Below are 57,671 nucleotides of genomic sequence, written 5' to 3'. Positions count from 1 at the left end.
CAGCAGTGCGGCACGCATCACGCCCGCCACGCCACAGCGACTAAGGTCGGCGGTAAGCAGCACACCATCACGCACCAGAAACAGATTGCTGTATACCCCTTCGATCACCCTGCCCTGCGCGTCACGCATCAGGCCTTCGGCATGGCCGCTGTCCTGCCATTCGGCGCGGGCCAGCACCTGCTCCAGGCGATTGAGGTGTTTGAGGCCGGCCAGCAGTGGTTGTTCCCCAAGCCGGGTCTGACAAGGGAACAAGCGCACGCCATGCTCGGCATGCTCAGCAGGATAGCGGGGTAATGGGCTGCCTTGCAGGATCCGCCGCGGCGCGGCATCGACAGCGGGCGCATAGCCACGCTGGCTATCGCCACGGGTCAGGATGAGTTTGGCGACACCCTCGCCCAACTGGCTGGCGTAGCGCAGCAACTCGTCGCGTACCAGCGCCAGGTCGGCGTTGATTGCCAGGCGCTGGCAGCCCAGCGCCAGGCGTGCGAGGTGCCCGTCCAGCAAGCTGGGCCGGGCACCTCGCACAGCGATGGTTTCGAACAGGCCATCGCCGTAGGCCAGGCCGCGGTTCTGCAGGTTGAGTGCAGTCGCCGGCTGGCCGTCGATCCAGCTGTGCATCAGTCGGCAAACCGGCGGAATACCAGCGAGCCGTTGGTGCCGCCAAAGCCGAACGAGTTGGACAGCACCACGTCGATCGGCATGCTGCGCGCCTGGTGGGGAACGAAGTCGAGGTCACACCCCTCGTCCGGCTCGTCCAGGTTGATGGTCGGCGGGGCCATCTGGCTATTGATGGCCAGCACGCTGAAGATCGCCTCCACCGCGCCCGCGGCGCCCAGCAAGTGACCGGTCATCGACTTGGTCGAGCTGACCGCCAGTTTATAGGCATGCTCGCCGAACACGCGCTTGATCGCCGCCACTTCGGCCACATCGCCCGCCGGGGTAGAAGTGCCGTGGGCGTTGATGTAGCTGACTTCTTCCGGCTGGATACCGGCATCACGCAAGGCGTTGGTCATGCAGCGGGCAGCGCCTTCGCCAGAGTCAGGCGGCGAAGTCATGTGGTAAGCGTCGCCGCTCATGCCGAAGCCAACCAGCTCGGCATAGATAGTCGCACCGCGGGCCTTGGCGTGCTCCAGTTCTTCGAGCACCAGGGCACCAGCACCGTCGGACAACACAAAGCCGTCACGGCCCTTGTCCCACGGGCGGCTGGCCCGGCTTGGCTCGTCGTTGCGAGTAGACAGCGCGCGCGAAGCGCCAAAACCGCCCATGCCCAGACCACAAGCGGCCATTTCGGCGCCACCGGCGATCATCACGTCAGCTTCGCCGTAGGCAATATTGCGTGCGGCCATGCCGATGCAATGGGTGCCGGTGGTGCAAGCGGTGGCGATGGCGTAATTCGGCCCCTGCAGGCCCAGGTGGATCGACAGGAAACCGGAGATCATGTTGATGATCGAACCTGGCACGAAGAACGGCGAAATGCGGCGCGGCCCCGAATCGTGCAGGGTGCGGCTGGTTTCTTCGATATTGGTCAGGCCACCGATGCCCGAGCCCATGGCCACACCAATACGCTCGCGGTTGGCGTCAGTAACCTCCAGGCCGGCATTACGCACCGCCTGGAAACCGGCCGCCAGGCCGTACTGGATGAACAGATCGAGTTTGCGGGCCTCTTTGGCCGACAGGTACTGCTCAACCTCGAAGCCTTTCACCGAGCCGCCAAAACGGGTGGAGTAGGCAGACAGGTCCGTGTGTTCGATCGGACCAATGCCACTGCGGCCAGCCAGAATGCCCTGCCAGGTGCTCGGTACATCGGTACCCAGTGGCGACAGCATACCCATACCGGTGACCACGACGCGTCTACGCGACACAGTACTCTCCTTTTCTAATAACAGAGTCTCTTGCCATTGCATTCAAGCACTGGAATGCAATGGCAACAGACTCTTGGTGCGCGGTGAACGAAGCAGCCTGAAAAATGCGAGGCGCTCGCAAAGAAAAAACCGCACGCCGGCGAAGGCAGTGCGGTTTTCCCCGACAAGTAGCGTCGACTGTAGCGTCTTAGGCCTGGTGGGCCAGGACGTAGTCGATAGCAGCTTGAACGGTAGTGATCTTCTCGGCTTCTTCGTCAGGGATTTCGGTCTCGAATTCCTCTTCCAGAGCCATCACCAGTTCAACGGTGTCAAGCGAATCGGCACCCAGGTCATCGACGAAGGACTTGGAGTTAGTCACTTCTTCTTCCTTGACGCCCAGTTGCTCGGCGACGATTTTCTTGACGCGTTCTTCGATGGTGCTCATACCTAGTTTTCACTCCTAATGGATATATGTCAGGCAGCTGGCCGGTGGCTAATTTTATAGAAAGACGTTCGCTTTTCAAGCGAAACGCACCTTCAGGCTAGTCACCCCACCCGCTGCCTGGAATCTGGTTGCAGCTTTATAACGGATTTTAGGCTCGCAGTATGACTCTTTTTTTACGAAACCCGTCACATTGAGTTGCAGTATTACATGTACATCCCGCCGTTGACCGGCACGGTAGCGCCAGTCACGTAGGCTGCGCCGTCGGACGCCAGGAACGAAACCACCTTGGCAATTTCGTCAGCCTGGCCCAAGCGGCCCAGCGGAATCTGGGTCTGCAGGGCTTCGCGCTGAGCTTCCGGCAGCTCGCGGGTCATGTCGGTATCGATGAAGCCCGGGGTCACCGAGTTGACGGTGATGCCACGCGAACCCACTTCACGCGCCAAGGCGCGACTGAAACCTTCCAGGCCGGCCTTGGCAGCCGCGTAGTTGGCCTGACCGGCGTTACCCATGGCACCGACGACCGAGCCGATGCTGATGATACGACCCCAACGTGCCTTGGTCATGCCACGCAGCACGCCCTTGGACAGACGGTAGAGGCTGTTCAGGTTGGTGTCGATGACATCGAACCACTCGTCGTCTTTCATGCGCAGCATGAGGTTGTCGCGGGTGATACCGGCGTTGTTGACCAGAATGGCCGGCGCACCGAACTGTTCGCCAATGGCGGCCAGTACGGCTTCAACCGATTCGGCGCTGGTCACGTTCAGCTCCATGCCGGTGCCGGTGATGCCGTGTTCTTTCAGGGTGGCAGCGATCCGCTCGGCGCCGGACGCCGAAGTGGCGGTGCCGATGACGGTCGCGCCCTGGCGGCCCAGCTCGAGGGCGATGGCCTGGCCAATTCCACGGCTGGCGCCGGTAACCAGTGCAACTTTACCTTGCAGGCTCATGCAAGCTTCTCCAAATCAGGCCAGTGCCGCGCGGGCGGCAGCAACGGCGTCAGGGGTGTTGAGGTTGTAGGTGGTCACGCCGTCGGCGCAACGCTTGTTAAGGCCAGCCAGGACCTTGCCCGGGCCACACTCGACCAGGTTGACCGCACCGTTGGCGGCCAGCGTCTGCACGCACTCGACCCAGCGTACCGGCTGGTACAGCTGTGCCAGCAGGTCGTGCTTGAGGGCATCGAGGTCGGCGGCGACGGCGGCAGTGACGTTCTGCACCACCGGAATCTGCGGGGCCTTCCATTCGATGGCGTTGACCGAATCGGCAAAGCGATCGGCGGCCGGCTTCATCAGGGCACAGTGCGACGGAACGCTGACCGCCAGCGGCAGGGCGCGCTTGGCACCTTTGGCCTTGCACAGTTCCATGGCGCGATCTACCGCTGCCTTGTTACCGGCGATGACCACCTGACCAGGCGAGTTGAAGTTCACGGCACTGACCACTTCGTCCTCAGCGGCTTCGGCGCAGAGCTCCACGACCACAGCATCGTCCAGACCGAGAATGGCAGCCATGGCGCCGTGACCGGCCGGTACGGCCTCCTGCATCAGCTGGCCGCGGCGCTCGACCAGGCGAACGGCGTCTTTCAGGCTGATGCTGCCAGCGGCGACCAGGGCGCTGTATTCGCCCAGGCTGTGACCGGAAACGAAGGCGGGCTTGGCACCACCCTCTTCCAGCCACAGGCGCCACAACGCGATGGACGCGGTGAGGATCGCCGGCTGGGTCTTGTCGGTCTGGTTAAGTTGCTCTTCCGGGCCGTCCTGGACCAGCTTCCACAGGTCGTAGCCGAGCGCTTCGGACGCTTCCTTGAAGGTTTCGATGATCACTGGCTTCTCGGCGCCGAGCTCGGCGAGCATGCCCAGCGATTGGGAACCTTGACCGGGAAAGACGAATGCGAGGGATGCAGACATTGAACAAGCCCTTATGATCTTGTCGTCGGATAGTGTGCGCCAGGCCCGAGGCCAAGCGCGGAATCTGAAAACTTGGATGAAAACACAGACCAAGCGGTCACATTTAAGCACTTCATCGGCGAAATGCCTAAGGCAACAGGTCTTCAAGGCGGCCGTGCAGCCGCTGCGGCAGATTCTCCTGAATTTCGATCAGCGCCCGCTGGATGGCACTCTGAAACCCCTGTACACCCGCAGAGCCATGACTCTTGATGACGATACCCTGCAGCCCCAGGAAGCTCGCCCCATTGTGCCGCGCCGGCGCCAGGTCGGCTTGCAGACGCTTGAGCAGCGGCATGGCAACGGCCCCGGCAACGCGGGCAAAAGCACCGCCCTTGAACAGTTTTTCGATACGCGCACCGATCATCGTCGCCAGGCCTTCGCTGGACTTGAGCAGTATGTTGCCGACAAAACCGTCGCACACCACCACGTCTGCCTCACCCCGGTACAGGCCGTCCCCTTCGACGAAACCGACATAGTTGAGGCCGCGAGCATTCTGCAACAGCGTGGCAGCCAGCTTGACCTGCTGGTTACCCTTGATGTCCTCGGTACCGATATTCAACAGTGCGACCCTTGGCCGGTGCACACCCAGAGCCTGAGCAGCCACAGAGCCCATTACAGCGAATTGGTAGAGGTTTTCGGCACTGCAGTCGACATTGGCGCCCAGATCGAGCAGTTGGCAGTAACCCGTTTGGGTCGGGATCGCCGCCACCATGGCCGGCCGGTCGATACCCGGCAGAGTCTTGAGCACAAAGCGCGACAACGCCATCAGCGCCCCGGTATTGCCGGCACTGACGCAGGCCTGGGCTTTTCCGTCGCGTACCAGTTCGAGGGCGATGCGCATCGACGAATCCGGCTTGCCACGTAACGCCTGGGATGGCCGCTCGTCCATACCGATTACCTCACTGGCGGCAACAATCTGCAGACGCGCGCGATCCGCAGCTGGCAGGCCACTGACGAGATCTTCAAGGAGGGAGGGTTGACCGACGAGGGTCAGGTGGAGCGAGGGGGTAGCCGAAAGGCAGGCAATGCTAGCCTGGACAATGCTGCGGGGACCGAAGTCCCCGCCCATTGCGTCGATCGCGATGACCTGAGCGGACAAGGATTACTCGTCAGCGCCCTTGTCAACCACTTTACGACCACGGTATACGCCTTCTGGCGAAACGTGGTGACGCAGGTGAACTTCACCAGTGGTTTTCTCTACCGACAGCGCGTTTTCCGACAGGGCGTCGTGCGAACGGCGCATGTCACGGGCAGAGCGGGATTTTTTGTTCTGCTGAACAGCCATAATTGATTAACTCCTAAACGTTTGGGTCACGCTTTAACTGCGCCAAAACACTGAACGGGTTGGACCGCGATACCTCGTCCTTGCTCGATTCGGGCTCGTCTGCGCCCGCCGGCTGCTGGCATTCTTCCGGATGATGAGCAGGCACGATTGGCAAGGCGAGCAAAAGCTCCTCCTCGACCAATGCCTGCAGATCCAAAGGATCTTCGCCCAGTTCCAGCACGTCATAGCCTTTCGGCAACGACTGGGTATTCGCACCCTCCTTCACCACCGCGTAAGTACATTCGCTGTGGATCGGCAGGGTGACCAGCTCAAGACAACGCTGGCAAACCATCTTGACTTCGACGTCCAGCTCGCTGTGGATTACCACCACGTGCTGTTCATCTCGTTCAAAATCGAACTTCGCCTGCACCGTACCGACATTGTCGGAAAGCGGGTCGCAGAGTCTTTCCAAATCAGCGAGTTGCAGCGAACCGTTAAGGGTTACGCCACGATCGGCTAATTTGCGCGGGTCAACGTGAGGTGGAATCGGGTCATTCAACATAGGCGCAGCATTCTAGGGATGCCCCCCGCCCCTGTCAAAGGAAATTAGGCGGCATCGTGCGTGATAGAATTGGTTCAACCGAACCCGGAGTCTACCATGCTTCCTTTGTTACTGGCTTCCAGCTCTGCCTATCGCCGCGAACTGCTCGCACGCCTGCACCTGTCCTTCACCTGGGCAAGCCCCGATATAGACGAGCAACGCCTGGATGGTGAGCCGCCCGTAGAGCTGGTGCGCCGGCTGGCCAGGCAAAAGGCCGAGGCATTGACAGACAGCTACCCTGGGCACCTGATTATCGGCTCGGACCAGGTTGCAGTATTGGGTGAGCAGGTGCTGGGCAAGCCGCACACGTTCGAGCGCGCCTGCGAGCAACTGCTGGAGTGCAGCGGGCAACAGGTGAGCTTTCTGACCGGGCTGGCGCTGCTGAACAGCGCCACCGGGCACTGCCAGGTAGATTGCGTGCCTTTTACCGTGACACTGCGTGAACTGAGCAGGGAGCAGGTAGAGCGTTACGTGACAGCAGAACAGCCGCTGGATTGCGCAGGGAGCTTCAAGGCCGAGGGCCTGGGGGTGAGCCTGTTCCAGAGCACGCACGGGTGCGATGCGACCAGCCTGATCGGGCTGCCGCTGATTCGGCTGGTGGACATGCTGACAAAGGAAGGGGTGATGGTTCCGTAACCTGGCTGGAAATTTTGGTGCCCCGCAGATCGAGCGCCGCCCGGAAGGGTGATCGACTGGGGATATTGGCCGGCAGGTCCGGCCTATTCGCGGGCAAACCCGCTCCTACAACGGTGCGTGGCGATTCCACCGCACCGCTGGGCGCCCCGATTGATGAGCGAGCTAGCGCGCAATGCGCCGCGCGGGCGGCGCTCGATCTGCCAGACACCACAAACTGCGACGAACTCAACGCAACTGCGGCCCCTGGAACCCCATCCACATCGCCAGGTGCTCAGCCACGCTGGCCCCCACGCGCTTGGAGAAGCGATCGAAAGGCGACTCCTGAACAGTGAAATCCACCAACTCCTTTTCGCCCACGATTTCACGCGCCACATAGCTGGCGCTGCCCAAGCCATCCACCAGCCCCAGTGCCTTGGCCTGCTCACCCGACCAGATCAGGCCGCTGAACAACTCCGGGTGCTCCTTATCCTTCAGGCGCTCACCCCGCCCCTGCTTGACCATGGCGATGAACTGCTGGTGCGTGGTATCCAGCACACCCTGCCAGAACCGGGTCTCTTCTGGCTTTTCCGGCGAAAACGGATCAAGGAACGCCTTGTGCTCACCCGAGGTGTAGGCACGCCGCTCGACCCCCAACTTCTCCATGGTGCCGACAAAGCCATAACCGGCCGCCGTCACGCCAATGGAACCCACCAGGCTGGCCTTGTCGGCATAGATCTCATCCGCCGCACTGGCGATGTAATAGGCCCCGGAAGCACCAAGATCGGCGATCACCGCATACAGCTTGATGGCGGGATATTCAGCACGCAGGCGACGGATTTCGTCATAAACGTAACCCGCCTGCACCGGGCTGCCACCCGGGCTGTTGATACGCATCACTACAGCCTTGGTCTTGTCGTCCTTGAACGCCTCTCGCAGGCTCTTGACGATGTTATCGGCGCTGGCAGCCTCCTGATCAGCAATCACCCCGCGCACCTCGACCAGCGCGGTGTGGCTGGCACTGCGCGAAGCAGCCTTGTCCATGTCCATCAGCGGCGAGAACAACGCCAGAATGCCGAACAGATAGACGAAGGTCAGCAGCTTGAAGAAGATCCCCCAGCGCCGCGACCGTCGCTGCTCCTGCACACTGGCCAGCAAGGTCTTTTCCAGCAGCTTCCAGCTGTTGCGCTCTTCGCGCTCCCCGGGCCCGGCCTCTGGGGCTTTCCATTCGTCTGCCATGCTTACCTACCTTGGAAGTGGAATTGCGGAACCACCCAGCCACTCGCGCAACTGGGAAAAGTGATCGATGCATACCTGCGGACCAAACTCGGCCAGCGCCTGCAGCGACATGGCACCATAGCCAACCGCCACCGAATGCATGCCGGCATTACTGGCCATCTGCAGGTCGAATGCCGAATCTCCGACCATCAGCGCTCGCGCCGGTTCGACACCACAATGACCGAGGATTTCCTCAAGCATCAGAGGGTGCGGCTTGCCACGGGTCTCGTCAGCGGCACGGGTGATGTCGAAGAACCGCTCCCAGCCATTGGCCTTGAGCACCCGATCCAGCCCGCGACGGGCCTTGCCGGTGGCCACCGCCAGGCGGTAACCCTCGGCGCGAAAGGCATCCAGCGACTCGACCACGCCATCGAACAGCGGCGAAGGCTGCTGATCCAGTGCAACGTAGACATCGGCATAGTGCTGGCGGAAGCTGGCAACCCCTGCCGGCGCCAGGTGCGGGTACAGGGTATGGATCGCCTCATCCAGGGCCAGACCGATGATGCCCTTGACCGCATCGTCGCTGCTCTGCGCCTCGCCGGCACGCTCGGCGGCGACACTCATGGCCTCGACAATACGGCCAATGGAATCGGCCAGGGTGCCGTCCCAGTCGAAGATCAGTAGCTCATAGCCTTTCTTCATGGGTCAGGACGCACTCAAACGTTCAACGGTTTTCGCCCATACTGCATCCACAGGCGCTTCGAGCTTCAGTTCACCACCGTCCGGCAGCGGTACGGTCAGTGCATAGGCATGCAGGAACAAGCGCTTGCCACCCAGCTCACGTATTTCGCGACTGAAGTCTTCGTCGCCGTATTTGCTGTCGCCAGCGATCATGTGCCCGGCATGCAGGGTGTGCACGCGGATCTGGTGGGTACGACCGGTGATCGGGCGCGCCTCGACAATGGTGGCAAAGTCGCCAAAACGGCGCAGCACGCGAAACAGGGTCAGCGCGTCCTTGCCTTCCTCGTTCACTTCGACCATGCGTTCGCCGGAACGCAGGTTGCTCTTGAGCAACGGCGCGTTGACCTGCTTTTTCGAGGTTGGCCAGTGGCCGCGCACCAGCGCCATGTAGCGCTTGTCGACACCATCGCCGCGCAGGGCAGCATGCAGGTGGCGCAGCATGCTGCGCTTCTTGGCGATCATCAACAGGCCAGACGTGTCGCGATCCAGGCGGTGCACCAGCTCCAGCTCCTTGGCGTCCGGGCGCAACTGGCGCAGCGCCTCGATCACCCCGAAGCTCAGGCCACTGCCGCCGTGCACGGCAATGCCGGCCGGCTTGTTCATCACGATAAGCGCCTTGTCTTCGTAGACAATGGCGGCTTCCAGCCGCTGCAGGAGGCCTTGGGCCACCGGTGCCGGCTCATCTCGCTCCGGCAGGCGAACGGGCGGCACCCGTACGATGTCGCCGGCCTGGATTTTGTACTCCGGCTTGACGCGGCCCTTGTTGACCCTCACCTCACCCTTGCGCAGGATGCGGTAGACCAGCGTCTTGGGCACACCCTTGAGGGCCGTGATGAGGAAATTATCGATGCGTTGGCCGGCAAGCTCCGGCGCGACTTCGATCAGCTGAACGCCGGAAGTCGGAGGGGTATTGGTCGTCATTGCGGGATCATAACAATTTTTTATGGAATTGAAGCACTTAATCATTGCTGCTATAGTCGCGAACGCCGCCAAAAGCGGCAGGCCAGCGGCACCAGGCTCTTTGCCGGTCCCTGACCTTCGCAATTCTCCAGGACGCGAGGCCGTCCTACGGGGTTTTCGCCAGTTTACCGAAATGCCTGGAATCGCCACCAGCGCCGTGTAGAGAAGACCGAAAAAAAACGACAAGTGCGGTGTTTCACCTGCTTACCCGATTCTTTTCGCTGCACCTCTGCCCGCGAGTCGCTTCCACGCATCGCCCGGCGAATGCTTCGGAAATACCTGCCTTGGACATGAATGGCGCCAGCGCAGAACCAGCGCTGGCGAAAAATGCAACCCGTTGCGGATTCAGCGCGCGGCAGCACCCGAATTATCAGGGATACGTGCAGGGTGGAGATGCACAGCCCTCGGACCGTGTAGCACCGCGTCCGGCCACCAGCCCACTGACGGCTGGTGAGCGGATAAGGTCCTGAACAGATGCCCTCCGGGCGTCCACGGCTGACGGTTGATTCCTCCTCCTGACTGAGTGCACAAGGCCCGCTTGGTTGATTCGGATACCTATTCGAAGCCACCGGGGCCTTGTTGGCACCGCAGCAAACAGGACGCGTCGTCGCGACAACGGCAGGCTGGGCAACCGGCTGGTGCCGAACGTCGCTCGACACGGGGGTGGCCCGGCCACCCTTTGCGCACCTTGGCACCGACCATGAGACGTCGTGTGTGCCGAACGCCGTTTCCGGCAGCCCGGAAACCGACGGTACAACATGAAAAGAATGCTGATTAACGCGACTCAACCCGAAGAGTTGCGTGTAGCCCTGGTGGACGGCCAACGTCTCTACGATCTGGACATCGAGTCCGGCGCGCGCGAGCAGAAAAAGGCCAACATCTACAAAGGCAAGATCACCCGCATCGAACCCAGCCTCGAAGCCGCCTTCGTCGACTTCGGTTCCGAACGTCACGGCTTTCTGCCGCTGAAAGAAATCTCCCGCGAGTACTTCAAGAAGGCCCCAGAAGGCCGGGTCAACATCAAGGAAGTGCTCAGCGAAGGCCAGGAAGTCATCGTTCAGGTCGAGAAGGAAGAGCGCGGCAACAAAGGCGCCGCCCTTACCACCTTCATCAGCCTGGCCGGCCGCTACCTGGTGCTGATGCCCAACAACCCACGTGCCGGTGGCATCTCCCGCCGCATCGAAGGCGAAGAGCGCAACGAACTGCGCGAAGCCCTGAACGGCCTGACCGTGCCGGGCGACATGGGCCTGATCGTGCGCACTGCCGGCCTTGGCCGCAGCAGCGAAGAAATGCAGTGGGACCTGGACTACCTGCTGCAACTGTGGACCGCCATCAAGGAAGCGTCCCTGGACCGCGCCGCGCCATTCCTGATCTACCAGGAAAGCAACGTCATCATCCGCGCCATTCGCGACTACCTGCGCCAGGACATCGGCGAAGTGCTGATCGACAGCATCGAAGCCCAGGAAGAAGCGCTGACCTTCATCCGCCAGGTGATGCCGCAGTACGCCAGCAAGGTCAAGCTGTACGAAGACAGCGTGCCGCTGTTCAACCGCTTCCAGATCGAAAGCCAGATCGAGACGGCCTTCCAGCGCGTGGTTGACCTGCCGTCCGGTGGTTCGATCGTGATCGACCCGACCGAAGCTCTGGTGTCCATCGACATCAACTCGGCGCGCGCCACCAAAGGCAGCGACATCGAAGAAACCGCCCTGCAGACCAACCTGGAAGCGGCCGAGGAAATCGCCCGCCAGCTGCGCCTGCGTGACATCGGCGGCCTGATCGTCATCGACTTCATCGACATGACCCCGGCGAAGAACCAGCGCGCTGTTGAAGAGCGCGTTCGTGAATGCCTGGAAGCCGACCGCGCTCGCGTGCAGGTAGGCCGCATCTCGCGCTTCGGCCTGCTGGAAATGTCCCGTCAGCGTCTGCGCCCATCGCTGGGCGAAAGCAGCGGCATCGTCTGCCCACGCTGCTCCGGCACCGGCATCATCCGTGACGTCGAGTCGCTGTCGCTGGCCATCCTGCGCCTGATCGAAGAAGAAGCCCTGAAGGATCGCACCGCCGAAGTACGTGCCCAAGTGCCGATCCCGGTGGCCGCTTTCCTGCTGAATGAAAAACGCAATTCGATCACCAAGATCGAGCTGCGCACCCGTGCGCGCATCATCATCCTGCCGAACGACCACCTGGAGACCCCGCACTTCGAAGTCCAGCGCCTGCGCGATGACAACCCTGAAGTGCTGAACAATCAGTCCAGCTACGAAATCGCCGCCGCCGAAGCCGAAGAAGCGCCGCAGCCGACCGCCACCCGCACCCTGGTACGCCAGGAGGCCGCAGTGAAGACGGCCCCGGCACGCGCCAACGCACCGGTACCGGCAGCCGCTGAAGAGCCCCAGCCTGCCGCCCCGGTCGCCCCTGCCCCGAGCGCCCCAGAGCCAAGCCTGTTCAAGGGCCTGGTGAAGTCGCTGGTCAGCCTGTTCGCCGGCAAGGACGAGCCTGCCGCCGCGCCAGTGGTTCCCGCCGCCGAAAAACCGGCCGCCGAGCGCAGCCCGCGCAACGAAGAACGCCGCAACGGCCGCCAGCAAAGCCGCAACCGCAACGGCCGCCGCGACGAAGAACGCAAGCCGCGTGAAGAGCGTGCCGAGCGTGCACCGCGCGAAGAGCGTGCCCCACGCGAAGAGCGTGCACCGCGCGAAGAACGCGCCCCACGTGAAGAGCGTGCACCGCGCGAGGAACGCGCCCCACGCCAGCCACGCGAGGACCGCCGTAGCAACCGTGGCGAAGAGCGCGTTCGCGAGCTGCGCGAGCCGCTGGACGCTACCCCGCCAGCCGAACGCGAAGAGCGCCAGCCGCGCGAAGAACGTGTAGCCCGCGAAGAGCGTGCCCCACGCGAAGAACGCGCTCCTCGTGAAGAACGTGCTCCACGTGAAGAGCGCGCCCCTCGTGAAGAACGTGCTCCACGTGAAGAGCGCGCCCCTCGTGAAGAACGTGCTCCACGCGAAGAGCGCGCCCCTCGTGAAGAACGTGCTCCACGTGAAGAGCGCGCTCCACGCGAAGAACGCGCCCCGCGCCCACCACGCGAAGAGCGTCAACCACGCGCTGCCGAAGAAGCAGCCGAACAGGCTGCCGAGCTGGCCGAAGAGCAACTGCCAAGCGAAGAGCAGCTGCAAGACGAGCAGGAAGGCACCGATGGCGAGCGCCCGCGCCGCCGCTCCCGCGGCCAGCGTCGTCGCAGCAACCGTCGTGAGCGTCAGCGCAACGCCAATGGCGAGCTGATCGACGGCAGTGAAGAAGAAGGCAGCGAAGAGCAGCCACAACAGCACCAGGCCACCGAGCTGGGTGCCGAACTGGCTGCCGGCCTTGCCGTGACGGCTGCTGTCGCCAGCAGCAACATCAGCTCCGACGCAGAAGCCCAGGCCAACCAGCAGGCCGAGCGGGCTACCGCCGAAGTCGCTACCGTTGCAGAAACCGACAACAGCGAAGCCACCCAGCCGGTCGAGCAGGCCGAAGCGGTCGCCAAAGCTGAAGAAGCGTCCGTGGCCCCAGCAGTCGAGCAGCCGGTCACCGAGCCAGTGGCCGCAGCCGAGGCAACTGCCGAGCCCGTGGTCGAAACTGCCCCGCAGCCTGTCGCTGAAGACGCACCTGCTGTCGAGCCGGCCGTGGTTGCAGAAACCGTGGTCACTGAAACCCCAGCAGAAGCCCCAGCGGTAGAAGCCGGTGAGATCGAACAGGCCCCGGCCGTGGTCGAAGTCGCTCCGGTTGCCGTGCAGCCTGCCCCGGCTGTCGAAGCCCAGCCAGAAGTGGCGGCCGAGCCTGCACCTGCAGCGGTCGAACCTGCCACTGTCATGCTGACCAATGGCCGCGCACCGAACGACCCACGTGAAGTGCGTCGCCGCAAGCGTGAGGCCGAGGCTGCTGCCAAAGCCGCACAGGAGGCTGCTGCAGCCTCCCAGGAACCAGCCCTGGAAGCCGCCGATGAGCACAAACCTCATCACGGCTGATAGCCAAAGCTGAATGAAAAAGCCCCGCCAGTGCGAACTGGCGGGGCTTTTTTTGGTTTGCCTGACGGGCCTCTTCGCGGGTAAACCCGCTCCTACAATGGCCTGTGTCCAACCCCCGATGTGTGTCCACCACCGATCAGCGTGTAGGAGCGGGTTTACCCGCGAATACGGTGGTGGCGGCAACGGTGAACAGCAGGTGGAAATTGGCCACCAGGCCCGGCCTCTTCGCGGGCAAACCCGCTCCTACGGGAGGTTCACAGCCGGCAAATCAGTAAAGATTAGGCTCCATCTCCAGCTCAACCCCAAACCGCTCGAAGATATCCGCCTGAATCTTGCGCGCCAGCGCATGCATCTGCGCTCCGCTCGCCTGGCCATAGTTGACCAGCACCAGCGACTGCAAGCGATGCACGCCAGCATCACCCTCACGATGACCCTTCCAGCCCGCCTGCTCAATCAACCAGCCCGCCGCCAGTTTCACCTGGCCATCCGCTTGGGGGTAAGCCACAACCGCGGGATACTGCGCACGAATTCGCTCGACCAGATCAGCCGTTACCACCGGGTTCTTGAAGAAGCTCCCGGCATTACCAAGCTCTACCGGATCTGGCAGCTTCTCGCGGCGAATGCTGCAGATTGCATCGCTGATCGCTTGCGCGGTCATCTCGGTCACACCCTGCTCAGACAGACGATGGCGCACCGGGCCATAGTCCAGATGAGCGTGCAGGGTGCGGGTCAAGGCAAAGCGCACACGCAGGATCAACCAGCGGCCGGGATTGCGCTTGAAAAGGCTGTCGCGATAGCCGAAAGCACATTCCGCCAAACTGAAGTCACGCAGCGCGCCCGTCTCACGGTCCAGGGCTGTCAGCCCGGCGAATACGTCCTTGGTTTCCACCCCGTAAGCGCCCACGTTCTGCATCGGCGCAGCACCTACGGTGCCGGGGATCAGGCTGAGGTTCTCCAACCCGCAATAGCCCTGCGCCAGCGCCCATTGCACAAACGCGTGCCACGGCTCACCGGCCTCGGCTTCGACCACGATACGCTCGCCATCATCACTGAGCACACGCCGACCGCGGCTGGCCATGTGCAGCACCAGTGCATCGATATCGCGGGTCAGCAGCAGGTTGCTGCCACCCCCGATCACCAGCACCGGCAGGCCCCTTTGCTGTGCCTGGTCCAGTGCCTGACGCACCTGCTGGTCGTCCTGCACCTGGCTGAAATAGCGCGCCTTCACGTCGATGCCGAAGGTATTGTAAGGCTTGAGCGATACATGCTCCTGCCACTGCACTGTCATAGACGCCCCTTGATTTCCAGTACCAGCGCCTGGCAAGCCGCTTCCACCAGATCCAGCACCTGCTCGAAGCCGTCGGCACCACCATAGTAAGGGTCTGGCACTTCATCCAGGGCTGCACCGTAGCGGCGCAGGAACAGGTCGAGTTCACCCACTGCCGTGGACGGGCGCAGGGCGCGCAAATCGCGCAGGTTGTGCTCATCCATGGCCAACACCAGGTCGTATTCGGCGAAGTGCGAGGCCTTGACCTGCTGGGCGCGTTGCTGCGACAGATCGTAACCACGCGCCAGCGCCGCCTTGCAGGTGCGGCTGTCTGGCGCCTTGCCGACATGCCAATCGCCGGTGCCGGCAGAAGCCACCTGCACCTTGTCGGCGAGCCCGGCGGCATGCAATTGATGGCGCAGCACGCCTTCGGCAGTGGGCGAGCGGCAGATGTTGCCCAGGCACACGAACAGGACGCGCATCAGGCCTCCAGCAAGCGCCGTACGCGCTCCAGATCCTCAGGGGTGTCGACACCCACGGCAGGCGCCTCAATGGCGTCCTCGATGTGAATGCGTACGCCGTGCCACAGGGCACGCAGTTGCTCCAGCGCTTCAGCCTGCTCGAGCCAGCATGGGCCCCAGCTGACGAAGTCGTGCAGGAATCCGACACGGTAGGCGTACATGCCAATATGGCGGCGATATGGCACCCCTTCCGGCAGCACGTCGCGGGCCTTGGCAAAGGTATCGCGGGCCCAGGGCAGCGGCGCTCGGCTGAACGTCAGGGCCAGGCCGTTCTTGTCACTCACTACCTTGACCGCGTTAGGGTTGAACACGGTTTCCGGCTCATGGATCGGCTCGGCCAAGGTGGCGATGCCCGCTTCCGGATGCGCAGCCAGGTTGGCCGCCACCTGGTCGATGATCACCGGCGGGATCAGCGGCTCGTCGCCCTGCACGTTGACCACGATGGCGTCAGCCGGCAAACCGAGGTACGCGGCCACTTCGGCCAGGCGGTCAGTGCCCGATTCATGATCGGCACGGGTCATCAGCACTTCGGCGCCGAAGGCCTGGCAGGCTTCGAGGATGCTGGTGTCGTCGGTGGCGATGACCACACGGCTGGCACCGCTCTTGCGGGCCTGCTCCCACACATGTTGCACCATCGGCTTGCCGGCAATCAGCAGCAGCGGTTTGCCTGGCAGGCGAGTGGAGCGCAGCCGGGCGGGGATTACTACCGTAAATTCCAGGCTCATTTGTCAAGACGCTCGTCGTCGGTCAGGGTGCGTGCCTCGCTTTCCAGCATGACCGGGATACCGTCGCGAATCGGGTAGGCCAGGCCAGCGCCCTTGCTGATCAACTCGGTCTTGTCGGCGCTCAGCTTGAGTGGCCCCTTGGTGATCGGGCAGGCCAGGATATCGAGCAGTTTGGTGTCCATTGGAGGCTTCCTTTAGGCCAGGTGGCCGGAAATTGAAAACGGGCTCAGGGTTTGCGCAACAAGCGTTGCAGCTGGTTGTCGAACCAGGCGCTGAAAGCCGGCGTAGGCTGCGCTTCGACGGCCAGGTACCACCAGTCGTCAGCGGCAAAGGCCCGGCATTTCACCGCGTCCTTCTCGGTCATGACCAGCGGCAGTGGCGGGCTGAAAGCCAGGCTCCGGGCACTGAACTGCGCATGGTCGGCGAAGGGATGCGGCACCGGCTGCCAGTTTAGCCCCAGCAGGGTGTTGAAGAAACGTTGCGGGTTGCCGATACCGGCCACCGCATGCAGGCGCTGGCCGACGGGGAAATGGTCGAGCGCACGGCGCTCGCCACTGCGCAGGTTGACCAGGGCGGACGGCTGCAGGCGGAAACCGAAACCATCGGTGCGGTCTTCGCTGGCGCCGTTGAACAGCACCGCGTCAGCCTCACGCAAGCGGTCGGCCGGCTCACGCAACGGCCCCGCCGGCAGGCAGCGGCCATTGCCCAGGCCGCGGGCAGCGTCGATCAGCACCAGCTCCAGGTCACGGGCCAGGCGGTAGTGCTGCATACCGTCGTCGCACAGGATCAGGTCGAGGGGTTCGCTGGCCAGCAATGCCTGCACGGCACGGGAGCGATCGGGGTCGATCATCAGTGGCACGCCGGTGCGTTGCACGATCAGCAGCGGTTCGTCGCCCGCCTGATCGGCCGCCTGATCGGCCTGCACCCGCCAGGGCAGCTGCGGCGGCCTGGCACCATAACCGCGGCTGACCACACCCACCTTCAGCCCCTGCTGGCGACAGTGCTCGATCAGCCAGAGGATCATCGGCGTCTTGCCGGTGCCACCGACGGTGATGTTGCCCACCACAATGACCGGTACCGGAGCCCGGTAGCTGGCACTGTCACCCCTTAGAAAACGTGCCCGCTTGCGCGTGACCACGCGGCGATACAAGGCCTCCAGCGGACGCAGCAGCACCAGCGCCGGATGCCCGGCGTACCAGGCGGCGAGCAAGCGGTCGGCGACTGCCATCAAGGCGTGCCCTGGGCCGCCTCGACGGTGGTCATGCGCAACTGGCTGAAACCGAGCTTGCCGGCAGCATCCATTGCGGTGACCACAGCCTGGTGCGGGGTCTTGCCGTCGGCGCTGATGGCCAGCGGCAACTTGTTGTCACCGCCCGACTCGCGCTCTATGGCCTCGCTCAGGGTGGCCAGGTCACTTTTGGGCAGCAGGTGGTTGTTTACCGAATACACGCCTTCGGCGCTGATGGTGATTTCCACCAGCTTGCCCTGGTCAGCCGGCGCCCGCTCGGCACTGGTGGCTTCGGGCAGCTCGACGCGGAGTTGCGTTTCGCGGGTGAAGGTGGTGGTGACCACGAAGAACAGCAGCAGGACGAACACCACGTCGATCAACGATGCCAGGTTGATGTCGACGTTCTCCCGCTGGCGATTGCGCCGGAACTTCACGCCTTGCCTCCGGCCACTTCCACTTCACGGTCGCCCTGGATCACTTCCACCAGCTTGATCGCCTCCTGCTCCATGCCGATTACCAGCTCATCGATGCGGCGCAGCAGGAAGCGGTGGAAGAACACCGCCGGGATACCGACCATCAGGCCTGCCGCAGTGGTGACCAGGGCCTTGGAGATACCACCGGCCAGCACGGCGGCGTTGGCGGTCATCTGCGAGCCCATGAAGGCGCTGAAAATGTCGATCATGCCCAGCACGGTGCCCAGCAGGCCCAGCAGAGGCGCCATGGCGGCGATGGTGCCGAGGGTGCTGATGTAGCGCTCCAGTTCGTGGATGACGCGCGAGGCGGCCTCCTCGATGCACTCTTTCATGATCTCCCGACCGTGACGCGAATTGGCCAGGCCTGCCGCGAGGATTTCACCCAGTGGCGAATCGGCACGCAGGGCCTTGAGCTTGTCACTGGTCAGTTGCTTGTCCTTGATCCACATCCATACCTGGCCCAGCAGGTGCGGCGGGGTGACGCGACTGGCGCGCAAGGTCCACAGGCGTTCGACGACGATAGCCATGGCAGCGATGGAGCTCAGAATGATCGGCAGCATCATCCAACCACCGGACTTGACCAATTCCCACACAATAAACGCCCCTTCGGAAAAAGGCCGCCACTCTACCATAGGCGCGCCGAGGGCTCATCTGCCGGAGGTCAGGGAATTGGGGGCTGGGCTGGCAGATGCCTGCCTCTGCCTCACTCCCCTCGAACCCGCCAGAACCGCCGCTGCCCCCTAACACCCTCAACCTCCCCATGCCGCCCCAACACCAACCGCAATGCCCCCTCCTCCGCCGTATCATGCATCACCACCCCATGCCGGCCATACCGCTCGACCACCTGCACGTGCGGGTGCCCGAAGCTGTTGTTGCGCCCCCGCGAAATCAATACCCCGCGCGGTGCGGTAGCCCGGACGAACGCCTCGGTGGACGAACTGCGGCTGCCATGATGCGGCGCCTGCAGCCAGTCGATACGCGGCACTTCAGTGTCCGCCAGCCAGGCCCGTTCGGCAGCAGCTTCCATATCCCCCGCCAGCAGCAAGCGCTCGCCCTGCGCCTCGACCAACAGCACACAGGAACGATCATTGCTGCTTTGCCCGTCTACCCAGCGCCACAGCGAAAAGCGCACGCCATCCCAGTCCCATTGCTCGCCACTGGCACAAGGCTGCAACGGAACATCAACCAGCGCCTCCCCACCGATTATCCGCTCGATCGGCAAACCACGCTGAATAGCCCCGGCCCCGCCCGCATGGTCGGCATGCGCATGGCTGATCACCATCACGTCAAGGCCGCCCACCCCCAGCTTGCGCAAGGTTGGCAGCACCACTCGTTCCCCCAAGTCGCTTTCCCCCCTGGCCGGCCCGGCATCGTAGAGCAGGCTGTGATGCCGCGTACGCAACAGCACCGCCAGCCCCTGGCCGACATCCAGCTGCCAGACCTCGACCTGGCCGAACGGCACCGGCTCCCTGGGTACCCACAGCGCCAGCAGCATCACCCCTCCCAACCCGCGCAGCGGCACACCACGGGGCAGCAAAATCAACAGAGTGCCCAGACATACCAGCAGCCAGGCCCACAACGGCAGGGCCGGCGGCACCCATGCCGGGCGCTGCTGCGCCACCAGCGCCAGCCCGCGGAACAGCACATCCAGCAAGCCACCTGCCAGCCAGAGCAACGCTTCGCCAACGCCCGCCAGCGGCAACATCAGCGTGCCCAGCAACGCCAACGGCAAGACCGCCAGGCTGACCCACGGCACCGCCACAAGGTTGGCCAGCGGCGCACTCAGGCTCACCGGCAAGCCCGTGGCCAGCAACACCGGCAGCAAGCCAATGGCGATCACCCATTGCGCTCGTGTCCAGGCCTGCCAGGGCCGCCAACCACCCAAGCGGGCATTGAAGCAATAAATGAGCGTGGCCACGGCAGCAAACGACAGCCAGAACCCAGGCAGCAAAGCCGCCAACGGCTCGAAGACGAGCACGGCGACCAGTGCAAGCAGCAACGGAAAGAAAGCGCCAAGGTGGCGAAAGCGCAGACGCCAGAGCAGCACCACGGCCAGCATCAGGCAGGCACGCTGCACCGGTACGCCAGCGCCGGCCAACCAGCCGTAGGCCAGCGCTGCCGTCATGGCCAAGCCACAGGCCCAAGGTAACCACGGTATCCTTGCCGGCCACAGGCCCCAACGCGCCAGTCCGGCGACCAGGCCATAGAGCAAACCGGCGACCAGGCCGATGTGCTGGCCGGAAATCACCAGCAGGTGCACCGTGCCGGTGGCCTGCAAGGTCTGCCAGTCCTCCCGGGCCATGCCCGCACCATCACCAAGCACCAGTGCCACCAGCGCTGCCTGCCGGCCATTGGCTTCGACCATCAGCAAGCGCTGACGCAGCGTATCGCGCCAACCACCGGCTACTGGCGCCAGCAACTGCCCCGCCTTGACCGTACCCGTAGCGCCCACCCGTCGCGCCAGCAACTGCGCTTCCCGGTCAGGCCCATGCGGGTTCAGCAGCCCGTCAGGGCGCTGCAAAGTCACGGCCAGCCGCCACTGCTCGCCCGCCCGCAGCGGCGGCCCGTCGAACCAGCTCACTTGCAAGCGCTGAGGCAGTTCGGCCCGCCGCGAGCGTGGCGCTTCCAGCTCGAAACGCACACCTTGTGCAGTGCGGGCCGGCAAGCCGACTACCCGCCCTTCCAGCCACAAGGTGCGACCCTCCAGGCCGGCAGCCAGACGATCATCAAGGGCCTGCTGAGCAGACCCGCACGCCCAACACAAGCCCAGCAGAAACCAACCCAACGGCCATACGCGGGTAAACAGGCTGCCGACAGCGCAGGCTGCCAGGGTTATCAACCATCCGACCGATGGCAATGCGGGCAGAAAGCCCAGGCACAACAGCCCGAGCGCGAGCGCAAACATCCCTGTGCGCATGAGGTAGAGCTCCAGAAGGCAAATCACCTTCTGAGGCATAGCCCAATCGCCGGCAACGCTCGCTCAACAATTGTCACAAACTCTAAACGAGGCCGAGCAGGATTAAGGGCATACTGCCAGGGTCAACGCTCCGGGAGCCTACATGCCGCGCCGATTTTTCAAACGCTACATGCCGGACCCGACCAGCATTCGGGAACACAAGTCCTTACGCTTTTTCGGCAAGTTGCTGCATGATCCCAACCTCTGGCACCTGAATCGTCATTCGGTGGCGAGGGCCATGGGTGTGGGCCTGTTCGCGGCGCTTATTCCCGTTCCCATGCAGATGCTGCTGGCCGCAGCCTTGGCAATCCCGGTGCGCGGCAACCTGCCGATTGCCATCAGCCTGGTGTGGCTGACCAACCCGCTGACCATGCCACCGGTGTTCTTCGCAACCTACATGACCGGTGCCTGGCTGATGCAGATCCCGCCGCGCACCCTGCCCGACGAGCTGACCTTCGAGTGGATCACCGACCAACTGGCCACGCTGTGGCAGCCGTTCCTGCTGGGCTCGGTGGTGTGCGGGGTGGTGCTGGGCATCCTTGGCTACTTTACCACCATGCTCTACTGGCGCTCATGGGTGGGCCGGCAGTGGCGTCGTCGCCAATGCCGGTGCAAGGCTTCAGGCCCGCATGCCACGGCCGCTGACCAGCAAGCGAACGCAAACAACGTAGAGCACCGCAGTGGCCACCAGCATGAAGGTGATCGCCGTGCCAATGCTGATATCCGACACCCCTAGAATGCCGTAGCGGAACGAGTTGACCATGTGCAGCACCGGGTTGGCCAACGACACGGTCTGCCAGAACGGCGGCAGCAGGTTGATCGAGTAGAACACCCCGCCCAGGTAGGTCAGCGGCGTCAACACGAAGGTCGGGATAATCGAAATATCGTCGAAGTTGCGCGCAAACACCGCATTGACGAAGCCCAGCAGCGAGAAGATGGTGGCGGTCAGCAGCACCACGACCACCGTTACCCCCAGGTGGTGCACCTGCAGGTCGGTGAAGAACATCGACAGAATGGTCACGATCACCCCCACCGCCAAACCACGCAGCACCCCACCCAGCACATAGCCGACAAGAATGGTGTGCGGCGATACCGGCGACACCATCAGCTCTTCGATCGAGCGCTGGAACTTGCTGCCGAAAAAGCTCGACACCACGTTGCCATAGGAGTTGGTGATCACCGACATCATGATCAGCCCCGGCACGATGTACTGCATGTAGGTGAAGCCACCCATGTCGCCGATCTGCCGGCCAATCAGGTTACCGAAGATGACGAAGTAAAGGACCATGGTGATCGCTGGCGGCAGCAGCGTTTGCGGCCAGATGCGCAGGAAGCGCCGCACTTCGCGGTAGACGATGGTGTTCAGGGCGACCCAGTTGGTGCGCAGCTCCACACTCATACGGCCACCTTCGACAGGTTTTTTTCCACCAGGGACACGAACAGCTCCTCGAGTCGGTTGGTCTTGTTGCGCAGACTTTGCACTTCGATGTTCTGCAGCGTCAGCTGGCCGAACAGCGCGGTGATGCCGATGTCCTTGTCCACCTGCACTTCCAGTGTATGCGGGGTCAGCAGCCGGCATGGGTAGCCCTGCAGTACCGGCGCGCAGGCCAGGTCCTGCTTGAGGTCGAGCACGAAGGTTTCGACATGCAGCTTGCCCAGCAACTGACGCATGCTGGTGTTCTCGACGATGGTGCCATGGTCGATGATGCCGATGTTACGGCACAGCTGCTCAGCCTCTTCCAGGTAGTGGGTGGTGAGGATGATGGTGATGCCCTTCTGGTTCAGCTCGGTGAGGAAGCTCCACATCGAGCGGCGCAGCTCGATATCCACCCCGGCGGTGGGTTCGTCCAGGATCAGCAGACGCGGTTCGTGGATCAATGCGCGGGCAATCATCAAGCGCCGCTTCATGCCGCCGGACAACGAACGCGACTGCACATCACGTTTGTCCCACAGGCCCAGCTGGGTCAGGTACTGCTCGGCGCGCTCCTTGGCCAGCTTGGGCGGGATGCCGTAGTACCCGGCCTGGGTCACGACGATGTCGAAGGTCTTTTCGAACTGGTTGAAGTTGAACTCTTGCGGCACCACGCCCAGGCAACGCTTGAGCGCGGAGGGCTCGCGGTCCAGGTCGTGACCGAACACGTTCACTGTGCCGCTGGTCTTGTTCACCAGGGTCGAGAGAATGCCGATGGTGGTGGATTTACCGGCGCCGTTGGGGCCGAGCAAGGCGAAGAAGTCGCCTTCGGCAACATCGAGGTCGATGCCTTTGAGGGCCTGAAAGCCATTGCCGTAGGTCTTGGTCAGCTGTCGGATGGACAGGGCGGAACTCATAGCGGGTCACTTACCGAAGAAAAAGGTGCAGGACACGCCAGGTAAAGTCACTGGCGCAGTGAGTGCAGCCATGGTGCAAGGCCAGGCTGCACAAGTACAGTCACATCTATTGATAATGACTATCGAAGCGGGTTCAAGTGAGCGCGGTCATCACTGCGGCCTGGTAGGCCGGGCGTTGCTTAAGGCGTTCATACCAGGCTTGAAGGTGGTACATGTCCGGGCGCTCGATGGGCAGTTCGAACCAGGCATAGATGAAGCTACCCAGTGGGATGTCGCCCATGCCGATCTGGTCACCGGACAGGTACGGCTGATTGGCCAGGGTTTCGTCGGCAATGGCCAGCAATTGCGCGCACTGCTTGTGCGCGGCGTTGATCGCCACCCAGTCGCGCTGGTCTTCCGGCGTGCGCAGCAGGCCCCAGAACAGGGGCCGGAATGGGGTAGCGAAGGACGATGTGGTCCAATCCATCCATTTGTCGGCCAGGGCGCGCTGGCGTGGGTCTGCCAGATACCAACCCTGCTCCGTGCCGTACTCCGCGCACAGGTAGCGGACGATGGTGTTGGATTCCCACAAGGTCAGGTCGCCGTCTTCGAGCATCGGCACCAGGCCGTTGGGGTTGCGGGCGCGGTAGTGCGGCTCGTTGACCACGCCGAAGGCGCCGCCGGCGTCGATGGATTCGAAGTCCAGGCCCAACTCGTGGGCGATCCACAGCGCCTTGCGCACATTGCTCGAATTCTTGCGGCCCCAAATCTTCAGCATGGCAACATCCTTTTGAGTGCGGAGGTGGCACAGTCTACTCCAGACCTTCGCCGCCTGTACGGGCCTCTTCGCGGGCAAGCCCGCTCCCACTGGCTCACCACCGTCTTCACGTCACCGGTATTCCTGCGTGGGTTTTACCCGCACATAGGCCGAGCCTGCCGGCCATTCACCGTCGCGGCCGCCACCGCATTCGCCAATCGCTGCCATCGCCACGTTCCGTCGTAGGAGCGGGTTCACCCGCGAAGAGGCCGGTACAGGCGAACAAATGAACTGAAACTCCCACCGCCACACCCTGTCACTGTTCTGAACATGCCGTTCACAGCATTGCGTCTAAGCTGTCTGGGACGGCTCAAGCTCTTGGTTCCAAGGAGGACCGATTATGTTGCTGTTGTGGTTGGTGGTGCTGGTGATCGGCGCGGCGTACCTCACGCACCGGCGCCTGGCGCCCTTGCAGATTCTCGGCATCGTGGCGGCCTATGTGCTGTTGATGGGCATTTTCAGCAGTGCCCCTGGCTGGCTGCTGGCCCTGATCTGGGTGGTGCTGGCCCTGAAGGTCGCCCTGGTTGCGCTTCCGCAGTGGCGGCGCAAGGTGTTTACCGCCCCGGTATTTCGCTGGTTCCAGCGCACCCTGCCGCCCATGTCCCAGACTGAGCGCGAAGCCATCGACGCCGGCACCGTGTGGTGGGACGGCGAACTGTTCAGTGGCCGCCCCGACTGGCGCACCTTGCTGGCCTACCCGGCACCGAAACTGACCGAAGAAGAACAGGCCTTCATCGATGGCCCGACCGAAGCACTGTGCGCCATGGTCAGCGACTGGCAGATCGGCCAGGACCTGGACTTGCCGCCCGAAGCCTGGGCACATATCAAGCAGCATGGCTTTTTCGCCCTGATCATCCCCAAGGAATACGGCGGCAAGGGCTTCTCCGCCTACGCCCACTCCCAGGTGGCGATGAAGCTGGCCACCCGCAGCGGCGACCTGGCCTCCACGGTGATGGTGCCCAACTCCCTGGGCCCTGCCGAACTGCTGCTGCATTACGGCACCGACGAACAACGCAACCACTACCTGCCCCGCCTGGCCCGAGGCGAGGAAATCCCCTGCTTCGCCCTCACCGGCCCACTGGCCGGCTCCGACGCTGGCGCCATGCCCGACACCGGCATCATCTGCAAAGGCCAGTGGCAAGGCGAAGAAGTGATCGGCCTGCGCCTGAACTGGGAAAAGCGCTACATCACCCTCGGCCCGGTCGCCACCCTGCTGGGCCTGGCCTTCAAAGCCTACGACCCCGACCATCTGTTGGGCGAACAGGAGGAGCTCGGCATCAGCCTGGCCCTGATCCCCACCAACACGCCCGGCGTCGAAATCGGCAAACGTCACCTGCCGCTGGGCGCCGCCTTCATGAACGGCCCCAACAGCGGCAAAGACGTGTTCGTACCGCTGGACTTCCTGATCGGTGGCCAGGCCATGCTCGGCAAGGGCTGGATGATGTTGATGAACTGCCTGTCGGTAGGTCGCTCCATCTCCCTGCCTGCTGTGGGTACAGGGGCGGCCAAGTACACCAGCCTGGTGACCGGCCAGTACGCTAATATCCGTGAGCAGTTCAACGTGCCACTGGCTGCCTTCGAAGGTATCCAGGAATCGCTGGCACGCATTGGCGGCAACGCCTGGCTGATGGACAGTGCCCGCCTGCTGACCGCCAACGCCGTAGACCTGGGCGAGAAACCTTCGGTGCTGTCGGCGATCCTCAAGTACCACCTGACCGAACGAGGACGCGAATGCATCCAGCACGCCATGGACGTGCACGGCGGCAAGGGCATCATCATGGGCCCGAACAACTACCTGGGCCGCAACTGGCAAGGGGCGCCGATCTTCATCACGGTTGAGGGCGCCAACATCCTTTCGCGCAATTTGATGATCTTTGGCCAGGGTGCAATTCGCTGCCACCCGTTCGTGCTCAAAGAGATGGCCTTGGCCGGGCTCAAGGATCAAGACCAGGCGTTGAGAGCGTTCGACGATCTACTGATCAAGCACATCATGTTCGCCGCAGGCAACGCCTCCAGTACGTTGATCCATGGCCTGGGGCTTAGCCGTCTGGAAACGGTCCCAGGCGACGCGCTGAGCCAGAGCTACTTCCGCGCCCTTAATCGCCAAGCTGCAGCGTTCGCATTGCTGGCGGACCTGTCCATGCTGCTGCTCGGCGGCACTCTCAAGCGCCGAGAACGGCTCAGCGCACGGCTGGGCGATGTCCTCAGCTATCTATACCTTGCCAGCGCTGCGCTCAAGCGTTATCACGATCTGGGTTCGCCGGAGCACATCAAGCCGCTGCTGCGCTGGGCCATGGAAGAAAGCTTGGGCCAGGCGGAAAAGGCCCTCGACCGCTTGCTGGACAATTTCCCCAACCGTTTTGTCGGCTGTGCGCTAAGGGTATTGGTGTTCCCTTTGGGCCGCCGCCATACCGGGCCTAGCGATGAGCTGGATGCCGAGGTGGCGGGCCTGATTGGGCGGAGCAAAGGAGATCCGGCGCTAGAGGAGTTGCTGGCGGGATGCTTCAGGCCCAGCGCCGAAGGCGACCCGGTCGCTACCCTGCAAACGGCCAGCGACCTGATGGCCGAAACTGCACCGCAGGCCAGGGAACTTCAGCAAGCAATGCGAGCCGGTAAGTTGCGTGTTGCTGCAGGTGAAGGGCCAGTCGAGGCAGCGGTCCGAGCCGGTATATTGCACCCGGCGCAAGCACGGCGCCTAGAGGAGGCCGAACATCATAGACGCCAGGTGATTGAGGTAGATGCATTCGATAAAGAAAGTCTCGCATTAACCAAGGGCAAAATTCGTTAGGTGGCTGCGGCATAACACCGATGAGGCCAAGAAGTGCCTCATCGGTTCGCTGCGCGGAGGCGTCCTGGCGCCGCAGTGAAAGCGCATATCAGCTTTCGAACAATGCTACAAACTGCGGTGGGGTATACAGGGGGACCGGTATGACTGTGACCGCCCAGTAAAGAAGACTGGAACTGCCCCGATCGCGCCCAGCAATTACGGTGAATGGCGTAGGCACTTCAGGCCCTTGAGTAAATACACCCTCTCTGGACACTGATCCATTACCAGCGATGATCTTCCACTCAGTATTATCGTCAGGCACAGGCACCTCCCTCCCAACCTCAGTATCGAAATACCAGAGCTTAAGTTTCAGCGCACTCCCTTCCAGTGCAAACTTCAAATAGTGAGTTTGTGGAGCATAGAGCGTGACAAAGGTTGACACGGCGCTCTCATTATTTACAGTTACCTGAATTAAATCCGTACTCGCCCAATCGCGCAGTGCCTCCAGTATCGCCGGCGCCTGGAGGGTCTTGCAGTCTTCCTCATAGTCAATGGGTGACAGTTGGTTCGCAGGAGGCACATAATAATGAGTGCCATTTTCTTGATGAAGCCCGCCTCTATGCTCACCTATGAACTTGACCTCGGCAGTGCCAGAGCGAGAGATCTCAAGCGGCTGTTTGCCATAGCCGGCACCAACAACGCTGATCAGAGGGCTGACAGTGAGGGCACCTGGGGCATTGCCCACCTGCGGCGCTGTCTGCGCATTGCTGGTCCGACGGTAGCCAAAGGCAAAAGCGACCCTTCCGGTAGGTGTGTCTTGCGAGGGATCGTATGTTACGGTTCCTGGCGGAACCACTAACGAAGGCAACCAGGCAACGTCCAATGGCGGCTTATTCAACATGTTCTCCGGAAATGCCAGCGCTACACTGCTCATCCAGAAATCACTTTCAGCTATGCCGTTCAATGGTGACGCTAACGGGTCCGAGTCCAGGACTGCGAATGAGGGTGAAAACAGATGGTAGAGCATCCGGTCGACTTGGGAGATTATTGGCACGACTGTCAAATCGCGCAGCAGTGGATTAATCGGAACCGGTAACGCATAGAGAACGACCGCTTTTCTTCCATCATAATGTTCTGCCAATAGCCGTTTATCAGTATCGTTGCCGCCGTAGCTATATTCGACATCCCCATCCCACACAACCGTAAGCTCCCGACTCGGCAGCGACTTGTAAATAAATTTATGCCGCTCGCCACCATCGACAAAAGAAATATCGATAGCCAACACCCTGTCGCGGGGCAGATTCATCTTTCGGATACTGCTCAACCAAGGGCTACTCGAACCTTGTTCGGTAAGCAGAACAACCTCCTGTTCATATAACGCTCGCTGCCTAAGGGTCAGGTACAGTCTGGGATTCGAATGAGTATATTCAAGCTTGGGTAATCCCATCCGAATATGTTTGATTTTTCGGGTATTCCCTGCTGCCTCCCTGTCTAGAACAATCAACTCTCCTGGTTCATCTGACAATTCAGGGTAGCGCGCCTGCCAGCAGGACCCAAGCATTTCAGCCTTTATTGTGATGCCTACCATCACAAGCTCTTTTGATAATTTACTCGACATACTCGTTGCTCCTCGAAATCGAAACACCAAACCAGATCAGCTCTATGCGTTTCGTAACGTTGACCCAGCCGCCCGCTCGACGCTACTGGCAAAAATGTCAGTGCGGCGCTCGATTCAGCTGGATGCGCTGCAACGAGGTACAATGCCTTCATCACCCCTGCATCAGGATCAACCCGTGACCACCCCCTACCAGCGTTACAACCTTCAGCTACTAGAACACCTGCGCACCATCCTGGTCGCTCTCGAAAACGCCGAGCAAGTACCCGAGGAAAGCCATGCCTTGTTTCTGGAGCGCTTCGACGAACTGTTAAGCCTGCTGCCGCAGGACCCGCTACATAGCCAATACCTGGGGCAGGATCTGCTTTGCCAGGTGATCCAGCGCTACCCGCAAATCGCCCACTTGGTGCCACGCGACCTGCTCTGGTTCTTTGGCGGCGACTGCCTGCACTTCATGCCCGATGAAGAGTTGAACCTGTATCAGCAGCTGGAAGAGCGCCGCTATGAAGCCGAGCAGAATGGCGAACCCTTCGACTGGCATCAGCAGAAGCAGTTGCTGGCTGCTTCAGGCCATAGCCACTGACCATCCATTTCGGCAGGCGTCGCGCTCTCCACACATCAAAAAGAATTCTCCTACAGATTACCTTTTGCGATCTCCGTAGGCTTGCACAGTACCGATTCAGCCTCCCTCTACGGGATGCCGGATCGGCATACACCGACAACCACCTACCGGATCGCAAAATTAATGAAACGTATTCTTACACTGTTCGCGCTGGGCCTGAGCTGCAGCTCTGCCATGGCCTACACTGGCGTCATCGAATTCGAAGGCTCCGTGAGCCCCGGCGGCACCTGCCCGATCGACGTTGTGACACCTGGCGCCGGTGCCTTGCCGAAGATCTCCATGGGTAACTTCAAAGTCGAGGACTTCAAGGCGGTAGGCGACAAAACCCAGTTCGAAAAGTTCGCCCTGCGGGTTGACAACAGTATCTGCAGCCTTGGCGCAGACTCCACGGCAACCGTTAGGTTCAACGCCAACTATGGCACCGACCCCTCTGGCACGCTGTTTAGCCTGCAAAGCGGCCTCGGCTACAGCTCTGGCTTAGCGCTGGCTATCTACGACAAGAACGGCTCTCTGCTCCCCCCGGGTACAGACTCTGTTGAATACCAGAACGTAGAAAGAGAGGACATGAACTTCTCCGCACGGCTACACAGCATTGCACACCCCGTGACCGAAGGGAAAATCCTGACAAGCGTCAACTTCCTGGTTGACATTCCTTGACACCGGCACCCAGCAAGTGCAGACCGCTGCGCTTGCTGGCGGCCATTTACAGAACACCCACCTATGCCTACCTCACTTCTGCGCAACCTGCTGTTGGTTGCCGCCACCACAAGCGGCTTCATGTCGGCTGCCCAAGCATCACTCACCCTCAGCGCCACACGCATCATCCACGGCAGCGACAAACAAAGCAGTTCGATCATCGTTGCCAACCCCAGCACTCACACTTTTGCGGCCCAGACCTGGGTCAACACCGAAGCGGACGACAGCACCACCACTGTGCCCCTGATCGCCACGCCTGCCCTGTTCAGGCTGGATCCTGGCAACGAACAAACCGTACAGATCAATCGCCTCCCCAATGACCTGCCAAAGGATCGGGAATCACTGTTCTACTTCAACGTGCAGGAAATCCCTCAAGCAGATGACGAGCCATCGAACACGTTGACCATTGCAATGCGTACCCGGATCAAACTGTTCTATCGCCCAGCCGGGCTGCAAGGTTCTCCGGAAGAAGCCTTGAAGAGCTTGCAGTGGTCCGTGCAACACACCAACGGCAAAGCAAAACTGTTAGTGCACAACCCTTCGCCCTACCATTACACCTTCCAGCGCGTTCAAGTAGGCCACCTCACAGCGCGTGAAAGCGTCGAGGCCCGGGAGATGGTTGCCCCAGGGGGTACACAGGCCTATGCCCTTCCAACGCCAGTTCCAGCGCCAGGCATGCAGGTATTTTTTACCACAATCAGCGATTTTGGCGGCACAACCAAAGAGATCACGGCACCCGTATCCGGGCTGTGAGGGTACTGCGGCTCAGGGTATCAGTGTTGGGCTCAAGAGCGGGAAGTTCACCGGAACGCCCTGCGCGGCAAATCTGACCTGCACGTGCAGGGTGAACCGGACGTCGAGCTCCAGCGTCTCCAGGTAGGACTTTAATACGACCACATCGTCAGCCTGACCTATGCCTCCAATCAGATCAGCAGGCTTGACTTCATAGTCTTTCAGCACCTGGAATGGCTCTGCATCCCCGCCATTGTTCAACGCCCCAGTGACCCAGATGTCGACGAACTGCCCGTCAGCCATCAACGGCCAGGTACCCAGCGTTACGGGAATACGGTCTGGCGCCTTTGACAGGCTCAAATTGTTGCTGGCGACGCCATCTAGCTGAACCCTGGGCAAACCCTCGCTCAGCGGTGATATGAACAGATCGACCGCTGGCGACGGATAATCATGACGCTTGTCGCCAGACGCCACGAACTTCACCTTGGTGGTGATTCCGCTCTGCGCCGCGATTTTCTGCACCGGAATCTCAAACGCTCGCTCTTGCCCCTCATAGCCAGTCGTCGCGGAGAAATAGCCAGGATCACCGGGCTCCCCCCATTCGACTCGCAGCGCTTCATCCGGATAAACCAAAGCGTCAGCCGGCACCACCACCAGCAACGGCAGCTCCAGGTCATTCAGCGCAAGGCGCAACTGGCCCCCCGTTCCCTCGACCTGCTCAATGTCCGGTAGCGGAAAGGTTCGCGCACCTGCCGATACGGCCACCTTCAAGGGTTTGGAAAACGCGCTGAGGTTGCCTGCTCGATCCTTGATCGCATAGTGCAGGTAGCGATTACCGTCGCCGCGCTGAAGAATCATTTCACTTTCAAAGTCGATGTAAAACGGGCCAGAAATGTCTTCGTAGCCCACTTCGTATCGATCAACCTCGTTCTCGTCTAAAGACTCGTCATCCCAGTAGTAGATAATCGTGTCACCCGCCACGGGCGTCGTGTACCGCGGCACCTCGGTTCGCAGGCGCTGGCCATGGTTTCTCAGATAGCGCTCCGTCAAGCCGTCGCGCTCGATTTCATCCGCGTCCTCCACTATCGTCAGCATGCCCCGCTCCCCGCCCAATGCGGGCGGAGCGAGGTCAATCAACAACTCCAGGACCTCGGAGGGGCTCATGCCACCGGTTCCCGTCACCTCATAACGCAGTTCATGGGCTCCGCTCACGAGTTTTTCCACTGGAACGCTAAAAATCAGGTCCTCAGGTGGCACCTCAGATTCCCAGCTTTTTTCAGCCACAACGTCATCATCCCAGAAAAGCTGGAGGACTTCCGGCCAACCGGGTTCCGGAAAGGAGAAAGGCCACATGGGTACCACTACGGCTAAAGCTTGCTCCGTTGCAACGACGGGTAAAAGGTTCTGATCGCCGCCTGGAATATCTTCGAGCAGCGCTGGCACCTGTGCAGGCAGCAGCAATGCACGGTCGCCTGGTGGTATGGAACTCATTTGTCTCGCTCTCCTTGAATGGAGGCCAAGCGACCTCCTCAATTAGCGCTTACCAGTTGTAGCGCATACCCAGGTTCACACCCCAAGGCTGGTCAACGTGCTCACCACGGCTGTGATCAAGGTCGACATGCATTTGCAGTCGCTCGGCCACCGCTACCGCCAGGCCTGCCCCCAGCTCCAGCCGCGAGCCCGAAAGGTCATTGGAAAAACGGTTTCGGTTGACCTTCACATCGTTATTGTCGATGAACTCATGAACGTAGGCTGCACGCAGATATGGCTGGATGACACGACCGTTCTCCACCTCAAAATTACGGCCAAATGTCGCCCCTGCCTTGCCAAGCACGGAGGCCACGGCGTCACCCTCAGCCTGCAGGCCATTATCCAGGTGGTAATCCTTGCCTTGGAAATACGCCGTGGACCATTGGGCAAACGGCTCGATGAAATACCCTTGCTCCAGTTCGATATGCCGCCCAAACTCGGCCGACATGCCGATAGCCTGGCTGCTGTAGTGCCCCTTGGCCCGGGTGCCGTCACTCATCGCAACTTTCGAATCATTATCGAAGCGGTTGAGTTTCATAACGCCATCGAAGTAGTAGCCACTGCTTCGATCGAGCCAAGTGGTGTAAAGCCCCAGGTAGTAGCTGTCGATATCGCCACTGGTGCCACCACCGAGGTCCAGATCCGAACGGCTATGGCCGGCCAATATACCGAGCAACCACTGACCGTCCCCCACCGGCAGCGGCGCGTCCGCCCCCAGGGAAAACCCCTGCTGAGTTTGCTTGTAGGCAACGCCGGAACTGGCGGCCACGTCGTACTTGTTGCCATAAGTACGCATCCAGCCACCTGCCTTGCCATTGTCCAGCCGCAGTTCTCCCATGCGGCTGCGCAAAGATGTCAGCTCGCCGTACCATACAGTGGGTGCTGCATTGAACAACGCCATTACAGAACTTGTGCCGGGGCTGATGATCTTGCGCGAGCCATCCAGGTACCAGTCGTTGCCTCGCTGAACGAGCTCATAGGAAAAGGCCCCCAGGTCCACTGTGCCGTTGACCAACGAGAACGAAGCGTCACCACCGCCTGTGTGCACCACCTGAAGGTTGCCTTCCTCCTGTGGCTCTGCACCACTACTGCCAATCAACAAATCGTGATTGCCACTGGCATTGCCCGTGATATCAAGAAAATCGGTTTGTCCGCTGGTGAAGTCTGCATGCATGACGAAAGCGCCGCTGCCCGACAAGCTATCCAGCGTCAGGCGGTGGTAGTCGGTGGGCTGGCCAAACTCCACCGTACCGCCATCGAGGGCCAGATCACCCACGCTGGCATCTGCGACCATGATCCAGCGCGATTGATTGCCGATGGTCAATTTACCGACATTTTCCAACTGCCCAGTAAGCGTGGCTTGCTTGTCCAGCATAACGGCAGCGCTGGAGCCTTGCTCAGCCCAGATATTCCCCTCCAGATGACTATTTTCGACGGTCAGTTCGGCATTGGACTGGTTACGTACCTCAAGCAGGTTTCCATTGCTGCCACTTAATTGCGACCCGTTGCTGACGGTGATCTTTGCCGCTACCGCCCCTAGTCGACCACCTCCTACCACTATGGCGGCACCGTCTTGCCCGACGACTTGCGAACCGTCCAGCTCGACCCTGGCCTCACCCGCAGTGCCATCGGCACTGACCAGAATCCCCTCTTGCGCACCGATGATCTGGCTGCCCTGTGCCTCCAGCCAGCCATTGAACATCCGCACGCCGGCACTGCCCGGGCCTGTGCCCTGTACCTTGCTGCCATTGAGGTGCAACTCGGAAGTGCTGGCAACGGAGGCACCGCCATTCTTGCCGGTCACGGTACTCCCGCTGAGCCAGGCTGCCGAACCGCCCACACTACTACGGGCAACGACGACGCCACGATCCTCACTGGCAATGCTGCTGCCATTGATGATGGCCTGCGCGCCCCCCTCCATGAGCACGCCATCGTCCGTTGCAATAATTGAACTGCCGTTGAATTCCAGTGCTCCCCCTTCGCGCAGGAAAATCTCCTCGGTGGTCGCACCATTGGCTGTCAAAGTAGCGCCATTCAAAACCTGATAACCGACCAAGGGATTGGAACCATCGATAACCGTATCACGCTCGATAATGGCCTGGGCGGCCAAAAGATTACCGGCGTACATACCAACAGGCAATGCCGTCACGCAATACACCAGGCCACGGCAAAACTTTCGCTGAAATAACGTGCTGCTCATGTCAAAACTCTCATGGTATTCAGGTTCAGGTACCACCTTGGCGATTAGGAAAAATGCGCAAGCCAGCACCAGCAGCAGTCAAGCTACAAGGATCAAAACCTCGCTCATATAGGAATTATCCTACAAACGTCAGGGAATAAACCGACACTGCACAGAGGCCATCCGTGCAGTATCGGCTCGGGCCGATACCTAAGGGCCGTTAGGATCGCAAACGCCTGAGGGGGGAATGAAAGAAAGCCCGACCTTGGCCACTTCGGAAGTGACATCTCCCCTTGCCATCTTCAGGGTGTAGGTAACATTTGCCCTGGAGCTTTTATACTTGATGTCGTCAGAGCCATCATAAGTAGGTTCGACATTCTCATAAAAAGGGATGCGCCAGACAAAACCAGTAACCGGATGTTCTTCATCCAATGTGATTGTTTCCTCTAACCTGACGGCGTCAATTTCCTCAAAACCTTCTTCATCGGTGCGCCCGCGATAAACCCACCATTTGACGTCAATTTCCGCGAACGCACTATATTCCTGATACTCAGTAAGGTTTGGGATCTGCACCTCGACTGCAGGTCCGTCAGGATGACTTGCCGTTGCCTTGATGCTATTGCAGGTGACCCATCCATTGACCAAGTGATCGAACGCGGCGGCTACTGGGGTGATGGTAATGGCGTCAACCTTGACTAAGGTAATGGCAGATCGCACGGGGTTGTGCACCCCAGGGCGCTTGGCCTCGTAGTCCACAGGCACAGCGGAGTCGTTGCCAACTTTTTCAATAACCTCCCAAGGAACTTCAAGATCAATTGTGTCCCCTGGTGTGTCGGATTCTAGCACCTTGTGGGTCGCCGCTACCTCATCCGCCCAATAGAACGTCAGTTCATCATCTTTTTCGGCAAAATCGTAAAGTTCAAACGCCAGATCCGCTGGGGATTTTGCGTCACGCGCATCCAACTCATCTGTTAGGCCGCTGTTCCGGCCGGTGATAACGACCTTTTTCAAATCTGGATGAATCGGCAATGGCCAAGTCGGGTCGGGGCCGCCCGGATCCATGGTTTCGAAATCGACCTGGATATCAATATCAGCGCTTCCCATTGGGTGGCTGCCACGCAGCAGTGTATAACTGACCTTGGTTGGCACTTGGCCTGAGCCGCTGCCGTACTCCTTCAGCATTACCTCGTGGGGTACCCTAACCCGAATAAAATCATCCGGAGCAGAGCCGACCGTTTCACGCTGCAAAGGTGTGCCACCCCATTTCACATCTACGAAATCGCCGCCCTTCTTGCCCTCGTAAACCGGGACCCAAACTTCAACGCCCTCGTTGGCGTCAGCCTGGTCGATCAGGAACCCGTCGCCTGCCGTGGCAAGCGGCACAACAGGAGGGTCAAAAATAGTGGGGAGCTGGCCAAGTGCCACTGCAATGCTGGTGTAAATAGAGATTTCACTGACGTTGCCAGCCTTGTCTATCAGCAAGTAGACCACGAACACGCCACCGTCGCCCACTCTGCGAATGTCCGCTCCAGAAATCTCCAACTGCTGATCAGCTCCGGTTGTATCCAGACGCAGAACGGGTTCGTCCAAGTCTGCAGCGTCTAAGGGGAGGCGGTTCATCCAGTATACAAAGACCTTATCGCCTTCTGCCCAATCTGGATAGCTTGGCAACGTCAGAACGGCCTTGTCGCTGGCGGCACCCAAGGAGTCATCAGTCACTACAGGAATGCTGGGGAACTTGGGGGGGGGAGTATGATTGTAGGGGGGGACACGATCAAAAATCAGTGTCAGCGGGTTAGAGAAAGCAGTATCGTCAAACTCGTTGTAGATCCAGCTCCTGAAGTAATGGGTACCCTCCAAAGCCATTTGGTCCTTGCCTTTATTCAACTTGATTGGATAAGGCTCAGGAATTGGATGCTGATCATATTCTATGGTCTCCTCATGGAGCACGGTCCAGACCGTTCCATCGCGTGAGTGCTCGATACGAAGCAAATCCTTGTAGGAATAAGACCACGCCGGCACACTCAAAACAAAATCGAGCGTATCGTCTTTCAAGTAGCGGCTGCGCACCAGCCCGGTGCCTTTATCAGCTAACATTTCATCGGCGATCTGCAGATCGTCCAAAACCGGATCAGGCTCAAGTGAACGGCGCGTTTGCCAGGCCGTGATCAAGCGTCGATAAGCCTGGCGCACACGTTCGGATGCAGTTTTATTTTGACGGGGAGCACTCATATTTTCTCTCTCTAAACGAGGACAAAACAGACGACACGGGCTGATTTAAAGCGATACGCCCCCTGCATGGCAACTGGCATTTTTACCAGGTAGCGCAACACGCTAATATATTTCGCCCAACAATAAGGGGTTGCAGCACAACCCCTTCACTACAAAAATTATTGCAGTTTGAGCTCTAGATAATTGCGAGGGTTCAGCTCACCGGAAAACAGCAGCCTGAGCTTGTGCTTGTTCCCGTAATTATCGGTAACTGTGAATTTTATGGGATTCGTCAGCACCTTTCGGTATGAAGTGTCTCTATATTCATCCCAGAACGTCAACCCCGAACTGCGATCCAGTGTCACCAGTATCGCGCCGGCCGTAGGCTCCTCCTGGCCGTGGAAACCATATTCAAGCCCGGTAATTTTGACTTCCGGCTCACTGACCAACAGTTGTAGTTCAGCTTGATAATTCACGCCTGACGGCACGTCCGTCTCTTCATCTGGTCGCCGTGGTTTGAAGGCGATCCCGGTGTAGCTGCCAAAAGTCTCTTCGATTTGTTCCGACTCCCACTTGACCATCGACATTGAGTCGAACGCGACATCGACGAAACTGATCCCCTCTCCAGACAGCTCCCAATAATCGGTGGTCGAGTGCCAGTAGTTGAAGCGATCGCCTTCGTAATCCTCACCTTTCTGGCTCGCGACGCGCTTACCCATCGCTGGCCAGTTGAAGTATTTCAAGCTTTTCTCAGGCAGCGGAATACCTTCCAGCTGAATTTCGCCTTTGATGTCGTCGATATCCATCGATTGCTGCCAACCACGGTTATGATCCTGGAACTTTGCCCTAAAATTGGCCGTTTCCGCTTCGCGTGAGTGCACGTAGACGGTGACCGTGCGCTTGCCTTCATGCTCCGCAAACACACGCTGCGTTTCTGCGGGTACCGTAGTGGGGTAATAGTCGATAATCTTGTTGCGCCGCTTGTTGGCCATCCAGGTATGATTGCTATCCTCTGGAATCCCTATCTCGTCCCCTGTCAAATAGGGGATGACATTGTTATTTCCATCCGTGAGAACCAGCGTTCTCAGTTCCAATTCATCGACCGGGTCCCATATTTCATCACCGTGCGAATTTTCGAAACTATGGGTAGCAATCACGATGTCTATGCCAACCTGCTGCAAACCATTGGCAAACACCTGATTTCGAGCCAGGTTGTTACGCTTCAAACTGAACTCTTTCAGTGTTTTCCACCGCTCCTCCAACGCCAGGGCCTCGGCAGGCGCCGGTGCCGGCGTCCGGTGCTCGACGACAGCCGCGCCGGCAAATGGCCCCGCAAATCCCACGACCACGCTTACTTCTTCGTTGGTTTGCGCGGGCGCCGTGTAAACCCCCGTCTCAGCGTCGATCTGCCCAGGGCCAAACAGCTGCCACTTGTCCGCTTCCTCACCCACCAGGCTGAACAGCAGGGTGCCATTTGGCAACAGGCGCGGTACAGGCAACGGCTCGATATCCAATCTGTGGCCAACGCCAAACAACACAATCGTGGCATGGCCCGTATTCTCGCCATCGCTGACTTCAATGCGCTGCAAACGTACGAAGGGAGTATTCTGGCGCGTGGGCTTGAACGTGGCTTGGTGAGCGTCTTCAGGGTCGGGGTGGAGCTCACCCATTTTTTCACCAAGTGCTTTCCATGTGACGCCGCTACCTCCAGATACGCGCAAGACAACGTCCTCATAGTCTGGATACCAGGTAACCACGCGCGGCGAAATTGTCAGCGGCTCCGCAGCTTCGATCACCAATGCCGCCCGAGTTGCACTATCCGCCTCCTCTGAAACCTTCGCTGTCACCACAGTCAAACGTTGAGTGCTTCCAAACTCTCCGATCGGCCTTGCGCGGTACACACCTTGCTCGGAAATCGTGCCTGCAGTCCTGGGGCTGCTGAAGCCATTCGCCTGCCAGCCAAACAGCGGACCGCCATTGGACTTAAATTCAACACCTTCCCCTGCGGCGATGCTGCTGAGTACGGGGGAAAGCCAGGCCCCACGGGAATTGGGTTTAAGTTCCCCAAAACAGATCATGTCGTGAGGGAGTGGGCGCTCATCGTCAGCAGCAAAGGTCGACCCACCCGGTAAAACCATTTGCGACAAAAATTGCTCAGCTTGCCCTGTCCCAATCAGTGCCCTCAGCCTGCCTATCAGCAGAGCGCTACCCACATTATCAGCGATGTCGTCAACTTTGCGGGGCAATAGATAGGGCATTGATCCCGGAATATAACCGCCTTGCGCAGAACCGTGTAGTTGCATAAGCAGGAGTATGGCACCATCGGTTTCAGGCATACCGCCAGTACCGGCGCCATCCGGGGCCTTTTGAGTTATAGGCGTAACCTCGACAACCGTAAAGACGTCTTGGGAAGTTGGAGCCATGGTGTAGAACGTATAAGGCTGCGCAAATATCGGCTGTTGTCGCAACTGCTCCAGCATGAACCGCCCCATGCGATCAGTCGCTCCCCGGCCAAGGCTGCAATTGGGATCTGTTGCATTGATCATATCCAGCCCCAACTGCAATTGCCTGCCACCCGAGCCCTCGACGGGTATCACCACAAGTTCGGCTGTAAACGCTAGCCAGTAGCCAAGGCCCTGTGATAACTGATGACTGTCACGTAAGTACTTCGCCTCCCCGGGAAACATCGACCAGCGCGCGCAGCGTCCGGCAATCAACTCCATGCGCACACGTACCCTGTTGCTCTTACCCGAAGCGTGTTCGAATGACAGGGCTGGCGGACCGAACATCAGCCCCTCGAAATCCACCCGCTCGCTTCTGTCTTCATACGCATAGTAGGTTTCAGTAATAGGCTGGATAAAATCCATCTCGCTCAACCGCTCGACGAATTTAGCCTCAAGCAGCGTATTGACCGTATCACGCCCAAGTGCCAGGATCGCCCCCCACTCATGAACAGCGGAGCCCTCGCCAAGTTTTTTAAGTAACGCTTCTTTTGAGTTGATGCTCATGGTTAAGCCTCCTTCTTAAACGCCGTGTTAATGGCAACAGCGTGCTTCGCAGTGGGGGATAACATCACCACGCTGTAACTCCAGAGCGCGAGACGTTCTGCAGGCGTCTCGCGACCGGCCACAATGATATAGGGCCCCTCAGATGGACCCGGTTGATAAACACCGGTAGCAGGGTTAATCTGGCCTGTGCCTAAAAGTACGGCCCATTTGGTCTCTTCAGGCTTGAGCTCCACTTCTTCACCGGTTTCCATACTGTCATACGCAACCGCAAGCTGCCACGCCCCTTCAGGTAACTGTGTGGCCTTGATTTTTGCGGTGGCAGTCGTCCAGGGTACAATGACATCAATCCACTGTGCCAACCCGCCAGCTGAAACTTGCACCCGGTCCAGATGCACAAGCGCCTCCACCTCTCCGGGCGTCCCCGGCGTCCTTTTCGGGGAAACATAGATTCGAACATTCTTGCCCTCTGGAATGTCCAGATCACTGTCACTGTCTTCTGGCAAGCGTTGAATGCCCTTGCTGCCGTTGACCATGCTCCAGGTCAGTTCGTTTTTGCTATCGCCGCCAACCAACACATAGCGTGGAGGGCGGCTAGTGAGTTCGCTGGAGTCGAACTGCGCGACCAAGAAGTATGGATAGACGGCGACACTGTTCGACACAACGGTAATCAGTGCACTGCTGGTGTTGCCGGAGGCCGTAGCCGTCACGATCACACGTTTGTGGGTACCGCTAATCGATGCAGCAGGAGGAGGGGTATAAACACCATCGACTATTGTGCCAGCGTCTGCTGATTCGTCTTTCAGTGGTTTGACTTGCCAATCCACGGGGCCATCCGGCTTTGGGTCGAGGCTTAATGTCACCGTCTCACCGCCGCCGGCACTGATAACAGTCTCTAGCGGTTCTATGGCAAACGTTGTCAATTTTGGCGCAAGATCACCCAGAAGCGAGAGCTCGCCAGGAAATTGCAGGCTTCGCGGGGTGGCGACGTCCGCGCCACGGAACAGCAGGCCATTGAGACGCAACAAGTTAAATTGAACGCTAACATCGGCAAGCGGCTTGAATTGACTGATGAATGTGTCTAATGCAGTTCGAACGGGCACCATGACGTAATCTTCGGCCGCTATCTTTGCATAGTCATCATAGAAGCTCCATTCGGAGCCCCAAAACTCAATGCCACACTCCACATTTGGCCCGCTAACGACAATATCAATGTCTCCCTCTCTGGAGCCATCCTTAGTCAGCCCTAATTCCAAGCTGCCGTCTATTTTTATCGTAATTCTCCCGCTTGGGCGCATGACCTTGACACCATCCGGGTGTACAAATTCTACAACAAAGTCCCCTTCAGCAGCAGTCGAAGTATTATAACTCAGCACACCCGCATCATGCTTAATTTCAAAAAGCGGCCTTAAATTCATATCAGGCCATTTGAAGCGCCGCACCGAGAAGTTTTCATAATGCTCCGTTCTACTGACATCTTCCGCAGGAGCAGAAAAATTTAAGTCCGCAGTAACATTAGTATAAAATCCGTACCGATCAGGATCCACCTTCACATTCTTCAGACCTTCGAACTTCCCAATCACATCAAGCAACAATTGTTTCAGCCAAATTTTATTACTGTAAATCAGGTTCATCGTATACGGGAGTTCGGCGTCATCAATGGGACTGGGTAACAGGTACGGCATGGCGTCGTCCTGGCCTGGGAAATTCCCACCTGTCTGGCCTTCGAACGCAACCCCTACGATAACAGCGCCTTCTTGTTTTTCTTCCTCACTCGCATTGACAATCTCTTGCGCCTTGGCATATGAATGTGTACGCACCTCGAAAGCGCTTGGACTTAACTCTCCTTCTACTGGCTTGAGAACATTGAGCTCCCACACCCTTTCTTTTTCCTCCAGTTCCTTAAACTTTTCCGAGATTGCCTCACCCAGCCTGTCATTCAACTCTCCCCACGATGCGACCTCAAACTTGTAGCTTCCGCCTTTGGAAAGATCAAGCGTCACCCGCCCCTTATCGTTGACCTTACCGTCATTGGATTCATTCAGAAAAATATCCATGCGCACCGTGGGTGCTGTGAGCGGGTCCAGATTCGAATAGCTCACGAGTTCATCCTGACTGCTCCCCGGGGGTCGCCGGAACTGAACAATAAGACCACTCACTACATTCATGCTCAATCGGGCCCGGGATCCACCCAAGCTGGAGTTCACGAAAGACAGTACCGGCCTGTCAAACTTCAGGTCGCTCACAGTCGTCGTCAACCCGTCGACCGTGCGGCTAAAATCGATCGGGCGCATAAAGTTTCCGAGATCCAAATTCTCAATATGTTCTTGAGCCAATAGCCTATTGGTTTTGAAACGATCATAAACCAACAGCGCGTCCCAGTCATACGTACGCGGCTGCAATTTCATCCAGGCTATATACTTCTCCATGGTTGGCCTAGGCATATCAAGCTCCTCGATATATTCAGAAAATATAGACACATGTTCAGTACATTTTTATTGCTTCGTTCATCGCCATCGACCGGCTTATTCCACAAGTTTGATGGACTGGCTGGGAAAGGCATAATAATGCGCCCCTCCATCAAAGCTCATCCGTACATGCAGCGTGAAGTCGGAACCCTTCTCAAGCTGTTCCAGTGTCGCCCTCGCCAGTGTCGCCTTGATGCCACTTTCTGCCTCACTTTTAGTCACAGGTTTCGACGCATCGCGAATGGTTCCATTAAAGCCGCCACTTGAGGTGACGCCAGTAATTGACAGTTCAATAAGATTCCCTTCGACACCGTAATACCAAGTACCCAACGTTAGGTCGACACCCGTAGCGGGAACGTCCTTCAACGACAATTCACCCGACACCACCCCATCGCAAACAATTCTTGGATATGTGTTTCCAGGGAAAGGCTGGATACGCAAGTGGTACGGGTCCGATTCAATCGGGTCACCTTCACCGATTACCCAATACACCACGTTGAATCGGCGGCTCTCATCCACCGCGCTTCTGCCCATATTCGCTGGCACATATTGGGCCGGGATGTAGAAGAGAAGCGGGTTGTCGTCTTCTGGATCGGCTAGGTATGCGCCGTAGCCAGGCCAGCCGCGCCATTCGACCTGAGCCGTTTCGCCCGACATGAGAACATTGGGAACCTCTACCCAAACCCCACCTAACCCATCGCTGGCCACCATAGTCCCCCGGTCTTTTTGGCCGGCGTCCGGTTTTGCCACAGAGATCAACGGTGCGGACAGTTCACGCTTGTTCTCTATGCTTACGGGCAACACCTGCGATTGTTGCCCGGCACCCTCACGACCAAAAAGGTAATGGAGCCTGACGCTACGACCTTGGTTTTCGAGCAGGTAGTCGACCGGAATATGAAAGGCAACTCCTTTTACAGTCTGAGTACTGGCATCCACGCGAATGGTCCGCAAAAAATCTCGAACAGGACTACGCCAGCACAAAGTAACACGGTCTGAAACCGCCATCCCTGGGTATGCGTCTACCCAGATCGCCACGCCCTTTGTAAAGTTATCCGGGTTTAATGGGTCTCCCGGCGCATGGTCGACGATAACAGGCTCAGGCAAAAATCCGGGCAAGCTTTGCTTAGAGTCGATGATAAATGCCTGCTGGGGCGACTTGGCTGTTTTTCCATCGCCGAAATCAATTTGATAAAAAACCTCAGCACGACCACCCTCAATCAACAGAAATTCATTTTTACCCACTGTGAATGTGAGCGCCTCGTTAGCCAGGTGCTCGGCGGCCACCTTCAGCTTCTTGATAACAGGATCTTCCGGCTGTCCAGCCGCATCAAAGCCCTTGAGAGTAAATGTGATCGCGTCACCTTCTTGCAGCGCCTGATACGGCGCGACAACAAAGGTCACACCTGCAGCTTCTAGTTCATTGGGTTTTATCACCAGGTGGTGTGACTCAAGCGCAAGGGCGACAGGCAACACGTCCGCAGGCTCCACAGGCCTCACCCCAACGAATGAAAAAAGGCGAAGTGACTTCTGGGTATTTTCCACGGTATAAGAACAGAACGCTTCGCCGCCTTCGACTGCTTTAATCCTACTATTGTCGATGAATATCTTCTTCCCCGTTAACTCTTCTCCAGGGCTAACATCATAACCCGCAGTATGATCAAAAGAATTGCCCTGAGCGTCGGCCCCAAACCACTGGAAGTCCAGGGCTTGGTTTGCCGCCATGCCTGTGTATTTGATTATGACCTCGAGATTATCGTCCCCCAGTTCAGCGAGATCGATTTCTTTTTTTTGATTTCGCAGCCCAATAATGGGCGCCTCTAGGCTATCGTCTTGATTCATAACTAATTCCTCGCCATAACCGCCTCTGGCGGCGCTCAACTGAACTGATTGCGGATTAGTTATAAATTCGACAGCCCTGCCTGACAACTAGCAGAAATAACAGGTTCACATGGCCACTGGTGGCGTTTACGCACTGCCGGCACCTATCAATTCTGCCAGGTGCCAGCTTCAGCAAAGTGCCCTAATCTGCCCCTGTTGCAGGTGCGACACTGCTGCCTGCAGACCCCGGAAGGAGCCATCATGAAAGCGACACAGTCAAAAACAACCTCAGGCATTATCACGATCTACGACAAAGAAGACGCTCACCGAGTATTGAACGTACCTGACGCAGGCAGTGGCCAAACTGTCCATCTTGATTTACCTGGTTTTGCAGCACGCAAGATACATATGATCGGTATTCCATCTGCGGCCACCATTACTCTAAACTCTAAAGACTATGTGGGCGACAAACCGAAATGGTGGCTGGAGTTGAAGACTACCCATCAACCCGCTGAACTGGCCAAAGCCGACATTGATCAATATGTCAATCGCAATGAGAAGGACACCTTCATACGCGCCGGGCTTGGCATTCTGGTTATTGACAAGTCTAAAGAACCCGCGGAGATGGATACGCTCGGGAAAATCACCGTCAAAGTCTCCGCCGCTTCTCAGGTGCCATCTGCGGATGCTCTAGCCGCGGCACTCGCCCAAGGAGAACAACCATGACCCTGCAATCCAACGCCTTGAACTTTGCCAGTTACACACGCGGCAGCGTCGACGTACGTACCGGGCTCTACAGCTTCGCCCTCGAAGTCCCGCCACTCAATGCCAACTTCGCTCAAGGCCCCCACTTGCCCCTGCACTTGAGCTTCAGCCCACTGAACACCGCCAACAGCGGCTACGGTATCGGCTGGGCATTCAAACTGAGCCGGTATGACCTGAACAACCACGTACTGAGCGTACACACCGGCGACAATTACGAAGTCGCCGACCAGGGCCCCGGGGAACTGGCCCTGGTGTATGAACAAAAGTTCAAAGCCTTCACCTTCAAGCACATCGGCGAAGCAAACAAGCCGCGTTTTCGCATCACCCATACCAACGGAATGATCGAGATTCTCGAACCGCTCAGGGCCGATGACCGCACCTTCCTGCCGACCCGGGTCGAGACCCGCTCAGGCCTGGGCATCACCTTGGCCTACGACGACGAGAAAGGCAGGCTGGTGTCCATCCAGGATGACTTCAAGCAACAGCTGCTCACCCTGGTTTACCAGGGCGACAGCCAGGTGCTGATGCACGTTCATCCGGGCTCTGAAGCCGAACAGCTGTTCACCTTGAAACTCCAGGGCGAAGAGTTGCGCACCCTGGTGATGCCCGCCAGCGACCTGGCCGACTGGACATTCCACTACGACACGTTTGACGGCATGCGCTTTCTGCGACGGCTCATCCAGCCGTACGGTGGCGAAGAACGCATCTTCTACAAGGAATCCGGGCATCAGTACCCCGGCCTGAACCACTACCTGCCGTATGTCACCGAGCACCAGGCAATCCCCGATCCGCAGGATGATACCGCCGCCACGATCAAGACCACCTACACCTACAGCGACAAGAACTTCCTCGGTTACGGCGCAAGCGGCGTGGTCTGGGACGAACACTACAACCAGGACCAGCTCTACAAGGCCACCGACAGCACCTACAACTACCATACCGAGGTCAGCCACTACCTGGATGACAAGGTGCTGCGCACCGTCAAGCACACCTTCAACCGTTTCCACCTGATGACCGAACAGGTCACTGACGAAGCGGGTTGTATCCAGACCCTCACCACCCAGTATCACGACACACCGGGCAATTTCGCCTCCCAGGACGTACGGGTGCAGTTGCCCAGTAAAATGACCAAGACCTGGACGCAGACGGGCACCCAGCTTCGCCGCGATGAGCCTGTTTTCACCGAATACGACACCCACGGCAACCTGGTGCGCGAACAGTTCGCCAATGGCATGGTCATGGTCCGCGAGTTCTACCTCCCCGAAGGCGAGGAAGGCTGCCCGCGCGACCCGGATGGCTTCACACGCAACCTCAAGAGCCTCACGGTCTACCCAGCCGAGGGGGCGGCCACCGCCAAGATCCTGCGCTCGCGCTACACCTACAGCGAACTGCCCGTGCTGAGCACTTCGCTGGCGCTGCAGCAGACCGAGAAATGGCTGGTGGCCAACAGCGTACAGGAGTTCGAAGTCCTCAATAACGTCGAAATACCGCTGCGCCGCGAGGATATTGCCCACCTGGACATGCCCGCTAACCTGCTCCTGCATGGGCGCGTTGAGTACACGACGACCCAACTGGGCAAGACCCAGTCGCGAACCGAATGGCACTATGAGAAGAGCAAGGATGACAACGAAAAGCTGACCTACCTGCTCACCACCACCACCTTAAAGCCCCATGGTGGCACGCTCGAAAGAACCACCTACAGCCTGCACAGCACCTTGCGTGGCCAGCTGATCGAAACGCAAGACACCAATGGCGTGAAAACCCGTTATAGCTATGATGCCGTCAACCGGCCGAGCGCCGAGACCGTGGCCCCGGATAAGCCCCCCTACGACGCCACGCGCACCTATTGCTATGGCAAGGAGACCAAAGACCAGCGCACGCTGTGGTACGCCCAGGTAACCGACGTCAACGGTGTCATCACCCGCACCTACCATGACGGGCTCAATCGGCCGATACGTGAAGAGCGCACCCTGCGCGCACTGGACGACCCGGAGTCCGAAACCACGATCACCCGCACGGTGTGGGAAACCACCTACGACACCCTCGGCCGTGTCGCCAGCGAGACCCTGTTCGACTACCTGCCCGCCCCGCCCGACAGCGACAACGCCGAAGAACAGGTCATCGAGCTGACCTCGTACTTCAGCTACGATGCCTGGGGGCAGCGCTGCCAGGTGGAGCAACCCGATGGGGTCAAACGGATCACCCTGTTCTCGCCCTTCGGTGACGAAGGCAACCGCGTCGAGCAGTGGCAGGAGAGCCCTGACAAGCCAGGCGTCAAGCAACAGCACAGCGTGGTGGAGTACAACCGCTTCGGCAAACCGGCCTACGAATACCAGCTGCACCTGCCCGTCGATGCCGAACCAGGGGCCGAGCCGGTTGAAGTCGACCGCACCACTTACCTCTACGACGGCCTGGGCCAGGCCGTGAAGGAAACACTCAGCTTCGCGCCCGACCACGAGCCGCTCATCACCACGTACCAGTATGACCACTGGGGCCGCCTGTTCGAAACCGTGCGCGCCGATGAAAGCGTGCTGACGCGCCACTTTGATGAACGCAGCACGGCTGAACTGACCACCCTGCTGGAAGTGCGCGATAGCATCGACGCAGCGCCAAGCCCCGTGTGCAAGCGCACGTTCGACGGCCTCGAACGCCTGACCAGCCTGGCCGTAGGCCCGCGCCTGGAGACATACCAGTACCAGGGCCAGCTCGACCTGATGGAGTCGCGCACCCTCTGCAACACCGACCCGGCGGGCCACGACAAGCGCAAGCACGTCGAACGCTACCAGTACACGCCGGAGCTGACGGACCAGCCCACCAAAATCACCGCCACGCTCGAAGATACACCAGAGCCACAGGCCGCCAACGAAGCCGCGTTCGACTACCACCTCAAAAGTGCTGAAGTGCGCAGCGCCGACAACGACAACGGTGGCCGCGCCTACACTTACACCGACCAGGGTTACCTGGCCTTGGAACACTGGAACAGCGCCGGTGAGCAGCAGTACAACATTCGCAACCAGCACTCCTTGCAAGGGCGCCTGCGCTACCGCAAGCACAGTGACGGTGTCGCCTGCCTATACGCGCATGACCCGCTGGGCCGGATAACCACCGTTACCCAGGGCAACCTGCAGGCCACGCTCACCTACAACAGCGAAGGCCGGCTGGAAACCACCACCACCTGCGACACCCGCGAGCCAACGCGCTATGTGCGCAGCACCCAGACCTACGACGACCTGGGCCGTGAACATCGACGCACGCTCGAGGCCGATGGCCAGCAGCAGGTGCTGGTACTCAAATGGCTGGACGGCAACAGGCTTGCATCACGCACCCTCTACAACGGCAGCGATGAGAATGAAGATGCCTTCCTGCGCAAGGAAGTGTTCGAATATGACGCGCTCATGCGCCTGGTGATTCACAACTATGAGGGTGAGTGGGAAAAAGAAGAAGAAACGGGCGAACGCTGGCAAGCCTTGCCACGCAATGCCAAGGGCCGCTCATTCTATTCGCAGGTCTTCACGTTCGACACCCTGGACAGGCTCACGCGCTGCCTGACGCAGTTTGCCGATACCGAGACGGACATCGCACGCTTCACCTACGCAACCGACGACAGCTTCCAACTGACCGAGGTGACCCACACCCTGCTCGAGGACTACCGGGAGACGCAAGGTTTCACCTACGACGCGCGCGGCAACATGCTCAACGACGAGCAGGGGCGCACGCTGGAATACGACGTACGGGGCCGCCTGGAACGCGTACGCGAGACCGACGGCAGCGAGCGCGCCCGCTACCTCTACGATGGCCATGACCAGCTGCTGGCCAGCGTGCTCGGCACCCGCCAGGTGCATCGCCGCTACCAGGACCATCGCCTGGACACCACGCAGGAAGGCAACCTGTTGACCCAGTATCTGCTGGGTGAAACCCATGCCCTGGCGGTGCAACACTCGGATGCGCCCACCGATCCCCTATTGCTGCTGACCGACAACGCCGGCAGCATCGTCACCGAAACCGACCGCCAGGGCACCCGCCATGCCAACTACAGCGCCTATGGCGAACGCCCCGACGACAATGGCATGCGCTGCCTGCTGGCGTTCAACGGCGAGGCCCGCGAGGAGGCCCTTGGCTGGTACCTGCTCGGCAGCGGCTACCGCGCCTACAACCCGCAACTGATGCGGTTCCACAGCCCCGACTCGCTGGCACCGGAGGAAGCCGGGCTCAACCCCTACCTGTATGCCTTGGGCAACCCGGTCAGGTGGCGTGATCCTACTGGGCATAAAGTCAGCCCGCTCAATGGCGACCAGATGCCTGACAAAAAAGAGGAGCAACAAGATGTCACTTTAAATATAATGGGAGTACTGGTTTTTGGCTTAGTATTCATCGCATCAGTAGCGATAACGCCATGGGCCGGCCCTGTGACGTTTAGCTTTGCCCTAACCTGGGGCGGTATCGCTGCCCAGGGTATAGGCTTAGGATTGCAAATCGCGGGTTTTGCTACTAAAAATGATAATCCTGAACTCTCCAAAAAATTATCCTTGGCGGGGTCGACGATTAGCGGAATTGGCGTAATCATGTTTATGTTTGGGCGTTCCATGATATCCCGGCGTTCAGGGCCAAACTCAAGTTCACGTGCACCTTCACGTTCAACTCCAGGTTCACCGGGTCGAGATCTCAGGGAGCAAATGGAACTGACACGAATGCGAATACAAGAACGGATACGACAGCTACAACAACAACGCGCGTCCCCACCTACCTATGAAAGCGTGTTCCCCCCCCTCCTACCTATGAAAGCGTGGCCCCCCCCTCACCTAGCTATGGACCCGCGCCAGGTAATACTGTTGCCTCGCAACTTAGCGGCAACCGTTCGATAAGTGGTAATTCCACCTCGCAATCTATCCATGACAATCCAGTCATTAATACTGCGAACACACAAGCGCCCTATTCGAGAGTGTCCTCCCCGACCGTGACGCCCCCTCCTAATAGGCGCTCAAGCGCTCCCCTGTAAGCTTCATTAACCATTCGGGGCTCCCGGCAGCGACATACGCCCGGGAGCTACCGTCTATTCTGGCCCCGTCTAGATTTCTCCCAAACCCGAGAGACTCTTCTTACATCCCTCACACCCCCCCCTCCCTATCCTACCCGTCCCAAACCGGCTCCGTCAGTCACCCGCTCCTGACGCACGCCGCCTCATGCATATAGATCAGCCCCTAGCTCCCGCCTCAGGCCTGGAGCCGTGGTGCCTCAGGACCTTCCATGCCCAAGCTTCACCGCCCCAGGCCTGCCTTACTACGCCCCGCCCGATCAGCGTGGCTAGGCAGCCCGCTCATTCTACTTCTGGTCACCCCGACATTCGCCGCCACGCCCCGCTTTCAGGCCGAGTTCATGCACCAGGCCCCAGGCCAGGCCAGCGAGGCCGGCGCCCTGGCCCTGCAAGCGCTGGCTGAGCATGCCCCCCTGGCAGCCGGACGCTATCGCGTGCAAATCGTGGTCAACCACACCACGCCCTACACGCGCGAAATCAACATCCACAACGACAGCGGGCAAGGCCTGCAAGCCTGCCTGACGGGCGCGCTGCTGCGTGACTTAGACCTGCGCGAAGAAGCCCTCGAAGTGCCATTGCCCAGCGACGACCGCTGCCTGGACTTGGCCACCCTGGTACCCCAGGCCCACGCCGAATTCGACCCGCAACGCCTGCACCTGGCCTTGTCCATCCCCCAGATTGCCCTGCGCCGGCAGGCCGCAGGCTCGGTGCCCGAAGCACGCTGGGATGACGGTATCAATGCCGCTTTCGTCAACTACCAGGTGTCCGCACAGCATTACAGCCGCGACAGCGGCCGCAGCAGCAGCAACCAAGACCTGTACCTGAAGAGCGGTATCAATGTCGCCGGCTGGCGCTTGCGCAGCACCCAGGCGCTGCGCGACAACGCCGACGGCCAGTTCGACTGGCACCGCAGCGAAACCTACGCGCAACGCGACGTTCCGGGGCTGCGGGCCAATATCACGCTGGGCGAAACCTTTACCGGCGGCGATGTGTTCCGCAACACGCCCTTCGTCGGTGCGAAGCTGGCTTCAGACCTGGACATGCACTCCGACAACGAGCAGCAATACGCCCCGGTGATCCGTGGCGTAGCCCAGACCCGAGCCAAGCTGGAGGTACTGCACAACGGTTACCCGATCTACGCCACCTACGTGGCACCCGGGCCATACGCCATCGATGACCTCAGTGTCGGTAGCAGCCACGGCGAGCTGGAGGTCATTCTCACTGAAGCCGATGGCCAGGTGCGCCGCTTCACCCAACCCTATTCGTCACTCGGCAACCTGCTGCGTGAAGGCGTATGGCGCTATAGCTTGACGGCGGGCCGCTACAACGGCGCCGAAAACCTGGAACGGCCAATGTTCTGGGAGGGCACGGTGGCCCGCGGCGGGATCTGGGACAGTACGCTGTACGGTGGGGTTCTCGCCAGCGAATACTATCGTGCTGGCGCATTAGGTGTTGCACGCGACTTCGCCGGGCTGGGTGCCCTGTCGCTCGATGTCACCCAGGCACGTACCGACCTCGGCAGCCCGGCCGGCCAGGTGCAAGGGCATAGCTTCGCAGCACGCTACGGTAAGAGCTTCAACACCGGTACCAACCTGCGCTTTGCCGGCTACCGCTATTCGACCGAAGGCTACCGGGACTTTGATGAAGCCATCAGGGAGCGCAACCAGTCCAAGCATTACCTGGGCAACCGCCGCAGCCGCGTGGAAGCATCGGTCTACCAGAATTTCGGCATGCATTCGCTCAGCCTGACGCTTTCGCAGGATGACTACTGGAACAGCACCGCCCAGCGCCGCCAGTATCAAGTGCAGTACAACACACGCTGGGGCGACCTTGGCATCAACCTGTTTGCATCCCAGGCCCTGACCGACAACACGGGCGAAAACCGCCTGTTCGGCCTGGGCCTGTCACTGCCACTGGAGTTCGGCCACCGCCACAACACCCGTTTCGATCTGCAACGCTATGACGGCAGCTACAGCCAACGCGCCAGCCTCAATGGCGGGCTGATGAACAACCAAGTCGGCTACCAGGTATCGCTGAGCAACGACCAGCAAAACAACACCAGCGGTGCGCTGTCGCTGGGCTATCAGGGCACCAACGCCAGCTACGGGGCCGGTTACACCCAGGGCGCCGACTACCGCAGCGTTTCGCTGAACGCCAGCGGCGCCCTGCTAGCCCATGGCTCAGGCATTGTACTGGGCCCTTACATGAGCGAGACAAGCGCCCTGGTGCACGTGCCTGACGTTGCCGGTATCACGCTGGAACATACGTCATCGAGCCGGGCCAACGCACAGGGCTACCTGCTGGCACCGAACCTGCGCCCTTACCGGTTGAATTCGCTGGTGCTGCACACCGACGATCTCTCGCCGGAAATCATCATCGACAATGCCACTCAACAGGTTGTGCCGCGCCGGGGTGCGATCGTCAAAGCCAGCTTCCCCACCCGGCACGTCATGCGCATGGTCCTGACCCTGCACCAGCCCGATGGACGCCCCCTGCCATTCGGCACACAGATAACCGACGCCCAGGGCCAAGCCCTGGCAGTGGTCGGCCAAGCCGGCCAGGCGTTGGTAGCCAGCGATGTAGCGGGGCCGCAGCAGCTGCGCGCGCAATGGGTAGACCAAACCACCCGCGAATGCCTGATCACACTCACCCCCGGCGAGATACCCAACGTCAACGGCTATCGCATGCAAACCCTGGTGTGCCAACCCCAGCATGAACCCTCATCACCCGCAACGAACATGAACCACCAGGAACACACCTCATGAGCACATTCGGATGCACAGCCCCTCGCCCCATCGCCTTTGTTGCCTGCGCGCTGGCATTAGGGCTGCTTGCCAGCGAGGCAGAGGCCAAATGCGAGTGGGCCGCAGGCAGCACTTCCTACATGCCATTCGAATTTGACACAACAAGCACCCCGATGTGGGTACCTCTTGATGCAGAGATAGGGCGCGTGATAGCCGACCTCGACTTTAACATCGGCAACCGCAACGCGGCCGAGCTGCGGTGTTTCTACGAGGATTCGCCCCTCACCACGATAAGCATGCCCACCTCAACGGCCATTACCCCGGGTGTGCCTGTGCGCGGCCACCGTTTCGCCGACAACGTACTGCGCACCAACATCGACGGTATCGGTGCCATTATCACCATGGGTCGTCCCTACGATGGCACCGCCGATAACTTCTTCACCTCCGACGACGGCAGCCAGACCATCCCCTACAAGGGCACCATGCGAACGAATACCCCCCTCAATAACTCGCTGAACAGAATGCGCGGCAATGTGAAACTGATCAAGACCGGCCCGATTGCCCCTGGCGAACATGTGATCGATAAAGAAATGTTCCACGGCATTACCAACGACAAGGGCAGGGTCATGGACTTCACACTGAAGGGCCGGGTCCACACAGCGTATTGCACTGCGTTGGGCAAGCCAATCAGCACCGCCCCAGTAAAGTTCTCTGATCACACGCTGGCCGACTTTACCGGCCCAGGACCAGTGGGCAGGGAAGTCGATTTCAACATTAAGCTCAATGGCTGCATGGATCACGATACTGCGCCCACGGCATTCGCCTATATCGAACTGGACGGCACTAACGGCTCATCGGTGGTGGACGCCACGCGAGGCATCTTTAGCCTGGGTACGGGCTCTACAGCGGAAGGCTTCGGCATTCAGATTCGGCACGGGGACGGCCGGGAACTGCCGCTGCAGCAGGCCGTGCCAGTCAAGCGCCTGAACGCTCCCGAGGTCCAACTGGACTTCAAGGCACGCTACTGGCAACTCGACAACACGGTAAAGGATGGCCAGGTCAACGCCGCATTGAACTTCACCATCACCTACCGTTGAACACGCCATGGCGCCCCGCAACAGGGCGCCTTAGAGGCAGTTGATCGACCACATCACCTCGAGGTTGCACTGGCATTCAGTAAGCAGGATGCCCACTGGCCTTGGGCTGGGCTCTATCGAAACCTAGCTGCCCCAGGTCCAGCCTGGCGACATGATGAACGAGATGATCCTCGGGAATCAGCTCTTCCAGCGAGACCGGGAACAGACTGGTCTGGCTGCGAGACTTTCCCTGGATGTAGGCCATAACGAAAAATGCTCCGCATCTTCCGATACGGAGCATTTTCTGAAAGGGCATCGTAGGGTGCTAGTTTTCACACAGCCTGCGAAGGTCCCTTTTGCGTTACATGTTTGGAGCGGGAAACGAGACTCGAACTCGCGACCCCGACCTTGGCAAGGTCGTGCTCTACCAACTGAGCTATTCCCGCAATTTGAAGCTTTACCACGTTCGGTGTGAAGCACCTTTACAGCCTTCACCACCACTGCACCGCATAGACGCCACAGTATTTAAACTGGAGCGGGAAACGAGACTCGAACTCGCGACCCCGACCTTGGCAAGGTCGTGCTCTACCAACTGAGCTATTCCCGCATTTGGCGTCCCCTAGGGGACTCGAACCCCTGTTACCGCCGTGAAAGGGCGGTGTCCTAGGCCACTAGACGAAGGGGACACACAACACTTTTCAGTGCACCAGAACATGAACCTCACGATTCAGCCTGGATTTTCTTTTCCTGCCCCGCCGTTAAGCAGTGCCGGAGAAACTGGAGCGGGAAACGAGACTCGAACTCGCGACCCCGACCTTGGCAAGGTCGTGCTCTACCAACTGAGCTATTCCCGCATTGGCGTCCCCTAGGGGACTCGAACCCCTGTTACCGCCGTGAAAGGGCGGTGTCCTAGGCCACTAGACGAAGGGGACACGCTACAAGCATTACTGCTTGCTTTCACTCCCTGCCGCGTTTCGCTGTGTGCTTTACGCTGCAAGTGGCGCGCATTCTATGGATGGTTCGGGAGGGCGTCAACCCCTTTGTAGAAATTTATTTAAATCAATGACTTCCGGGTACACCCAGCGCTGTTTTGGCAAGCCTGCCGGGGTTTGGCGTTGATTTTCTGGCGTCAAGTCAGCATTAATGTGCCAGCATCCAGTCATGGCACAGTTTGCCGATAGAAAAAGAGAATGGCTGTCAGGGCCTCTCGCGAGCAAGCTCGCTCCTACACTCAATATGCAAACCTATTCATGAGGCATTAACGGTGACACCACTTCTGATCACCCTGCTCATCGTGGCGGGCATCGCGTTGCTGATCGTGATCGGCTACCTCAACAATGTGGTCGAGAATGGCAAGCTTGAGCGCGCCCGGACGAAGATCGAGCTCGCCGACCGCCTGCGTCGCTGTGGCGAAATCACCGAGACGTTCCCCGGCCAGTTCATGACCCCGGCTCTCAAATTGCTGCTGACCCGCCTGGAGCTGAACCTCAACCAGCGCCTGCTGGCGGTGGACAAGCACAATGCCGAATTCAAGGCGCGCATCGCCGAACTGGAAGGGCTGATTGCCCTGGGCGACAAGCTCCCGGTCTGCAACCCTCCTAACCCGATCCACACCGAGATCAAGGCCAAGGACGTACGTTTCTTGCTGGAGGCGCTGCACAATCAGGTGACCCGCGCAGCCCAGGAAGGCTTCTTGCCAACGACCGAGGCCAAGCACTGGGTCAAGGAGATCCGCCATATCCTGGTGTTGTTGCATATCGAGTTCTTCAACAACCTGGGCCAGCAGGCTTTGCAGAAAGGCCAGCCCGGCCAGGCGCGCCTGGCCTTCGAGCGCGGCGTGCAGTATTTGCGCAAGCAGCCGGAGCCGAAGGTGTATGAAGAGCAGCTGACGTATCTTGAGAAACTGTTGGCCCGGGCCAATGCCCAGGTGCTGGACCGCATGGCACCGGCGGAGGACGAGCACAACGAATTGACTGATGGGCTCAAGACCGATGAGGAAGAGACCTGGAAGAAGAAGGTGATCTACGACTGATTGGTTAACCTGTACCGACCTCTTCGCGGGTAAACCCGCTCCTACACGGCGGTGTACCCACATCGGGTGTTGGGCGCAGGCCGATGTAGGAGCGGGTTTACCCGCGAAGGGGCCGGGGCTGCTGGCCAATATCCCTGGTCATTCATCGTTGCCGCCGCCACCGTATTCGCGGGTAAACCCGCTCCTACACGGCGGTGTACCCACATCGGGTGTTTGGCGCAGGCCGTTGTAGGAGCGGGTTTACCCGCGAAGGGGCCGGGCCTGCTGGCCAATATCCCTGGTCATTCATCGTTGCCGCCGCCACCGTATTCGCGGGTAAACCCGCTCCTACAAGCGAAGAGGCCGGCACAGGCAACATCGATCAGCAGTCAGTCAACGCCAGAAAGATCGCCGCCAACCGTTCCAGCCCCACCTGGTCCGCCTCGCTGAACCGCCCGACCGTCGGGCTGTCCAGGTCCAGCACGCCAATCAACCTGCCGTCTTTCACCAACGGGATCACCAGCTCGCTGTTGGAGGCACTGTCACAGGCAATGTGGCCCGGGAATGCATGTACATCCTCGACCCGCTGGGTCTGCCGCGTTGCCGCCGCAGCCCCGCACACACCTTTACTGAACGGAATGCGCACACACGCCACCTGGCCCTGGAACGGGCCCAGCACCAGCTCTTCGTTGCGGTTGAGGTAGAACCCCGCCCAGTTCAGGTCATCCACCTGATTATACAGAAACGCCGAAAACTGCGCGGCGTTGGCGATGAAGTCACGCTCGTCGGCGAACAGCGCCTGCACTTGCGCCGCCAGCAGGTTGTAGCCGTCGAGGCCGGCGCCACTGGCATTGAGGTCGATCATTTACTTTTGCTCCAGCAATTGCAGCCCGACCCAGTAGCGGGCGAACTGATAGGCACAACGGCCATTACGGTTGCCGCGGCCGGTGGCCCAGCGCACGGCGAGGATGTCGAGTTCTTCGGTGCGCTGCCACACAAGGCCCGCAGGCTGTGCCAACTGGCCAATCCAGTGCTCCACAACATTCAGGAAGTGGTCCTGAGTGAACGGGTAGAACGACAGCCAAAGGCCAAAACGGTCAGACAGGGCAATCTTGTCCTCCACCGCTTCGCTGGGGTGCAGCTCACCGTCCACACGCTTCCAGTTCTCGTTGTCGCTTTCCTTCTCGGGCACCAGGTGGCGGCGGTTGGAGGTGGCGTACAGCAGCACGTTGTCCGGGGCCTGCTCCAGCGAGCCGTCGAGCACGCTCTTGAGCACCCGGTAGTCGCCCTCCCCGGCTTCGAACGACAGGTCGTCGCAGAACAGGATGAAACGTTGCGGCAGCTTCTGCAGTTGCTCGACCACGCGCGGCAGGTCGGCCAGATGGTCGCGCTCGATTTCAATCAGGCGCAAGCCGGCGCTGGCGTGCTCGGCCAGCAAGGCACGTACCAACGACGACTTGCCGGTACCACGCGAGCCCCACAGCAGCGCGTGGTTGGCCGGCAGGCCGTTGATGAACTGGTGGGTGTTGCGGCCCAGCTGGTCGCGTTGTTTGTCGACGCCGATCAGGTCGGTCAGGCGGATGTCCAGGCTGACGTCCAGCGGCAGCAGGTAGCCGCTGCGGCCATCACGCTGCCAGCGCGCGGCCAGTGTGGTGCCCCAGTCGATGTGCGGGCGTTGTGCCGGCAACAGGGGTTCAAGGCGCGCCAGTACCGATTCGGCGCGGTCCAGAAAAGCGATCAAGCGAGCGTCCATGACGACTCCTAACAATCTCATTTTTTTGGGGGCCGCTGCGCGCCCCTTCGCGGGCTTGCCCGCTCCCACAGGGCTTGCCTTCAGCCGGGGGCTAAGCTGTACCTGTGGGAGCGGGCAAGCCCTCGAAGGGGCGCCAAGCGGCCCCCGCTTGGCGATCAACTGAAATGAACAGACAGACCCACCAGCAGCCGGGGCTATTCGGCTATGCTTGCGCAGCGCAAGGAACGGGAAACCGGCTCGGGACTCATGGATATCAAGTTCACCAATCGCCTGTCATACAAGCAAGCCCGGTTGACAGTCCTGGCCGGCTTCATCCTGGGAACATTGCTCAGTCTCATCCAGATCGGCATCGATTATGCCAGCGAAGACGCGTCCATCAACCGTGAAGTGAACGCGTTGCTGCAAATCAGCCACAACCCGGCCTCGCGCATCGCCTACAACATCGACTCGGAACTGGCACTGGAGCTGACCCGCGGCCTGCTGCAGTCGCCGGCCGTCATCCGCGCACGGCTGATCGACAACAACGAAACGGTACTGGCCGATGTCGAGCGGCCCAAGCTGCAAGACCGCTACCGGCCACTCAGCGACTTCCTGTTCGGCGAGCAGCGGCAGTTCAAGGAGCGCCTGTACCTGACCCACATGCCAGAGCAATACCTGGGCACCCTGTATCTGGACATCGACACCTTCGCCTTCGGCAGCCGCTTTCTCGACCGTGCCGGCATCACCCTGCTCAATGGTT

The 57,671-nt window shown here is 59.8% G+C and carries 44 protein-coding genes, 5 tRNA genes and 1 pseudogene (2 of these 50 only partly in view); 13 read left to right on the top strand and 37 right to left on the bottom strand.

The genetic code is table 11. The features are described 5' to 3' along the window. The 8 genes from pabC to INQ47_RS20595 form a co-directional block, all read right to left on the bottom strand. A protein-coding gene (gene pabC / locus INQ47_RS20630) for an aminodeoxychorismate lyase (protein WP_404702466.1) crosses the window boundary here: on the bottom strand, positions 1 to 618 show its 5' portion. The gene continues 198 nt to the left of window position 1, outside the view; only the first 618 of its 816 coding nucleotides appear in the window; it begins with the start codon at positions 616 to 618; its stop codon lies beyond the left edge, outside the window. Further along, positions 618 to 1,862, bottom strand: coding sequence for a beta-ketoacyl-ACP synthase II (gene fabF, locus INQ47_RS20625; RefSeq protein ID WP_404702465.1), 1,245 nt, complete (start codon positions 1,860 to 1,862; stop codon positions 618 to 620). Before fabF ends, pabC begins: the two co-directional genes overlap by 1 nt. Before the next feature lie 187 nt (positions 1,863 to 2,049). Beyond that, positions 2,050 to 2,286 carry an acyl carrier protein gene (acpP, locus tag INQ47_RS20620; RefSeq protein ID WP_021784983.1) on the bottom strand — a complete coding sequence of 79 codons (237 nt, stop codon included), beginning with the start codon at positions 2,284 to 2,286 and terminating at the stop codon, positions 2,050 to 2,052. A gap of 203 nt (positions 2,287 to 2,489) precedes the next feature. After that, entirely contained in the window at positions 2,490 to 3,230 is a 741-nt protein-coding gene (gene fabG, locus INQ47_RS20615; RefSeq protein ID WP_003247160.1) for a 3-oxoacyl-ACP reductase FabG, read from the bottom strand. 15 nt (positions 3,231 to 3,245) lie between these two features. Continuing rightward, complete coding sequence (gene fabD, locus INQ47_RS20610; protein WP_252458760.1) at positions 3,246 to 4,184, bottom strand: ACP S-malonyltransferase; 939 nt, start codon at positions 4,182 to 4,184, stop codon at positions 3,246 to 3,248. A gap of 127 nt (positions 4,185 to 4,311) precedes the next feature. Then, a complete protein-coding gene (plsX, locus tag INQ47_RS20605; RefSeq protein WP_289711605.1) occupies positions 4,312 to 5,322 on the bottom strand; it encodes a phosphate acyltransferase PlsX in 1,011 nt (336 codons plus the stop codon). A 3-nt stretch (positions 5,323 to 5,325) separates the two neighbouring features. After that, complete coding sequence (gene rpmF / locus INQ47_RS20600; RefSeq protein WP_003247154.1) at positions 5,326 to 5,508, bottom strand: 50S ribosomal protein L32; 183 nt, start codon at positions 5,506 to 5,508, stop codon at positions 5,326 to 5,328. 13 nt (positions 5,509 to 5,521) lie between these two features. Then, entirely contained in the window at positions 5,522 to 6,049 is a 528-nt protein-coding gene (locus INQ47_RS20595; protein ID WP_010952934.1) for a YceD family protein, read from the bottom strand. Positions 6,050 to 6,145: 96 nt separating this feature from the next. Here INQ47_RS20595 and INQ47_RS20590 point away from each other — a divergent pair, with 96 nt between their 5' ends. Next, positions 6,146 to 6,724, top strand: a complete 579-nt coding sequence (locus INQ47_RS20590; RefSeq protein WP_404702464.1) for a Maf family protein — start codon at positions 6,146 to 6,148, stop codon at positions 6,722 to 6,724. 225 nt (positions 6,725 to 6,949) lie between these two features. Here INQ47_RS20590 and INQ47_RS20585 read toward each other — a convergent pair whose 3' ends face one another. The 3 genes from INQ47_RS20585 to rluC are packed head-to-tail and all read right to left on the bottom strand — an operon-like array spanning position 6,950 to position 9,580. Next, positions 6,950 to 7,939 (bottom strand): S49 family peptidase, encoded by a 990-nt coding sequence (locus INQ47_RS20585; protein WP_252458758.1) that lies wholly within the window; start codon positions 7,937 to 7,939, stop codon positions 6,950 to 6,952. Positions 7,940 to 7,945: 6 nt separating this feature from the next. Next, positions 7,946 to 8,620 (bottom strand): HAD family hydrolase, encoded by a 675-nt coding sequence (locus INQ47_RS20580; protein ID WP_252458757.1) that lies wholly within the window; start codon positions 8,618 to 8,620, stop codon positions 7,946 to 7,948. Positions 8,621 to 8,623: 3 nt separating this feature from the next. After that, entirely contained in the window at positions 8,624 to 9,580 is a 957-nt protein-coding gene (gene rluC, locus INQ47_RS20575; RefSeq protein WP_252458756.1) for a 23S rRNA pseudouridine(955/2504/2580) synthase RluC, read from the bottom strand. 797 nt (positions 9,581 to 10,377) lie between these two features. Between rluC and rne the strand changes: the two genes are divergently transcribed. Next, positions 10,378 to 13,614, top strand: a complete 3,237-nt coding sequence (gene rne / locus INQ47_RS20570) for a ribonuclease E (RefSeq protein WP_404702463.1) — start codon at positions 10,378 to 10,380, stop codon at positions 13,612 to 13,614. 268 nt (positions 13,615 to 13,882) lie between these two features. On the opposite strand, the gene murB is transcribed toward rne, so the two are convergent. From murB to INQ47_RS20530, 8 genes are all read right to left on the bottom strand, one after another. Beyond that, positions 13,883 to 14,902 (bottom strand): UDP-N-acetylmuramate dehydrogenase, encoded by a 1,020-nt coding sequence (gene murB, locus INQ47_RS20565; RefSeq protein WP_404702462.1) that lies wholly within the window; start codon positions 14,900 to 14,902, stop codon positions 13,883 to 13,885. Next, a complete protein-coding gene (locus INQ47_RS20560; protein ID WP_004575950.1) occupies positions 14,899 to 15,363 on the bottom strand; it encodes a low molecular weight protein-tyrosine-phosphatase in 465 nt (154 codons plus the stop codon). The genes murB and INQ47_RS20560 overlap by 4 nt, the downstream gene beginning before the upstream one ends. Continuing rightward, positions 15,363 to 16,127, bottom strand: a complete 765-nt coding sequence (kdsB, locus tag INQ47_RS20555; protein ID WP_003247143.1) for a 3-deoxy-manno-octulosonate cytidylyltransferase — start codon at positions 16,125 to 16,127, stop codon at positions 15,363 to 15,365. The genes INQ47_RS20560 and kdsB overlap by 1 nt, the downstream gene beginning before the upstream one ends. Continuing rightward, complete coding sequence (locus INQ47_RS20550) at positions 16,124 to 16,309, bottom strand: Trm112 family protein (RefSeq protein ID WP_003247142.1); 186 nt, start codon at positions 16,307 to 16,309, stop codon at positions 16,124 to 16,126. Before INQ47_RS20550 ends, kdsB begins: the two co-directional genes overlap by 4 nt. A gap of 44 nt (positions 16,310 to 16,353) precedes the next feature. After that, positions 16,354 to 17,355, bottom strand: a complete 1,002-nt coding sequence (gene lpxK / locus INQ47_RS20545) for a tetraacyldisaccharide 4'-kinase (protein WP_404702461.1) — start codon at positions 17,353 to 17,355, stop codon at positions 16,354 to 16,356. Continuing rightward, entirely contained in the window at positions 17,355 to 17,789 is a 435-nt protein-coding gene (locus INQ47_RS20540; protein ID WP_252458751.1) for a biopolymer transporter ExbD, read from the bottom strand. Before INQ47_RS20540 ends, lpxK begins: the two co-directional genes overlap by 1 nt. Then, complete coding sequence (locus INQ47_RS20535; protein WP_233693033.1) at positions 17,786 to 18,421, bottom strand: MotA/TolQ/ExbB proton channel family protein; 636 nt, start codon at positions 18,419 to 18,421, stop codon at positions 17,786 to 17,788. Before INQ47_RS20535 ends, INQ47_RS20540 begins: the two co-directional genes overlap by 4 nt. Positions 18,422 to 18,531: 110 nt before the next feature. Next, positions 18,532 to 20,745 (bottom strand): DNA internalization-related competence protein ComEC/Rec2, encoded by a 2,214-nt coding sequence (locus tag INQ47_RS20530; RefSeq protein ID WP_404702460.1) that lies wholly within the window; start codon positions 20,743 to 20,745, stop codon positions 18,532 to 18,534. Between the two features lie 142 nt (positions 20,746 to 20,887). Between INQ47_RS20530 and INQ47_RS20525 the strand changes: the two genes are divergently transcribed. Next, entirely contained in the window at positions 20,888 to 21,520 is a 633-nt protein-coding gene (locus INQ47_RS20525) for a DUF2062 domain-containing protein (protein WP_404702459.1), read from the top strand. On the opposite strand, the gene INQ47_RS20520 is transcribed toward INQ47_RS20525, so the two are convergent. The 3 genes from INQ47_RS20520 to INQ47_RS20510 form a co-directional block, all read right to left on the bottom strand. Beyond that, positions 21,404 to 22,183 (bottom strand): ABC transporter permease, encoded by a 780-nt coding sequence (locus tag INQ47_RS20520; protein WP_003247128.1) that lies wholly within the window; start codon positions 22,181 to 22,183, stop codon positions 21,404 to 21,406. The two genes, INQ47_RS20525 and INQ47_RS20520, sit on opposite strands and share 117 nt — an antisense overlap. Then, positions 22,180 to 23,112, bottom strand: coding sequence for an ABC transporter ATP-binding protein (locus INQ47_RS20515; protein WP_404702458.1), 933 nt, complete (start codon positions 23,110 to 23,112; stop codon positions 22,180 to 22,182). The genes INQ47_RS20520 and INQ47_RS20515 overlap by 4 nt, the downstream gene beginning before the upstream one ends. A 133-nt stretch (positions 23,113 to 23,245) precedes the next feature. Then, the gene (locus tag INQ47_RS20510) at positions 23,246 to 23,869 is read right to left on the bottom strand and encodes a glutathione S-transferase (protein ID WP_020192795.1); all 624 of its coding nucleotides are present in this window, start codon (positions 23,867 to 23,869) and stop codon (positions 23,246 to 23,248) included. Positions 23,870 to 24,248: 379 nt separating this feature from the next. Between INQ47_RS20510 and INQ47_RS20505 the strand changes: the two genes are divergently transcribed. Next, positions 24,249 to 26,696 carry an acyl-CoA dehydrogenase gene (locus INQ47_RS20505; RefSeq protein ID WP_404702457.1) on the top strand — a complete coding sequence of 816 codons (2,448 nt, stop codon included), beginning with the start codon at positions 24,249 to 24,251 and terminating at the stop codon, positions 26,694 to 26,696. Positions 26,697 to 26,784: 88 nt separating this feature from the next. Here the strand turns inward: INQ47_RS20505 and INQ47_RS20500 are convergent, their stop codons facing one another. Continuing rightward, positions 26,785 to 28,293, bottom strand: a complete 1,509-nt coding sequence (locus INQ47_RS20500) for a hypothetical protein (RefSeq protein WP_404702456.1) — start codon at positions 28,291 to 28,293, stop codon at positions 26,785 to 26,787. Between the two features lie 175 nt (positions 28,294 to 28,468). Here INQ47_RS20500 and INQ47_RS20495 point away from each other — a divergent pair, with 175 nt between their 5' ends. The 3 genes from INQ47_RS20495 (at position 28,469) to INQ47_RS20485 (ending at position 30,361) form a co-directional block, all read left to right on the top strand. Beyond that, the gene (locus tag INQ47_RS20495; protein ID WP_047604508.1) at positions 28,469 to 28,873 is read left to right on the top strand and encodes a PA2817 family protein; all 405 of its coding nucleotides are present in this window, start codon (positions 28,469 to 28,471) and stop codon (positions 28,871 to 28,873) included. 81 nt (positions 28,874 to 28,954) lie between these two features. Next, positions 28,955 to 29,569: a fimbrial protein gene (locus INQ47_RS20490; RefSeq protein WP_404702455.1), complete on the top strand. Its 615-nt coding sequence runs from the start codon at positions 28,955 to 28,957 to the stop codon at positions 29,567 to 29,569. A 120-nt stretch (positions 29,570 to 29,689) separates the two neighbouring features. Then, the gene (locus INQ47_RS20485) at positions 29,690 to 30,361 is read left to right on the top strand and encodes a molecular chaperone (RefSeq protein WP_404702454.1); all 672 of its coding nucleotides are present in this window, start codon (positions 29,690 to 29,692) and stop codon (positions 30,359 to 30,361) included. Positions 30,362 to 30,373: 12 nt separating this feature from the next. Here INQ47_RS20485 and INQ47_RS20480 read toward each other — a convergent pair whose 3' ends face one another. The 6 genes from INQ47_RS20480 to INQ47_RS20455 form a co-directional block, all read right to left on the bottom strand. Next, a complete protein-coding gene (locus INQ47_RS20480; protein ID WP_404702453.1) occupies positions 30,374 to 31,831 on the bottom strand; it encodes a hypothetical protein in 1,458 nt (485 codons plus the stop codon). A 49-nt stretch (positions 31,832 to 31,880) separates the two neighbouring features. Next, entirely contained in the window at positions 31,881 to 34,070 is a 2,190-nt protein-coding gene (locus INQ47_RS20475) for an autotransporter outer membrane beta-barrel domain-containing protein (RefSeq protein WP_404702452.1), read from the bottom strand. A gap of 189 nt (positions 34,071 to 34,259) precedes the next feature. Next, positions 34,260 to 36,281: a hypothetical protein gene (locus INQ47_RS20470; RefSeq protein ID WP_404702451.1), complete on the bottom strand. Its 2,022-nt coding sequence runs from the start codon at positions 36,279 to 36,281 to the stop codon at positions 34,260 to 34,262. 158 nt (positions 36,282 to 36,439) lie between these two features. Next, complete coding sequence (locus INQ47_RS20465; RefSeq protein WP_404702450.1) at positions 36,440 to 39,268, bottom strand: hypothetical protein; 2,829 nt, start codon at positions 39,266 to 39,268, stop codon at positions 36,440 to 36,442. A gap of 2 nt (positions 39,269 to 39,270) precedes the next feature. After that, positions 39,271 to 41,709, bottom strand: coding sequence for a hypothetical protein (locus INQ47_RS20460; protein WP_404702449.1), 2,439 nt, complete (start codon positions 41,707 to 41,709; stop codon positions 39,271 to 39,273). An 81-nt stretch (positions 41,710 to 41,790) separates the two neighbouring features. Continuing rightward, positions 41,791 to 43,572, bottom strand: coding sequence for a hypothetical protein (locus INQ47_RS20455; RefSeq protein ID WP_404702448.1), 1,782 nt, complete (start codon positions 43,570 to 43,572; stop codon positions 41,791 to 41,793). 240 nt (positions 43,573 to 43,812) lie between these two features. Between INQ47_RS20455 and INQ47_RS20450 the strand changes: the two genes are divergently transcribed. From INQ47_RS20450 to INQ47_RS20435, 4 genes are all read left to right on the top strand, one after another. Further along, positions 43,813 to 44,277, top strand: coding sequence for a hypothetical protein (locus INQ47_RS20450; protein ID WP_404702447.1), 465 nt, complete (start codon positions 43,813 to 43,815; stop codon positions 44,275 to 44,277). After that, a complete protein-coding gene (locus tag INQ47_RS20445) occupies positions 44,274 to 49,178 on the top strand; it encodes an RHS repeat domain-containing protein (protein WP_404702446.1) in 4,905 nt (1,634 codons plus the stop codon). Before INQ47_RS20450 ends, INQ47_RS20445 begins: the two co-directional genes overlap by 4 nt. Positions 49,179 to 49,560: 382 nt before the next feature. Beyond that, positions 49,561 to 52,113, top strand: coding sequence for a fimbria/pilus outer membrane usher protein (locus INQ47_RS20440; RefSeq protein WP_404702445.1), 2,553 nt, complete (start codon positions 49,561 to 49,563; stop codon positions 52,111 to 52,113). After that, the gene (locus INQ47_RS20435) at positions 52,110 to 53,189 is read left to right on the top strand and encodes a fimbrial protein (protein ID WP_404702444.1); all 1,080 of its coding nucleotides are present in this window, start codon (positions 52,110 to 52,112) and stop codon (positions 53,187 to 53,189) included. The genes INQ47_RS20440 and INQ47_RS20435 overlap by 4 nt, the downstream gene beginning before the upstream one ends. A 79-nt stretch (positions 53,190 to 53,268) precedes the next feature. Here the strand turns inward: INQ47_RS20435 and INQ47_RS20430 are convergent. The 6 genes and pseudogenes from INQ47_RS20430 to INQ47_RS20405 form a co-directional block, all read right to left on the bottom strand. Further along, positions 53,269 to 53,433: pseudogene (locus tag INQ47_RS20430) on the bottom strand (IS5/IS1182 family transposase); the annotation flags it as partial. A gap of 105 nt (positions 53,434 to 53,538) precedes the next feature. Then, positions 53,539 to 53,614: transfer RNA gene (locus INQ47_RS20425), tRNA-Gly, on the bottom strand. Positions 53,615 to 53,699: 85 nt separating this feature from the next. After that, a tRNA-Gly gene (locus tag INQ47_RS20420) sits at positions 53,700 to 53,775 on the bottom strand. Between the two features lie 3 nt (positions 53,776 to 53,778). Next, positions 53,779 to 53,854 (bottom strand) — tRNA-Glu (locus INQ47_RS20415). A gap of 92 nt (positions 53,855 to 53,946) precedes the next feature. Then, positions 53,947 to 54,022: transfer RNA gene (locus INQ47_RS20410), tRNA-Gly, on the bottom strand. 2 nt (positions 54,023 to 54,024) lie between these two features. Further along, a tRNA-Glu gene (locus INQ47_RS20405) sits at positions 54,025 to 54,100 on the bottom strand. 332 nt (positions 54,101 to 54,432) lie between these two features. On the opposite strand from INQ47_RS20405, the gene INQ47_RS20400 reads away from it, so the two are divergent. Next, complete coding sequence (locus INQ47_RS20400) at positions 54,433 to 55,200, top strand: hypothetical protein (protein ID WP_404702443.1); 768 nt, start codon at positions 54,433 to 54,435, stop codon at positions 55,198 to 55,200. A gap of 361 nt (positions 55,201 to 55,561) precedes the next feature. On the opposite strand, the gene INQ47_RS20395 is transcribed toward INQ47_RS20400, so the two are convergent. Together INQ47_RS20395 and INQ47_RS20390 are read right to left on the bottom strand one after the other, a co-directional pair. Continuing rightward, entirely contained in the window at positions 55,562 to 56,044 is a 483-nt protein-coding gene (locus INQ47_RS20395) for a GAF domain-containing protein (RefSeq protein ID WP_003247105.1), read from the bottom strand. After that, a complete protein-coding gene (locus INQ47_RS20390; protein WP_020191217.1) occupies positions 56,045 to 56,932 on the bottom strand; it encodes an ATP-binding protein in 888 nt (295 codons plus the stop codon). It lies immediately after the preceding gene. A 204-nt stretch (positions 56,933 to 57,136) separates the two neighbouring features. On the opposite strand from INQ47_RS20390, the gene INQ47_RS20385 reads away from it, so the two are divergent. Next, positions 57,137 to 57,671, top strand: partial view of a response regulator gene (locus INQ47_RS20385; protein ID WP_404702442.1) — the 5' end (the start) only. 1,823 nt of this gene lie beyond the right edge of the window; the window shows 535 of its 2,358 coding nt (coding positions 1-535); it begins with the start codon at positions 57,137 to 57,139; its stop codon lies off the right edge, out of view.

Source organism: Pseudomonas sp. 3HC3, assembly GCF_044904505.1.
Lineage (GTDB): Bacteria > Pseudomonadota > Gammaproteobacteria > Pseudomonadales > Pseudomonadaceae > Aquipseudomonas > Aquipseudomonas putida_Y.
Note: the sequence above shows the minus strand (reverse complement) of the source record. Positions and strands in the feature narration are given on the sequence as shown.

Bases quoted from the DNA above. Each gene is read 5' to 3' on its own strand.
- acpP (WP_021784983.1), bottom strand. From the start codon at position 2,286: ATGAGCACCATCGAAGAACGCGTCAAGAAAATCGTCGCCGAGCAACTG.
- fabG (WP_003247160.1), bottom strand. From the start codon at position 3,230: ATGAGCCTGCAAGGTAAAGTTGCACTGGTTACCGGCGCCAGCCGTGGA.
- fabD (WP_252458760.1), bottom strand. From the start codon at position 4,184: ATGTCTGCATCCCTCGCATTCGTCTTTCCCGGTCAAGGTTCCCAATCG.
- rpmF (WP_003247154.1), bottom strand. From the start codon at position 5,508: ATGGCTGTTCAGCAGAACAAAAAATCCCGCTCTGCCCGTGACATGCGC.
- INQ47_RS20595 (WP_010952934.1), bottom strand. From the start codon at position 6,049: ATGTTGAATGACCCGATTCCACCTCACGTTGACCCGCGCAAATTAGCC.
- INQ47_RS20590 (WP_404702464.1), top strand. From the start codon at position 6,146: ATGCTTCCTTTGTTACTGGCTTCCAGCTCTGCCTATCGCCGCGAACTG.
- INQ47_RS20585 (WP_252458758.1), bottom strand. From the start codon at position 7,939: ATGGCAGACGAATGGAAAGCCCCAGAGGCCGGGCCCGGGGAGCGCGAA.
- INQ47_RS20580 (WP_252458757.1), bottom strand. From the start codon at position 8,620: ATGAAGAAAGGCTATGAGCTACTGATCTTCGACTGGGACGGCACCCTG.
- rluC (WP_252458756.1), bottom strand. From the start codon at position 9,580: ATGACGACCAATACCCCTCCGACTTCCGGCGTTCAGCTGATCGAAGTC.
- rne (WP_404702463.1), top strand. From the start codon at position 10,378: ATGAAAAGAATGCTGATTAACGCGACTCAACCCGAAGAGTTGCGTGTA.
- murB (WP_404702462.1), bottom strand. From the start codon at position 14,902: ATGACAGTGCAGTGGCAGGAGCATGTATCGCTCAAGCCTTACAATACC.
- INQ47_RS20560 (WP_004575950.1), bottom strand. From the start codon at position 15,363: ATGCGCGTCCTGTTCGTGTGCCTGGGCAACATCTGCCGCTCGCCCACT.
- kdsB (WP_003247143.1), bottom strand. From the start codon at position 16,127: ATGAGCCTGGAATTTACGGTAGTAATCCCCGCCCGGCTGCGCTCCACT.
- INQ47_RS20550 (WP_003247142.1), bottom strand. From the start codon at position 16,309: ATGGACACCAAACTGCTCGATATCCTGGCCTGCCCGATCACCAAGGGG.
- lpxK (WP_404702461.1), bottom strand. From the start codon at position 17,355: ATGGCAGTCGCCGACCGCTTGCTCGCCGCCTGGTACGCCGGGCATCCG.
- INQ47_RS20530 (WP_404702460.1), bottom strand. From the start codon at position 20,745: ATGCGCACAGGGATGTTTGCGCTCGCGCTCGGGCTGTTGTGCCTGGGC.
- INQ47_RS20525 (WP_404702459.1), top strand. From the start codon at position 20,888: ATGCCGCGCCGATTTTTCAAACGCTACATGCCGGACCCGACCAGCATT.
- INQ47_RS20520 (WP_003247128.1), bottom strand. From the start codon at position 22,183: ATGAGTGTGGAGCTGCGCACCAACTGGGTCGCCCTGAACACCATCGTC.
- INQ47_RS20515 (WP_404702458.1), bottom strand. From the start codon at position 23,112: ATGAGTTCCGCCCTGTCCATCCGACAGCTGACCAAGACCTACGGCAAT.
- INQ47_RS20510 (WP_020192795.1), bottom strand. From the start codon at position 23,869: ATGCTGAAGATTTGGGGCCGCAAGAATTCGAGCAATGTGCGCAAGGCG.
- INQ47_RS20505 (WP_404702457.1), top strand. From the start codon at position 24,249: ATGTTGCTGTTGTGGTTGGTGGTGCTGGTGATCGGCGCGGCGTACCTC.
- INQ47_RS20500 (WP_404702456.1), bottom strand. From the start codon at position 28,293: ATGTCGAGTAAATTATCAAAAGAGCTTGTGATGGTAGGCATCACAATA.
- INQ47_RS20485 (WP_404702454.1), top strand. From the start codon at position 29,690: ATGTCGGCTGCCCAAGCATCACTCACCCTCAGCGCCACACGCATCATC.
- INQ47_RS20480 (WP_404702453.1), bottom strand. From the start codon at position 31,831: ATGAGTTCCATACCACCAGGCGACCGTGCATTGCTGCTGCCTGCACAG.
- INQ47_RS20475 (WP_404702452.1), bottom strand. From the start codon at position 34,070: ATGAGCAGCACGTTATTTCAGCGAAAGTTTTGCCGTGGCCTGGTGTAT.
- INQ47_RS20470 (WP_404702451.1), bottom strand. From the start codon at position 36,281: ATGAGTGCTCCCCGTCAAAATAAAACTGCATCCGAACGTGTGCGCCAG.
- INQ47_RS20465 (WP_404702450.1), bottom strand. From the start codon at position 39,268: ATGAGCATCAACTCAAAAGAAGCGTTACTTAAAAAACTTGGCGAGGGC.
- INQ47_RS20460 (WP_404702449.1), bottom strand. From the start codon at position 41,709: ATGCCTAGGCCAACCATGGAGAAGTATATAGCCTGGATGAAATTGCAG.
- INQ47_RS20455 (WP_404702448.1), bottom strand. From the start codon at position 43,572: ATGAATCAAGACGATAGCCTAGAGGCGCCCATTATTGGGCTGCGAAAT.
- INQ47_RS20450 (WP_404702447.1), top strand. From the start codon at position 43,813: ATGAAAGCGACACAGTCAAAAACAACCTCAGGCATTATCACGATCTAC.
- INQ47_RS20445 (WP_404702446.1), top strand. From the start codon at position 44,274: ATGACCCTGCAATCCAACGCCTTGAACTTTGCCAGTTACACACGCGGC.
- INQ47_RS20440 (WP_404702445.1), top strand. From the start codon at position 49,561: ATGCCCAAGCTTCACCGCCCCAGGCCTGCCTTACTACGCCCCGCCCGA.
- INQ47_RS20435 (WP_404702444.1), top strand. From the start codon at position 52,110: ATGAGCACATTCGGATGCACAGCCCCTCGCCCCATCGCCTTTGTTGCC.
- INQ47_RS20395 (WP_003247105.1), bottom strand. From the start codon at position 56,044: ATGATCGACCTCAATGCCAGTGGCGCCGGCCTCGACGGCTACAACCTG.
- INQ47_RS20390 (WP_020191217.1), bottom strand. From the start codon at position 56,932: ATGGACGCTCGCTTGATCGCTTTTCTGGACCGCGCCGAATCGGTACTG.